The sequence below is a fragment of the Streptomyces sp. VRA16 Mangrove soil genome (assembly GCF_017377775.1).
GTDB lineage: Bacteria > Actinomycetota > Actinomycetes > Streptomycetales > Streptomycetaceae > Streptomyces.
Map to the genome: position 1 here is coordinate 57672 of NZ_JAFVLN010000020.1, position 57057 is coordinate 114728.

A 57057-nucleotide genomic window follows, 5' to 3' on the forward strand; every position below is an offset into this window, starting at 1 on the left:
CGTGCCTCGGTGGTCGGTGTGCTGGTCGCCGTCGTGATCAGTGTGGGTCTCTCGGTGGTCGGACCGAAGATCCTGGGTCACGCGACCGACCTGCTGTTCGGCGGGATCGTCGGCGGGCAGCTGCCCGCGGGGCAGACCAAGGAACAGGTCATCGAGGGCCTGCGGGCCAAGGGTGACGGCGGCATGGCCGACATGCTCGGCGGGGTGGACTTCACGCCCGGCCAGGGCGTGGACTTCGACCGGATCGGGGAGGTGCTGCTGCTCGCGCTCGCCGTGTTCGCGGTGGCCGGCTTCTCGATGATGATCGGCACCCGGCTCGCCAACCGGGCGATCAACCTGGCCGTGGCGAAGCTGCGCGGCGACATGCAGGCGAAGCTCCAGCGCCTTCCGCTGTCGTACTACGACAAGCAGAAGCGCGGCGAGGTGCTGAGCCGGGCGACCAACGACATCGACAACATCGGGCAGACGCTGCAGCAGACGATGGGGCAGATGCTCAACTCGCTGCTCACCATCGTCGGCGTCCTCGTGATGATGTTCTGGATCTCGTGGCTGCTGGCGCTGGTCGCGCTCGTCACGGTGCCGCTGTCGGTGTTCGTCGCGGCGAAGGTCGGCAAGCGGTCGCAGCCGCAGTTCGTGCAGCAGTGGAAGACCACAGGCGTCCTGAACGCGCACATCGAGGAGATGTACACCGGCCACACGCTGGTGAAGGTGTTCGGGCGGCAGAAGGAGTCGGCCCAGCAGTTCGCCGAGCAGAACGAGGCACTGTACGAGGCCGCGTTCAAGGCGCAGTTCAACAGCGGCATCATGCAGCCGCTGATGTTCTTCATCTCGAACCTGAACTATGTGCTGGTGGCCGTGGTCGGTGGCCTGCGGGTCGCGTCCGGCTCGCTGTCCATCGGTGACGTGCAGGCCTTCATCCAGTACTCGCGGCAGTTCTCGATGCCGCTGACGCAGGTCGCCTCGATGGCGAACCTGGTGCAGTCGGGCGTCGCGTCGGCCGAGCGCATCTTCGAGTTGCTGGACGCCGAGGAGCAGTCCGCCGATCCGGTGGACGGCGAGAAGCCGCAGAACCTGCGCGGGCACGTCGAGTTCGAGCACGTCGCGTTCCGCTACCAGGAGGACAAGCCGCTCATCGAGGACCTGTCGCTCACGGCGGAGCCGGGGCACACGGTCGCCATCGTGGGGCCGACGGGCGCGGGCAAGACCACGCTCGTCAATCTGCTGCTGCGGTTCTACGAGGTCAGCGGCGGGCGCATCACGCTCGACGGGGTCGACATCGCGAAGATGTCGCGCGACGAGCTGCGGGCCGGGATCGGCATGGTGCTGCAGGACACCTGGCTGTTCGGCGGGACCATCGCGGAGAACATCGCGTACGGCGCCGCGAAGGACGTCGGCCGGGAGGAGATCGAGGAGGCCGCGCGGGCCGCGCACGCCGACCGCTTCATCCGGACGCTGCCCGAGGGCTACGACACGGTGATCGACGACGAGGGGACCGGGGTCAGCGCAGGTGAGAAGCAGCTCATCACCATCGCGCGCGCCTTCCTGTCCGACCCGGTGATCCTGGTCCTCGACGAGGCGACCAGCTCGGTGGACACCCGGACCGAGGTACTGATCCAGAAGGCCATGGCGCGGCTCGCGTCCGGCCGTACGTCGTTCGTCATCGCGCACCGTCTGTCGACGATCCGCGACGCCGACACGATCCTGGTGATGGAGAACGGTTCCATCGTGGAGCAGGGCTCGCACGACGCGCTGGTCGCCTCCGGCGGGGCGTACCAGCGCCTGTACGAGGCCCAGTTCGCGCAGGCCGTGGCCGAGGTCGACTAGATCCTTTCCGGATCCCCGGGGCGGGCGGGCCCGGCCCGGGGACAAAGGATCACAGCAGGCGGCGCGCCTGGGCGAAGGCGAGCGCGCTGAGGGTGAACGAGTCGGTCAGGGCGCCGTCGAGGAGCATCCGTTCCAGTTCCTCGGGCGGCACGGCCCGTACCTCGGTGATCCCCTCGCTCCTGGCGTCCGGGGACGGCGCGAGCCGGAAGTGCTCCTCCTCCAGGCGGGCCAGGTACAGGTCGGTGCGGGATGCGGCCATCCCCGTGTCGGCCTCCATCGCGCCGAGGGCGATCAACTCCCGTACCGGGCAGCCGAGTTCCTCCTCCACCTCGCGGCGGGCCGTGGCCGCCCCGTCGTCCCCCGGCTCACCGAAGCCCCGGGGCATCTCCCAGTGCCACTGCCGGTCCGCGTGCCGGAAGTGGCGCAGCAGCACGATCCGGCCGTCGTCGAGCAGGGGCAGCACGGCGGCGCCCACCCCGTCCGACGTGGCGCAGACCCGGAAGTACGCCCCGGTCACGCCGCCCGGGAAGCGCACGGCGTCGCGCACCACCGTGACGTAGCGGTCCTGGTACTGCACCCCGATGTCGCAGAACTCCACGGGCAGCCCCCGCGCCCGCGCGTCCGCCGCCGCGATGTCCGCCACCTCCTGCTGGGCCTCGGCATCGAGCAGGATGCGGATCGGCGCGCCGTCCGGGTTCACGAACAGCGCGGGCCGTTCGGCCGCCAGCTTCTGGTAGGCCGTCAGTTTCTGGGCGCGGCGTGCGGTGTCGTCCACAGTCGGCCCCCCTCCCGGATCGATGGCGGCTCACCATGGCCGCACAGCCTGGGCCGAATCTACCCACGCGCCCGGACGGAACAAGCCGTTCTGGCGCGCTCCGTCGAGGCGGGGGTTCACCTTCGTATCCGAAGGTCGGCGGAGCAGTAGGCGGTGTAGGCCAGGCCCATCACGTTCCCTCCAGGACCAGGGCGGTGAAGTCCTCGACGAGAGGTTGCACGGTGCGGCTGTACACCTCCGCGCGCATGGCGACCACGCAGGGCACGCCGCGCTCCACCAGGAGCCGTCCCAGGGCCCCGGAGCGGCAGCCGATGAGGACCACCAGGCGAGGAGCGGCTCCGGTGATGCAGGTGGCGACGGCCTCGGTCGTCAGCCTGCCTCCGGGGCCGAACTCCACGTTCTCCTGGTCGCAGTGCGCCCACAGGTGGAGCAGGTCCACGTGGTCCCGCAGGGTGTTCTTCAGCTGGGGCTGCGTCAGGACCGACACCGGGTGCGGCTCCACCAGCCGGACGTGGCTGCGCCGGGTGCGGCGCCACATCCGGTCGTAGGCGTCGTCGACGTTCGCCAGCAGATCGGTGCCCATCGGCGTCACCTGGTGCTTCCCCCGGACGACCAGCAGGGCAGGCTTCCCGTCCGCCTCCGCGCGGGGCCGGACCGCGGAGCACGAGTCCGGGGTGACCACCCGGGTGATCGTGACCCGCGGCCGGCCGAACCAGCCCAGAGCGGCGTTCGGATCGTGCAGGAGTTCCCAGGCCAGGTCGTCGGCTCCCGTGCCGATGGCCAGTTCGATGCGCACCGGCCGGTCGGGGAACGCGCCGCGCGCCGCGTCCACGAACAGGTCGAGGCCCGCCTGGCCCAGCGCCTCCCCCACCGTGCCCGCGGTGGTGACGGCCCGGGAGAGCTCGCCGAGCGTGCGGGGTTTCGTCACCCGCAGAGCGTCGAGCACACCGCTGTTCACCCGTACCTGCCCGCCGTCCGGCAGCTGGAACGTGCAGCCGTCGTGCTCCGTGGTGATCCCGATCCGGAGCACTCCCGTCCCTGCCCCGTCCGGCTGCGCCACCTCGTAGCCGAGGACGCGGCCCTCGCCGGCGACCGCGATCCGCCGCCCCGCGACGGCGAGATGGTCGACGCGGCTCGGCGCGGTCAGCTGCCGGAAGGAGTTCCGCCCCAGGACGAGCCCCCGCTGGGGGTCCGCCACCACGAAGCCGTGTCCGCCGAGGGACGCCGTCTCGCCCGCCGCCGAGGGAAGCCGCGCGACCTTCTGTCTTCCGGTCGCGGTGAACTCCGCGACGCAGGAGGTGGGTTCACGCAGCAGCGGGCCGTTCTCGCCGAAGCCGATCAGCCGGGAACCGGCGGCCGCTGTGGACGCGCGGGACGAATCGTCGGTGAGGTCGTGGAGCAGGAGCGCCCCACTGTCGAAGAGCGCCGCCAGGGTCCCGTCGCGTGAGACGCGAAGGTCGGCCACGTTCCCGCCGGGATGCTCGTCCCCGGTTCTTCCGAGGCGCAGGATCTTGCGCTGCTTGCCGTGGGCGATCACGACCTGGTCGCCCTCGGCGTAGATCCGGAAGGGCTTCCAGGCAGCCACGGCGGTGCACAGGGAGGTGCTCAGCCGCCGCGGTCCGGCATCCGCCCCGGGCTCAGGGGTCCACCAGTACGCCCCGAAGTGTCCTGCGATCAGCCAGCCTTCGTCGCAGGGCACCAGGTGGTACACGTGCCCGGCGGGGTGCAGTCGCGCCCGTGCCTCGACCGCGCCGCGACCGCTGTGGATGCGTATCTCACCCCGGGCGGTGCCGACGGCGGTCCACCCTTCCTGGGCGGTGGCGATCGCGGTGATGGTGTTGTCGCCCACCAGCGGCGCCAGTGTGTCGGGGTGCGGCCGCTCGCTGCCGTACGCGGCAAGGTCCCACTGCACCACTTCGGCGCCGTGCGTGGTGATCAGGTACCGGGTGCCGAGCAGCGCGGCCTGTCCGACCGGGGCGTCGGTGACGATGGTGTCGACGGCCGGTCCCGCGCCGGGGAGCCCGATCCGTACATCGGTCCGCCCGACGGAGGCGAGCCGGCCGTCCGTCGACCAGACCAGTCCGTGCGCTCCCGGGTGGGACCAGTCAAGGGCCCGCTGTCCGACGACCCGGACCTGCCCGGCGGCCGTCACCGTGGCGAGCCATGTCCCGCTGGGGTCCCAGGCGACCGCCCTGAGGTCCGGCGCCGGAGGATGGCGCAGCACCCAGCCGTCCGTGCCCCCTGGCTCCGCCCCGGTCCGGCGCTCGGCCGCCGTGCCCCTGCGCCACGCCGCGCACAGCGCCCCGTCGTCGCGGAAGGCGAGCGACTCGACACGGCCCTGTGCCGCCGCAGGGCGGGACAGATCGGCCCAGCGGCCGGTCGCGGGCCGGTACAGCAGGACCCTCCCCAGTTCGTCGCCGCAGGCGACGCCTCCGTGCGGACCGAGGGCCGCCGCGGTGATCATCGCCCGCTGTTCGGGAGGGGGCGGCGGTGCGTCCAGGCCCTCGGTGACGAGTTCGCCGTGCGGACCGCCCGCGACGACGCCTTCGCCACGGACCGCGACGGCGCCCGTGGGCCCGTGCCCCGGCTCCTTCTCGAGCCTGCCGACGGTGTGCAGATCGCCCGCGGAGGTCCACCGCTGTACCAGCCCCGACTCGGTACCCACCACGACGGCGTCGGCCGCTCCGGCGACCGCGCTGACCCGGCCCGCGGCGTGCCCGTCGCGGCGGAACCGGCCGTCGCGGGAGCGCGACGACCAGCGCAGCCGCAGGAAGGGCTCGCCGCACGCGAACAGCCAGGCCGTGGCCCACCGTTCCACCGCGGGCATCCGCCATTCGACGGCGATCTCCAGGACCTCCCGTGCGAACTCCGCTGCCCCGTCCCCGGCGAAGGGGGCGTGCCGCCCCCACCGCGTACGAGCGCACCGCAGAGCCTCCAGCAGGTCCTGGTGGGCCGGCCGGGAGGCCGGGTACGCGGCCAGTTCGCTGATGAGCGCGTCCACGTCGGCCGGACCTGACCCCTGCGACCAGGGAACGGGCAGGCGGTCCGCCGACGGGAAGTCGACCGTTGTCATCGATCCGCCCCGATCTCGTTCGCGAGCACCCGACCGTGGTCAGGAGCGCTTCTCGAGATCGAGGTCCTCGTCGCCGAGGAAGCCGTCCTGCGCCGTCCGCCGCGGGCCGTGCCCGTCGGCGGGCGGAACCTGCGGGATCTGTGGGGTCTGCGGGGCGTCCCCGAGGAAGTCGGTCACGGCCTGGCGTCCTTCCAGGGCGAGGCCTGTCAGCAGGTACGCGAAGAAGCCCGCGCACAGCCCCATGCCGTACGCGGCGAAGAGATCGGGCTCGGCGAGTCGGGTGTTGACGACGGCGCCCCCGCCGATGGCCGCCACGACGGCCGCGATGTCCGCGATGCGCGCCCCGCGCTCGGCCCTGCGCAGCGTGCGATAGGTGATCCAGCCGACCACCCATCCGAACAGCCCCGCGCCGACAAGATCCATGACACTGAGAGACATGGCCGCGTCCTTCCCCCGTACGTGCCGACGTCGTGCAGCACGTTCCGGGATTCAGGACAGCATGGGGCAGGTGAGCGATGTAGGTGCCGAACGGCCTCCCGTGGCGGGCCGTTCGGAACCATGTGGCCGGGTCAGTCCAGATAGCCGCGGAGCTGGTCGGCGAAGGCGTGGTCGCGGAGTTTGTTCAGGGTCTTCGACTCGATCTGGCGGATGCGTTCGCGGGTGACGCCGAAGATGCGGCCGATCTCCTCCAGGGTGCGGGGGCGGCCGTCCGCCAGGCCGTAGCGGAGCTGGACCACTTTGCGTTCGCGTTCGCCGAGCGTGGAGAGGACCGCCTCCAGGTGTTCCCTCAGGAGGAGGAACGCCGCGGACTCCACCGGGCTCGCCGCGTCGCCGTCCTCGATGAGGTCGCCGAGCGCCACGTCGTCCTCCTCGCCGACCGGAGCGTGCAGCGAGACGGGTTCCTGCGCCAGGCGGAGGACCTCGCTGACCCGCTCGTGCGGGAGGTCGAGGTGGGCGGCCACCTCTTCGGGGGTGGGCTCGTAGCCGCGTTCCTGCAGCATGCGGCGCTGGACGCGGACGACCCTGTTGATCAGTTCGACCACGTGGACCGGGACGCGGATCGTGCGGGCCTGGTCGGCCAGGGCGCGGCTCATGGCCTGGCGGATCCACCACGTCGCGTACGTCGAGAACTTGTAGCCGCGCGCGTAGTCGAACTTCTCGACCGCGCGGATCAGGCCGAGGTTGCCCTCCTGGACCAGGTCGAGCATGGTCAGGCCGCGGCCCACGTAGCGCTTGGCGACGGAGACCACCAGGCGCAGGTTCGCCTCGATCAGGCGGCGCTTGGCCATCCGGCCCAGCACGACCAACCGGTCGAGGTCCAGGGCGAGTTGGGAGTCCAGGTCGGCCGCGTGGGCGAGTTTCTCCTCGGCGAACAGGCCGGCCTCCACGCGGCGGGCGAGGTCCACTTCCTCGGCCGCGGTCAGCAGTGGGATGCGGCCGATCTCGCGCAGGTACTGGCGGAACAGGTCGGACGACGGGCCGCTGGTGTCGGTGCGGGCGCCGCGGACCGGCTCGGGCGGGTCGACGTTCTCGGGGGGCTGCTCGGTGGGCGCCGCGTCTTCAGCGGGCTCCGGGGGCTCCGGGGGTTCGTCCGAGGACTCGGCCTCGGGGTGGCGCGCCGCGCGGCTCTGTGGCGGGACCGTGGTGAGGACGTCGGTGTCCCCCGCGGTATCCGGATCGGACAGGGCCTGCGCTGTGCTGTCGCTCTGGGTGAGGGTCTGGGTCTGCACGGGGGCGACCTCCAAGGTGATCGCTTCTGAGGCGTGCGGCAGGGGGGCGGGAACGGCGGCCACGCCGCTGTCCGTCCCGTACGCGATGAGCGGAACCGCGGGGGTTTCGGACCCTTTGCTGTCCGGGCTCCGGCCGCGCTCCGAGGACTCAGGCACCGCCACCCAGTGTGGAGTACGACACAGCGCCGCCACGAGGGGCGTGCGATGACTTTTTGAGTCCGGTGCGTGACCGCGCGGTTACCGTGATGTACGGGTGCCCGGTCTTCCCCGGCCGGAACTCGGGGAAACGGCGTGTGGGGGTGAGCGGGGTTGCGCCGGTCTGCGATATGCGTCCGGCGGCGACGTCGGCCCCGTCAGGGGCGCGGGGCTGCGGGTGATGAGGCTGCGGCGGAGCCGCATGCCTCAGGGGCGCGGGGAACTGCGCGACCAGGCCCCACCGGAGCCGCACCCGGCAACACCGCGACCGGGACCGAGCTGGACGCCGGATGAAGCGCTCACCCCGCGCCGGGGCGCCGCCTTGCCCACCCTGCCGCCCATGGCGGCAGATTGCCCAAGGCGGGGGCGACCGGCGGCGGACCGCCCAAGGCGGCGCGGCAGCCGGCCGGGGCGGGAACGCCCATGGCGGCAGATTGCCCAAGGCGGGGGCGACCGGCGGCCGGGGCGGGAACGCCCATGGCGGCGGATTGCCCAAGGCTTCGGGGTTCGGCAGATCGCCCAAGGTGCGGGAGGAGGCTGCCGGGGTGGGTTACAGGGCCGCCGCGCCCTGTTCGCGGAGGGACTGGCCGTACTGCTGCAGGACCCACAACTCGTTCTGGACGGATGCCAGTTGGGACGGGTCGCCGCCCGCGCCGAGGCGGGTCAGGGTGCCCTGGACGTCGCGGATGCGGCGGTCGACGGCGCGCCGGCGGACCCAGACGAGCTGCTCCCCCGCGTACGCCTCGTCGACCGTCTTGCGGTGAATGGCCTCGACGGCGAGCTCGGTGACCATGGCGCGGACCGCGTCGTCGGGGGCGGCCTCGCGGACCCGGACCAGGTACTCGTGCAGGTCGTGCAGGCCGGACTCGGCGCCGCCCGCCTCCAGGATGGCCTGGCGCACGGCGGCGTAGGGCGCGGCCGTGAACTCGTCCACCCCGTACGCGTCGAACGCCGGGGAGACCAACTGCGGGTGCTGGAGCGCCAGTTTGAGGAGTTCGCGCTCGGTGGCGTACACCGGGTTGCGCAGGGTGAGCGCCGGGCCGCCGAAGGAGGCCGGGGCCGCCGCGACCTCGGGACCCTGCTGGCGGCTCGGCGCCGGGCCCTTGCCGCCGCGGTCGCGGGCCCAGCGGGCCAGTTGGGCGACGCGCTTGACCACGAACTGCGTGTCCAGGATGCCGAGCATGCCGGCGAGCTGGACGGCGACCTCGTGCTGGGAGGCGCTGTTCTTGATGCGGGCGACGACCGGGGCCGCCTCGTCGAGCGCGGAAGCGCGCCCGGCCGGGGTCTCCAGGTCGTAGCGCGCGACGATCTGGCGCAGCGCGAACTCGAAGAGCGGGGTGCGCGGCTGGACCAGGTCGGCGACCGCCTCGTCGCCCTTGGCGAGGCGCAGCTCGCACGGGTCCATGTTGTCCGGGGCGATCGCGATGTAGGTCTCGGCGGCGAACTTCTGGTCGTCCTCGAAGGCGCGCAGGGCCGCCTTCTGGCCGGCCGCGTCGCCGTCGAAGGTGAAGATCACCCGCGCCGAGCCGTTGTCCATCAGGAGGCGGCGGAGGATCTTGATGTGGTCGCCGCCGAAGGCCGTGCCGCAGGTCGCGATGGCGGTCGGGACGCCGGCCAGGTGGCAGGCCATGACGTCCGTGTAGCCCTCGACCACGACCGCGCGGGACGACTTCGCGATCTCCTTCTTCGCCAGGTCGATGCCGTAGAGGACCTGGGACTTCTTGTAGATCGGGGTCTCGGGCGTGTTCAGGTACTTCGGGCCGTTGTCGTCGTCGCGCAGGCGGCGCGCGCCGAAGCCGACGACCTCGCCGCCGATGTCGCGGATCGGCCACATGAGGCGGCCGCGGAACCGGTCGATGGGGCCGCGGCGGCCCTCCTGGGAGAGGCCGGAGAGGGTCAGCTCCTTGTCGCTGAAGCCCTTGCCGCGCAGGAAGCGGGTGAGATGGTCCCAGCCCGCCGGGCTGTAGCCGACGCCGAAGTGCGCGGCCGCGGCCTGGTCGAAGCCGCGCTCGGCGAGGAACTTCCGGCCGATCTCGGCTTCCGGGGACTCCAGCTGATCGGCGTAGAACTGCGCGGCGATCTTGTGTGCCTCGACCAGGCGGATGCGCTCGCCGCGCTGGTGGGTGGGGTTGTACCCGCCCTCCTCGTAGCGCAGCGTGATGCCCGCCTGGCCCGCCAGGCGCTCGACCGCCTCCGAGAAGGAGAGGTGGTCGATCTTCATCACGAACGTGATGGTGTCGCCGCCCTCCTGGCAGCCGAAGCAGTGGAAGAACCCCTTGCTCGGACTGACCTGGAAGGACGGGGACTTCTCGTCGTGGAAGGGGCACAGGCCCTTGAGGTTCCCGCCGCCCGCGTTGCGCAGTTGCAGGTACTCGGACACCACGGCGTCGATCGGGACCGCGTCCCGAACCGCCTTCACGTCCTCGTCATTGATCCTGCCTGCCACGCAAGAATTCTAAAGGGCCCCACTGACACAACCGTCACTCCTCCAGAAGATCACCCAACGGCACGCTCGGGTCCGAGAGCCGTTCCGTGCCCGGCCTGGCCCCGGAGCGGATCAGCTTCTGGATCTGTTCGGTGACATCCCACACATTCACGTTCATCCCGGCCAGGACCTGACCGTCCTTCAGCCAGAACGCGATGAACTCGCGCTTGCCCGCGTCGCCGCGGATCACCACCTGGTCGTACGAGCCCGGGGGCGCCCAGCCCGAGTACTCCAGGCCCAGGTCGTACTGGTCGGAGAAGAAGTAGGGCACCCGGTCGTACGTCACGTCCTTGCCGAGCATGGCGCGGGCCGCGGCCGGGCCGCCGTTCAGCGCGTTCGCCCAGTGCTCCACGCGCAGTCGCTCGGAGTAGAGCGGGTGCTGGAGCGCGGCCACGTCGCCGGCCGCGAAGACGTCGGGGTCCGAGGTGCGCAGGGTCGCGTCGACCGCGATGCCGCCGCCGTGCCCGCGGTCGACGAGGGCCAGGCCCGCGGACTCGGCCAGCGCGGTGCGCGGGGCCGCGCCGATCGCGGCGAGCACGTCGTGCGCCGGGTGCTCCTCGCCGTCGTCGGTGAGTGCGGCGAGCACCATGCCGTCCTGGCCGGTGATCTCGGTGAGCCGCGCGCCGAAGTGGAAGCGGACGCCGTGGTCGCTGTGCAGCTCGGTGAAGATCTGGCCGATCTCGGGGCCGAGGACCGCGTGCAGCGGGGTGGCCTCCGGCTCGACGACGGTGACCTCGGCGCCGTACTCACGGGCGGCGGCCGCGACCTCCAGGCCGATCCAGCCCGCGCCGGCGATCACCAGGTGACCGTTGTCCCGGCCGAGGGATGCCAGGACGTGCTTGAGGCGCTCGGCGTGGGCGAGGCGGCGCAGGTGGTGGACGCCGGCGAGCTCGGTGCCGGGGATGTCGAGGCGGCGCGGTTCGGCGCCGGTGGCCAGCAGGAGCTTGTCGTAGCGGATGATCGTCGCGTCGCCGAGGCGGACGGTCTTCGCGTCGCGGTCGACGGCGGTCACCGTCTGGCCCAGGTGCAGCTCGATGTCGTGGCTCGCGTACCAGGCGGGTTCGTGGACGAAGACGCTGTCCCGTTCCTCCTTGCCCTGGAGGTAGCCCTTCGACAGGGGCGGCCGTTCGTAGGGGTGGTCCCGTTCGTCGCCGATGAGGATCACTCGCCCGGTGAAGCCCTCCGAGCGGAGCGTCTCGGCGGCCTTCGCGCCGGCGAGCCCTCCTCCGACGATGACGAACGTCTGGTCCGCGTCGACCACTTGGTGCCTCCTCGTTGCCATGGCGTCATATGCGAGCGTCCCGCACGGAGCGTGATGCGGGAAGGGGGCGTGGCCCGAACAGGGCACCTTTTCCCCGGCTTTCCCCGGCTTGCGCGTCATTCGCGCGTACGTTCCGTCACGCGCAGTGGTCGGCGGGCGGCCCGTGGGCGACGCGTGAGGCCCTCATGGACGGCCCGCGGTGAGCCGGTGGTGCAGGGAACGGGCCGAGGCGTCGGTGAGGGAGGCGATCTGGTCGACGATGACGCGCTTTCTCGTGCGGTCGTCGGGGGCCGCGTCGAACAGGGCGCGGAACTGGGGGTCGAGGCCGTCCGGCGCGCGGGCGGTGAGCGCCTCGGCGAGTTCGGCGACGACGACGCGCTGGTCGGCGCGGAGCCGCTCCTGCTGCGGGCGCTGCATCACGTACCGGTCGGCGACGGCCTTCAGGACCGCGCACTCGTGCCGGGCCGCGCGGGGGACGACGAGCTCCGCCTCGTACCGGGTGAGCCGTCCCGTCCCGTACCGCTCCCGGGTGGCGCCCTCCGCCGCGAGGCAGAACCGGCCGATGAGCTGGCTGGTGGCGTCCTTGAGGCGGGCCTGGGCGACCGCCGTGCCGTCGTACCCGTGCGGCCACCACTCCTGGTCGAGGAGGCGGTCGAGGGCGGCGGACAGCTCGGCGGGGTCGGTGTCCGCCGGCACGTACCGCCCGATGGCCACGGCGAAGATGTCGGCCCGCTCCGGCTCGGCGTGCAGCACATTGGGGTCCAGGTGGCCCGCGTGCAGGCCGTCCTCCAGGTCGTGCACCGAGTACGCGACGTCGTCCGACCAGTCCATGACCTGCGCCTCGAAGCAGGTGCGGCGGCCGGGGGCGGACTTGCGCAGCCAGTCGAAGACGGGACGGTCGTCCTCGTACACCCCGAACTTCACGGAGTCCGGGTCCGTGGGGTGCTCGCCGCGCGGCCACGGGTACTTCGTCGCCGCGTCCAGGGCCGCCCTCGTCAGGTTCAGTCCTACGCTGACCAGCTCGCCGGAGCCCTCGGCGCGGACGAAGCGCTTGGGCTCGATGCGGGTGAGGAGTCTGAGCGACTGCGCGTTGCCCTCGAAGCCGCCGCAGTCCTGCGCCACCTCGTTCAACGCCTGTTCGCCGTTGTGCCCGAAGGGTGGGTGGCCCATGTCGTGCGAGAGGCAGGCCGTCTCGACCAGGTCGGGGTCGCAGCCGAGCGCGGCGCCCAGCTCCCGGCCCACCTGGGCGCACTCCAGGGAGTGGGTCAGCCGGGTGCGCGGGCTCGCGTCCCAGTGCCGGCTCCTGGTGCCCGGGGTGACGACCTGTGTCTTGCCGGCGAGTCGGCGCAGCGCCGCCGAGTGCAGGACCCGGGCCCGGTCGCGCTGGAACGCGGTGCGTCCCGGGCGCTTGTCGGGCTCGGGGGCCCAGCGCTCGATCGCGTCCTCGTCGTACGTATTGCTGCCTTCCATGTACTGACAGTAAAGGCTGGCACTGACAGAGGGCAGATGCTGACAGAGGGAACCGCGAGGTCAGGCCGTCGCCAGGTGGCGGGTGTGGGCGCCGGCGGGGGTCGCGAGGGCGTTGTCGTAGCGGTGCAGGACGAGGCGGGCGAGCGCCGGATGGGTGCCGAGCGGGGCCGCGGCGATGCCGGGCGCGGCGGCGGCCGACTCGGTGGCGAAGCGGCCGGGCGCGGTGAAGTACGCGGCGACGGCGACCCGGTCGCGGCCCCGCGCGGCGAGGGCGCGGACGGCCGTGCCGACATCGGGGGTGGCGGCCGACGCATAGGCGGGGACGACCGGGACGCCGAGGCGCCGGGCGAGCAGTTCGGCGGTGGCGCCGGTGTCGGCGGCGCTCTGCGGGTCGCGGGACCCGGCGGCGGCGAGGACGACTCCGCCGCGGCGCCGGGCGCGCTCGGACAGCGGCCGCTCGGGCCAGCCCGCCTCCACCAGGCGGTCGTGCAGCGCGTCGACGAGCAGCGGGTGCGGGCCGAGCGGGGCGGCGACCCGGGTGAGCAGGTGGTCCGCGGCGTCGGCGGCCCCCGGTATGTCGTGCTTGACGTGGTGGCCGCGGGAGAGGAGGAGCGGGACGAGGACGGCGCGGCCCGCGGGGAGCGCGGTGAGGGTGTCGGACAGCAGCGGCTCGTTCAGCTCGATGTGGCCGAGGCGCACGGTGAGGCCGGGGCGCTGCTCGCGGATCCGCTCCACCAGTTCGGTGACGGTGGCGAGGGCGCCCGGGTTGCGGCTGCCGTGGGCGACGAGCACCAGGGCGGGCGGCCGGGTGCGGTTGCGCAGGGGCCGGTTGCTGAGCTGGCTGCCGAGCTGGTTGCTGATCATGGTGAGGAGTCCCGCCGTGCTGGCCGTGCTGTCGTCGATGTACGCGTCCGCGGTCGTGCGGACGTGCCTGCTGCCTGTGCCGGTGCCGTACGACTCGTCCGTCATGGAGTGATCCTGCCGGTCCGGGGTTGCCTCTCTGTTGCGCCGTGGTGACGGGTCGTTGCACGGGGTTCACCGCGCGGGTGCGGGGACCGTGAGCGTGAACCGGACGGCCCCGGCCCGCGTCCTGAGCAGCGAGCACCCCGTACTTCCGGGGTCCGGGAGACAACGGATTCACCGGTGCCGCGAAGATGCGGCCGAGATTTCGTCAGAGGATTCGTCAGAGGTTCGGAGGACCCATTGCGTCTGCGCCCGCGTCTGCCGCGCACCCGGCGCGCCCAGCGGCGGACCGTCCAGGCCGTCATGGCGGTGTGCGCGCTGGCGCTGCTGCCCGCGGCCTGGATGTTCACCACGACCGGTGACCGGCTGCGCTCGACGGCCGACGTGCCGCGCACCGATGTGGCGGTCGTCTTCGGCGCGGGCCTGTGGGACGGGGAGCCGTCCCCGTATCTCGCGCACCGTCTGGACGCCGCCGCCGAGCTGTACCGGGCGGGCCGGGTCCGGGTGGTGCTCGTGACCGGTGACAACAGCCGCGCCTCGTACGACGAGCCGGACGCCATGCGCACCTATCTCACCCGGCACGGGGTGCCGTCGCGCGCGGTGGTGAGCGACTACGCCGGGTTCGACACATGGGACTCGTGCGTCCGGGCCAGGAAGATCTTCGGCGTCGACCGGGCCGTCCTGGTCACCCAGGGCTTCCATGTGCGCAGGGCGGTCGCGCTGTGCGAGGCGGCGGGGGTCTCCTCGTACGGGATCGGGGTCGACGAGCCGCACGACGTGACCTGGTACGCGGGCGGGGCGCGGGAGGTGCTGGCCGCGGGAAAGGCGGCGTTCGACGCGGTGGTGCGGCCCGATCCGCAGTTCCTGGGGAAGAAGGAGGACGGGGTGCGGGCGGCGCTGGCCCGCTGACCTCACACCGGCGGGCCCGGCGTGGGGAGCCCCGCGTACCCGGTGCGTAACCGGTCCGCTCCCCGACGCGTAACAACGCGCCCGCACGCTGGCCCGTATGCACACGCCCGCGCGCACCACCGCCGTCTCCGCGAACGCCGCGATCCCGACGCACTGCCCGTACTGCGCCCTGCAGTGCGGGATGCGGCTCACGCCGAACGCGTCGGCCGACTCGGTCGAGGTGACCGGCCGGGCGGACTTCCCGGTGAACCGCGGGGCGCTGTGCGGCAAGGGGCAGAGCGCCGCCGCCGTGCTCTCCTCCCGGGTCCGGCTGACCGGTCCGCTGGTCCGTGACCCCGCTACCGGCGAGCTCGCGCCCGCCACCTGGGAGGAGGCCCTCGACGCGATCGCCGAGGGGATCTCCCGCACGCGTACGGCACATGGCCCGGACGCGTGCGGGGTGTTCGGCGGGGGTGGCCTGACCAACGAGAAGGCGTACGCGCTGGGCAAGTTCGCGCGCATCGTGCTCGGCACCTCGCAGATCGACTACAACGGCCGCTTCTGCATGTCGTCGGCCGCGGCGGCGGGCACGAAGGCGTTCGGCCTGGACCGGGGGCTGCCGTTCCCGCTGGAGGACATACCGCGCACCGGGTGCGTGATCCTGGTCGGCTCGAACCTCGCGGAGACGATGCCGCCGGCGCTCCGCTACCTCACCGAACTCCGGGCCAACGGCGGCAAGCTGATCGTGATCGACCCGCGCCGCACGCGCACGGCGCAGCAGGCCGACCTGCATCTCGCGCCCCGCCCCGGCACGGATCTGGCGCTCGCGCTGGGCATGCTGCATCTCGTCGTGGCGCAGGGGCGGGTCGACGAGGCGTACGTACGGGACCGGACGCGCGGCTGGGAGGAGGCCAGGTCCGCGGCGATGGCGCACTGGCCGGAGTACGTGGAGCGGGTCACGGGAGTGCCGCTCCCCCAGCTACGGGACGCCGTACGGATGTTCACCGACGCCGAGCACGCGATGGTCCTCACGGCGCGCGGGCCCGAGCAGCAGTCCAAGGGCACGGACACGGTGGGCGCGTGGATCAATCTGGCGCTCGCCACCGGCCGCCCCGGCACGCCGCTGTCCGGGTACGGCTGTCTGACCGGGCAGGGCAACGGGCAGGGTGGCCGCGAGCACGGCCAGAAGGCCGACCAGTTGCCGGGGTGCCGCAAGCTGACGGATCCGGCGGCGCGGGCGCATGTCGCCGAGGTGTGGGGGGTGGACCCGGAGTCGCTGCCCGGTCCTGGACGTTCGGCGTACGAGCTGCTTGACGCGCTGGGCGGGGACGTACGGGCGTTGCTGCTGATGGCGTCGAACCCGGTGGTGTCGGCGCCGCGCGCGGCCCACGTGGAGGAGCGGCTGCGGTCGCTGGACTTCCTGGCGGTCGCGGACGTGGTGCTGTCGGAGACCGCGGAGCTGGCCGACGTCGTCCTCCCCGTGACCCAGTGGGCCGAGGAGACCGGCACGCTGACGAATCTGGAGGGGCGGGTGCTGCTGCGGCGCCGGGCCCTCGACCCGCCGCCCGGGGTCCGCTCCGACCTGGAGGTGCTGCAGGAGCTGACGGCCCGTCTCTCCCCCGACCTGGAGAAGGGGTTCCCCGTCGACCCGGAGGAGGTCTTCGAGGAGCTGCGCCGGGCGTCGGCGGGTGGGCCCGCCGACTACTCCGGGATCTCGTACGAGCGGCTGGCCGAGGAGGACGGGGTGTTCTGGCCGGCTCCGGCGTCCGGGGTTCCCGGCACCCCTCGGCTCTTCCTCGACCGGTTCGCCACGGAGGACGGGCGGGCGCGGTTCGTGCCGGTGGCGCACCGGGCGGCGGCGGAGGAGCCGGATGCCGAGTATCCGGTGTATCTGACGACGGGGCGGGTGGTGGCCCAGTACCAGTCGGGGGCGCAGACCCGGCGGGTCGAGGAGCTGAACAAGGCGGCGCCGGGGCCGTTCGTGCAGCTGCATCCGCGGCTTGCCGCGCGGCTGGGAGTCGTGGAGGGGGACGCCGTGGCGGTCGTCTCGCGGCGCGGGCGGGCGGTGGCGCCGGCCCGGGTCTGCGGGGACATCCGGCCCGACACGGTCTTCATGCCCTTTCACTGGCCGGGGCGGGGGCGGGCCAACTCCCTGACGAATCCGGCGCTTGACCCGACGTCACGGATGCCGGAGTTCAAGGTGTGCGCGGTACGCCTGGAACGCATCCCCGGGTAACCCCAGCGCCCCGCCTCCGCCGCCTCGGGCAATCCGCCCGCCGTCCCACCCCGCCTAGGGCAATCTGCCGCCCGCCACGGCCGCCTTGGGCAATCTGCCGCCTTGGGCTTTCCCGCCCCGGCCGGCTGCCGCGCCGCCTTGGGCAATCTGCCGCCATGGGCGGCAGGGTGGGCAAGGCGGCACCCCGGCGCGGGGTGAGCGCTCCAATCGGCGTCCAGCTCGGTCCCGCCGCGCCCTCGCCGGGTGCGGCGCCGTCTCGGCTGGTCGCGCAGTTCCCCGCGCCCCTACGGGGCACGACCACCGCCGGTCGCGCCCGCGCGGCGGAGCCGCATACCGACAGAGCCCCGCCCCCCTGACGGGGCACGGCCGGAGCCGCGGCAGTATCCCCTTACGGGGTGACCTGGGACGTGAGCCAGGTCAGGTAGGGGGTGGCGGTGTGCGTCACGGGCAGCGCCACGATCTGCGGCGTCTCGTACTCGTGATGCTCCGTCAACCACGCCTCCAGCTCCGCGTACCGCGCCCGCGTGGTCTTCAGCAGCACCCGCCACTCCCGCGCCGTCTCCACCACCCCCTCCCACCGGTACACGGACGTCACGGACCCGGAGGACACCTGCGCGCACGCGGCGAGGCGCGCCTCCACGGCGCCCCGGGCCAGCGCCTCCCCCTTCTCCACGGCGTCCACGGTGGTCAGCACGGCCAGCACGGTCGAGTCGGGCTTCTCCATGCCGCCCATTGTGACCCGGCGCCCGCCCCCGTCACCCGGTCGCACGCCGGGCACGGCCTTTCGGGCAATTCTCCTCCGACACGCCGATGACCTGCTGGAATGTTCCCTTCACCCCGTCAGGAGACCACTGTGTGCGGGCTTTCTGACTGCCTATCAGGAGGCGCGCCGGAGCGACTGCCACTTACCTCGTGCTTGCAGGGCGCGTCCGACGCCCCAGCAGAACGCACAAGGAGCAAGCAACGATGCGTACAGGCCGACCGCTGATCGCCGCCGCGTTCGCCGTCGCCGTCTCCGGGCTCTGGGCCGTCCCCGCGGTCGCCTCCCCGGGCGGCCTCGAGGTCTATCCGGTGACGGCGGCCCCGGGTTCCACGGTCACCGTGGACACCACCGCCTGCGGTGCCCACGGCACGGCGGCCGGGGACGCCGGCGCGGTCGGCGCCGGCCCGTTCACCCTGGCCCCGGACACCGACGACGCGGCGGGCCCGGCGGACAGCGTGGGACGGTTCACCGTTCCGGTGTCGGCGCAGCCGGGCACGTACGAGATCGTCGCCCGCTGCTCCGGCGGCACCCGGGTCACCGGCGATCTGATCGTGTCGCTCACCGAACCGGGCGCGCCGGGCGCCCAGATGCCCAAAGGGCATGTCGAGACGGGGGTCGGCGGCGCGCTCGGTCCCGACCCCGTGCAGACCGCGGCGGGAGTGGCGGCCCTGGCCGTCGCCGCCGCGGGCGGTACCTGGCTCCTGCATCGCCGGGCGAGAGGCGATGGGATCTGAAGGACGCCGTGACGGTCCCGCGGGCACCCTCCGCCGCCCGCGGGCCCGTCCCCGTCCCCCAGGTACCGCTCACACCCCCTCCCGCTCCGGCCCGCACCCCCTCGCGGGCCGGAGGGGAGGGCGGCTTCCCCACGCCAGGAGGTCATCGCCGTGCGCACCGGAACCGTCCTCAACTCCGTTGCGGGAGCCGTCACCGCGCTCGCCCTGTGCACCGGGGCCTGGCTGCTGACCACGGGCTCCGAAGGACATCCACCGCCCCAGCCCGCCGCCTCCCAGGCGCACTCCCCCGGCACCGCGAACCTGCCCGGCGCGGCGCCGATGACCCCGTCCCCGCCGGACCGCATCCGCATCCCGTCGATCCGTGTGGACGCCCCGCTGATGGGCCTGCGCCTGACGCGCTCCGGCAGCCTCGACGTCCCGCCGCCGGAGAAGAAGAACCTCGCGGGCTGGTACGAGGCGGGCACCCGCCCCGGTGAACGCGGCACGGCGATCGTGGCGGGCCATGTCGACAACGCGGTCGGCCCCGCCGTCTTCTACGACCTCGGCGCCCTCACCCGCGGCCGCACCATCGAGATCGACCGCCGCGACGGCTCGGTGGCCGTCTTCACGGTCGACGCCGTCGAGGTCTACGACGCGAAGAACTTCCCCGACGAGAAGGTCTACGGCACGGCCCGCCGCCCCGAACTACGAGTGATCACGTGCGGCGGCCCGTACTCACGCAGGACGGGGTACCAGGGGAACGTGGTGGTGTTCGCGCATCTGACGGGCAGCCGGTAGCGCCGGCGCGGGGACAGGCTCACGCCACCCACTGCTCGTAGGCCATCTTCACCACCAGCGCGCACACCACCGTCAGCAGCACGATCCGCACGAACCCCGCGCCCCGCTTCAGTGCCGTGTGTGCGCCGACCATCCCGCCGGCCAGATTGAACACGGCCATCAGCGCGGCCAGTTGCCAGTAGACCGTGCCCTTCCAGGCGAACATCGCCAGGGCGCCCGCGTTGGTGCAGCAGTTGACGATCTTTGCGGTGGCGGAGGCCGTGACCAGGTCGAGGTGGAGGATCGCGGTGAGGGCGAGGACCAGGAAGGTGCCGGTGCCGGGGCCGATCAGGCCGTCGTAGAAGCCGATGCCGAGGCCCGCGAAGCCGATCGCCGCCAGGACTCGGCGCGGCGAGACGGGGACCGCGGAGGGGGCCGTGCCGAACGACGGGCGGAAGATCACGAAGGCGCCCACCGCGACCAGCACCACCATCACGATCGGCTTGAGGACATCGGTGCTCATGCCGGCCGCGAGCAGCGCCCCGCACGTGGAGCCGGTCAGCGCGGCCAGGCCGATGCGGGCCGCCAGGCGTACGTCGACGGGGGCCTTGCGGGCGTAGGTGACGGCGGCGCCCGTCGTGCCCACGATCGCCACGGCCTTGTTGGTGCCGAGCGCGTACGGGCCCGCGTGCGCGCCGTTCGGCAGGCCGAGCAGGAGCGCGGGCAGGAGCAGCAGGCCTCCGCCGCCGACCACCGCGTCGACCCAGCCGGCCGCCAGCGCGGCGAGGCAGAGCACAACGGTGGTGGTCAGGGATATGTCAGGCATGATCGGGAGCCTAGGGACGGGGTGCGTGTGCCGTCCACGTATCCGGGGAGACTTGAGCCACATCTGAGCTCCGTGTCCCGGCATCCGGGCAGGCCGCAGCCCCTCACACCTCCTCACCTCCCCCGCTGAGGGACGCGTTCCCCACGAGAAACGAACGGGACGCCACCGAGAAACACCCGCCCCGCACTCTGCGGTACATGACCGCATCGCACGAGCACGACGACAGCCTCCGGGACGGGGCCCGCGTCGTCGTCATCGGCACCGGCCTCGCCGGCACCCGCCTCGCCCAGCGACTGGGCGAACGCGCGGTGCTGATCGGGGAGGAGGCGCACGCCCCGTACAACCGGGTGCTGCTCGCCGAGGTCCTCGCGGGGACCTACTCCCCCGATGTCATCGCACTGCCCCGTACCCCGGGCCCCCGGCTGCGCACCCGCGCCGTCCGCATCGACCGCGAGCGGCGTGTGGTGCAGTGCGAGAGCGGCGCCGAGGTCGGGTACGACACGCTGGTGCTCGCCACCGGTTCCAACCCCGTGCTGCCGCCGCTGCGCGGCCTCTTCGCGCCCGGCGCCCGTGAACTGCCGGGCGGGGTGCACGCGTTCCGGACCATGGACGACTGCCTCGCACTGTCGCGGGCCGTCGGCGAGGGCACCCGCGCCGTCGTCATCGGCGGCGGTCTGCTCGGCGTCTGCGCCGCCCGGGCACTGGCCCGGCGCGGCGTCCAGGTCGTGCTCACCCAGCAGGCCGAGCGGCTCATGGAGCGTCAGCTCGATCCCCGGTCGAGCGAGCTGGTCGAGCGGCATCTGACCGCGCTCGGCGTCGAGATCCACACCGAGTGCCGGGTCCGCGGTGTGGGCGTCGTCGACGGGCGCGTCCGCCGCGTCGAACTGCACGACGGATACGTGCTCGGCACCGATGTCACCGTCCTGGCGTGCGGGGTGCGGCCCCGCACCGGTCTCGCGCAGGCCGCCGGGCTCGACGTGCGCAAGGGTGTCGTCGTCGACGACGAGCTGCGCACCAGCGACCCGCACATCCGCGCGATCGGCGACTGCGCCCAGCACGACGGCACCGTGTACGGGCTCGCCACCCCCGCCCTCGAACAGGCCGACGCCCTCGCCGGTCTGCTGACGGAGGGCGCCGCTGCCTACACCGGCACCCGCACCCTGACCCGGCTCACCCTCCCGCACGAGGCGGGCCCCCTCGACCTGGCCGCCTTCGGGGAGACCGAGGCGCTGCCCGGCGACGACGTCGTCCAGCTCACGGACGCCACCCGCGGCACGTACCGCAAGGTCGTCGTCCGCGGCGACCGGCTCGTCGGCGGGGTCCTGGTCGGCGAGCTCGCCAGCGTCGGCGCGCTCGCCCGTGCCTGGGAGTCCGACGAAACGCTGCCCGCCGACGACGGTGACGACGCCGTCGGGGCTTCGCTGCTCCACCTGCTCACTCACGACGGAGGCCTCTGACATGGCGACCGACACGGCCCTGCCCACCCTTGTACTCATCGGCCACGGCATGGTCGGCCAGCGTTTCCTGGAGGGCGCCGCCGAGCGCGGGATCACCGACACCCACCGCGTGGTCGTGCTCTGCGAGGAGCCGCGGCCCGCCTACGACCGTGTGCACCTGACCTCCTACTTCTCGGGCACCACCCCCGAGGAGCTCTCGATGACGGACATGGAGTTCATCGAGAGGCACGGCATCGAGCTGTACGTGGGCGATCCGGCCGTGGTCGTGGACCGCGAGGCGCGCATCGTGCACGCCCGGTCCGGTCTGAAGGTCGCGTACGACACGGTGGTGCTCGCCACCGGCTCCTACCCGTTCGTGCCGCCGGTGCCCGGCAAGGACGCCACGGGCTGTTTCGTGTACCGGACGATCGAGGACCTGTACGCGATCGAGGAGTACGCCAAGAACAACGCCACCGTCGGCGCCGTGGTGGGCGGCGGGCTGCTCGGACTTGAGGCGGCGGGCGCGCTCCAGGGGCTCGGACTCGCCACGCACATCGTGGAGTTCGCGCCGCGCCTCATGCCGGTGCAGGTCGACGAGGGCGGTGGCGCGGCCCTGCTGAAGACCATCACCGGCATGGGGCTCGACGTGCACACGGGCGTCGGGACGCAGGAGATCGTCGTCGACGCCGAGGGCCGGGTCAGCGGCATGAAGCTGTCCGACGGTTCCGAACTCGCCACCGGTCTCGTCGTGTTCTCCGCCGGTGTCCGGCCGCGCGACCAGCTCGCCCGTGACATGGGCCTGGCGGTCGGCGAGCGCGGCGGTATCACCGTCGACGAGCAGTGCCGCACCAGCGACCCCGACGTGTACGCGATCGGCGAGTGCGCGCTGGCCGCCGACGGCCGGGTGTACGGCCTGGTCGCCCCCGGCTACGAGATGGCGCTGACCGCCGCCGACGCCATCGCGTCCGGCACCGGCCTGTCCTCCTTCACCGGCGCCGACCTCTCCACCAAGCTGAAGCTGCTCGGTGTCGACGTGGCCTCCTTCGGCGACGCGCACGGCGCGAGCGAGGGCTGCCTCGACGTCGTCTACTCGGACTCGCGCTCGGGCACGTACAAGAAGCTCGTCATCGGCAGCGAGGGGGAGCTGCTCGGCGGCATCCTCGTCGGCGACGCCGAGGCGTACGGGACGCTGCGCGCGCTCACCGGCACGGTGCCGCCCGTCGCGCCCGAGTCGCTCGTCCTGCCCGCGGGCGCCGGGGGGCCGGCGCAGCTCGGCCCGGACGCGCTGCCCGCCGAGGCCGTCATCTGCTCCTGCCACAACGTGACCAAGGGCGAGATCTGCGAGCACACCACGCTGCCCGAGGTGAAGAAGTGCACCAAGGCCGGTACGGGGTGCGGCAGTTGCGTCAAGCTGATCGGGCAGCTGCTGCCGAAGTCCGGTGACGACGGGCTGTGCGGCTGCTTCAGGCACACCCGCCAGGAGCTGTACGAGATCGTGCGCGTCAAGCGGATCACGAGCTTCGCCCGGCTGCTCGACGAGCACGGCCGCGAGGAGGCGCGCGGCGGCGAGGGCTGCGAGGTCTGCAAGCCGACCGTCGGTTCCGTCATCGCCTCGCTCGCGCCCTCGATCGGCGCGGACGGCTATGTCCTGGAGGGCGAGCAGGCGGCGCTGCAGGACACCAACGACCACTTCCTCGCCAACCTGCAGAAGAACGGGTCGTACTCGGTCGTGCCCCGGATCCCCGGCGGCGAGATCACGCCCGAGAAGCTGATCGTGATCGGCGAGGTGGCCCGGGACTTCGGGCTCTACACGAAGATCACGGGCGGTCAGCGGATCGACCTGTTCGGCGCCCGCGTCGACCAACTTCCCGGTATCTGGGCGCGGTTGGTGGACGCCGGCTTCGAGTCCGGGCACGCGTACGGCAAGGCGCTGCGCACCGTGAAGTCGTGTGTGGGGCAGACCTGGTGCCGCTACGGCGTGCAGGACTCGGTCCGGATGGCCATCGACCTGGAGCTGCGCTACCGGGGCCTGCGCTCCCCGCACAAGCTGAAGTCGGCGGTGTCCGGGTGCGCCCGCGAGTGCGCCGAGGCCCAGTCGAAGGACTTCGGCGTCATCGCCACGGCCGCCGGCTGGAACCTGTACGTCGGCGGCAACGGTGGCATGACACCCCGTCATGCGGACCTGCTGGCGCAGGACTTGAGCGATGCCGAGCTGATCCGGATGATCGACCGGTTCCTGATGTTCTACATCCGCACCGCCGACCGGCTGGAGCGCACCTCGGTCTGGCTGGAGCGTATCGAGGGCGGCCTCGACCACGTCCGGGACGTCGTCGTGCACGACTCGCTGGGCATCTGCGACGAGCTGGAGGCCCTGATGCGGGACCACGTCGCGCACTACCGCGACGAGTGGTCCGAGACCATCAACGACCCCGAGCGCCTGGCCCGCTTCGTCTCCTTCGTGAACGCGCCGGACACCCCCGACCCGACGGTCCGCTTCGTTCCGGAGCGCGACCAGATCAAGCCCGAACTGCCGCTGATCCCCCTGGAAGGACTCGCTGTCCGATGACAATGGCTCCGATCGCTCCCGAGAAGACAACGGTCATGGTGCAACTCGGCCTGGAGGACGGCTGGCTGACGGTGTGTGAGCTGGGCCGGCTCACCCCGGGGCGCGGTGTCGCGGCCCTGCTGCCGGACGGCCGGCAGGCGGCGGTCTTCCTGGACCGCTCCGGCCGGGTGCACGCCATCGACAACACCGATCCGTTCACGGGCGCGTCCGTGCTCTCGCGCGGGCTGCTCGGTTCGCAGCGGGGCCGCCCGTTCGTGGCGTCCCCGCTGCTCAAGCAGCGCTTCGACCTGGAGACGGGGCGCTGCCTGGACGACGACGAGGTCGCCGTCCAGGCGTACACCGTCCGCGCCGCCTAGGCGTAGTAGGCGCCGTCGTGGCGCCAGGTCTGCGTGCCGAACACCGGGGAGTCGGCGATCGACACCCGCAGGTCGCTGACCTTGAGCCCGTACTGCCACTTCACCTGCCCTTCGGGGCAGGTGAAGTCGACGGCGGGGAAGTTCATGTAGAAGGCGGGCCCGACGTCGTTCGCCGGGTCCGCGCGCTGGGTCTGGACGACCCAGTAGGCGCTGGTCTCGTAGTGGACGGCGCCGAGGTCCACGTCGTCGAGCCGGACCACGAAGGCGCTGCCCCAGTCGAAGGTGCCGTCCGCGCGCAGGCAGCCGAAGGTCCGCTCGGTGTCGGCCTTGGCGGTGAAGTACGCCGACTCGTCGACGCCCGCCAGGAAGCCCGGCTGGGTGCGGACGTCGTGCAGCGCGACGTCCACGACGAAGCCGCCGCAGCCCGGGGTGCCCTCGTAGACGTGGTAGGTGAGCAGGCAGCGGTTCGGGCCCCAGTAGTCGGTGGGGTCGGGGGTGTACGGCTGCGGCACGACCGGCCGCTCGAAGGTGACGGTCGCCGAGACGCCGCCCGGGGCGTTCGCCGGGATCTCCACCGTCTGCGTCGCCCGCGCCGCACCGCCGGCCCCCAGGACCAGGCCGAGCGCCGCCCCCAGCGCTCCCACGTATCGCCCGACCCGTCTGCGTCCGGGCATGATCGACCTCATGACGTTCCCCCCTCTTGGTTGCCCCGCCCGAAACTAACCACTGGCGCCCTCGCTCACACCCGCCCTTCGATTCTTGACCTATCGTTCTGGAAAACCCTAGGATCGCTCCCGTGGCCAGGACCAAGGAATTCGACCCGGACGCCGCGCTGCAGGCAGCCCTTGAGCTGTTCCATGCGCGCGGCTACGAGGCGACGTCGATGTCGGACCTCGTCGAACACCTCGGCATCGGACGCGCCAGCATCTACGCGACGTTCGGCAACAAGCACGAGCTGTACCTGAAGGCGATGGACCGGTACGGCGAGTCCACCGGCGCGGTCACCGTGGCCGAACTGTCGGGGGACGGCCCGCCGCTGGAGGCCGTACGCGCCGTGGTCCGCCGGTTCGCGGCCGAGGCCACCACGGACGACCGGCGCCTGCTCGGCTGCCTGTTCACCAACACGGCGGCGGAGCTCGGCCCGCACGACGCCCAGGCGGCGCGCCGCGTGGAGCGCGGCTGGGAGCAGATCGAGACGCTGCTGCACGCGAGTCTCGAACGGGCGCGAGCCAGGGGCGAGCTGCCCGAGGGCCGCGACCCGCGCGCGCTCGCCCGGATGCTGCTCGTGCTGCTCCAGGGGATCCGCGTCACGGGCAAGGCGTCGCAGGACCCGGCCCGGATCCGGGACGCGGCGGAACAGGCGCTCACCTTGCTGGACTGAACCGGAACCGCTTCTCTCGCTCTTTTCGCACGCCCTCATACTGAACCGATCGGTCAAGAAAGAGGTATCCCGAGATGACCGCTGCATCCCGCTCCCGCTTCACCGGCAGGACCGCCCTCGTCACCGGCGCCGGCTCGGGAATCGGCCGCGCCATCGCGCTCGCGTTCGCGGCGGAGGGCGCGAACGTGGTCGTCGTCGGCCGCACCCCCGCCACGCTCGACGAGACCGTCGCGCTCATCGAGGCGGCGGGCGGCACCGCCTTCGCCCACCCGGCCGACGTGAGCCACGCGGAGGACGTGAAGGCCGCTGTCCGTACGGCAGTCGAGCGGTTCGGCGCGCTGGACGTCGCCGTGAACAACGCGGGTGTCTTCCGTGGCGGCGGCCCGCTCACCGAGCTGTCCGCCGAGGACTGGCAGACGCTCCTCGACATCAACGCCACAGGCGTGCTGTACGGGCTCCAGGCCCAGATCGCCCAGATGCGCACCCAGGAGTCGGGCGGCGCGATCGTGAACATCTCCTCGAACCTGGGCCCGCACCGCACCAGGCCCGGCACCACCGCGTACGGCGCCTCCAAGGCCGTCGTCTCCGCGCTCACCCGGGGCGCCGCCCTCGACCACATCGCCGAGGGCGTGCGGATCAACGCGGTCAGTCCCGGCGCGTCCGCCACCACCATGTCGCGCCGTCCGGGCGAGACGGAGGCGGAGCAGGCGGTCCGCATGAAGAGCGACTCCCCGCTCGGCCGGGTCTCGGCCACCGCAGAGGTCGCCGCCGCCGTCCTCTACCTCGCGTCCGACGACGCCGCGTCGGTGGTCGGCACGGACCTGGTGATCGACGGCGGCGCGTCCGCGTGACTCCCCTGCCCGGCAGCGCCGTTCAGTCGATGCCGGAGCGTTCCACCCCCGCCACGATCCACCGCTGGAACAGCAGGAAGACCAGCAGCAGCGGCACGATCGACACGGCCGCCGCGATGAACAGCTCGTGCAGCCGCACCACTTGGGACGTGGTGAACGACGACAGGGCCACCTGCACCGTCCAGGCGCTCCGGTCCTGCCCGATGACCAGGGGCCACAGGAAGGAGTTCCAGGCACCGATGAAGACGATCGTGCCGACCGCGGCGAACACGGGCCGCGCGTTCGGCACGACCACTCTCCAGTACGTGCGCCAGTAGCCGAGCCCGTCGACACGCGCCGCGTCCTCCAACTCCCGCGGAAACCCCAGGAAGTACTGCCGGAAGACGAAGCACGCGAAGGCGGAGAAGAGGGTGGGGACGATCAGTCCGCGCAGCGTCGACACCCAGCCGAGCGACGACACCAGGACGAAGGTCGGTACGAACGTCACGGCCGCCGGGACCATCAACGTGCCGAGGATCGCGTAGAAGACCTTGTTCGCGTGCCGGTACGGGATGCGCGCGAGCCCGTATCCGGCGAGGGACGCGAGCAGCAGCGTGCCGGCGGTCGTCACGACCGCGATCAGCGCGGAGTTGAGGAGGGAGCGGGCGAACGGCACCGAGGTGTCGTCGAAGAGCTCGCTCAGGTTGCCCCACTGGACGGCGGACGGGAAGAACGTCCAGTCGGGCGAGGTGATGTCCTCCTCGCGGGCCAGGCCGTTGCGCAGCAGCAGGTAGAAGGGGATCAGGAAGAGCAGCGCGAGCGCGACCAGAAGGACGAGGCGCAGGGCGCGGCCCGCCCGGACCAGGGCGTCGTCGTGGACGCGGGCCATCAGTCGGCCTCCTTTCCGCCGAGCCCGAACCAGCGGGCCTGACCGATCGTCACCACCGCGATGATCAGGGCGAGAAGGACGGCTCCCGCGCTGCCGAGACCGAGGTTCTGCCCCTGGCCGAGGGCGGTGTAGTAGAGGTAGACGAGCGGCGGCCGTGCGTAGGGCGGGTAGCCGCGGGCGTCGGAGAGCAGGTTGTAGAACTCGTCGAAGGCCTGGAAGGCGTTGATGACGAGGAGCAGCACGACGGCCACGGATGTGGCGCGCAGCTGCGGGAACGTGATGTGCCGGAACACCTGCCAGCCGGGACGCGCGCCGTCAACCGCCGCCGCTTCGTAGAGAGTCGGGCTGATGCGTTGCAGTCCGGCCAGGAACAGGATCATGTAGAAGCCGGCCTGGAGCCACAGCCGTACGGTGACGACGACGAGCCAGTACCAGGGTGGATGCGTCGTCGACAGCCAGGCGATCTGGTCCACGCCCACGTAGCCGAGCAGGGTGTTGGCGAGCCCGAAGCGCACCCCGTTGAAAAGGGACATCTTCCAGATCAGCGCCGCGACGACGTAGCTGCACGCGGCCGGGAGGAAGAAGACGGAGCGGAAGAACGCCTGGGCGCGCCGCAGCCGGTTCACCATGAGGGCGAGGGCGAGCGAGGCCGCGTACGTCGTCGGCACGATGAAGAGGGTGAAGACGCAGAACGTCCACAGGCTGGAGGTGAACGCGTCGTCCTTCAGCAGGGCCGTGTAGTTGTCGAGCCCAACGAAGGCGTCCGGGGTGACCGTGTTGTGGGCGTCGAAGAAGCTGAGCCAGACGCTCCAGCCGAGCGGGACGTACGTGAAGACGAGCAGCCCGAGCACGAACGGGCCGACGAACACCCAGAACCACAACGCCCGGTTGCGCTCGCGCAGTCGGTCCGTGCTCGTGGCGCTGCGGCTCACTTCTTCTTCACGCGGTCGAGCTCCGCGGACACCTTCCGTACGACCTTCTTCAGCTCGCTGTCCGGGTTCGCGCCGTCCTTGATGATGCGGTTGAGCGCGTCCTGGTACGCGGTCTGCGCGGCCGGGGTCCACAGCAGCGGCTGGGCGTAGCCGTGTTCGGTGGTGAAGCGGACCGCGTCGGCGGCGGCGCCCTCACGCAGCTTGGCCGCCTTCTTGGCGAGGGAGATCCGGGCCGGGATGTGGAAGCCGTAGGAGAGCGCGAAGTCCTCCTGGTAGTCGGTGCGTTCGACCCACAGCCACTTCAGGTAGTCCTTGCCGGCCTGCTGGTGCCTGCTGCGCGTGGAGACGGCCGCGGCGTACGCGCCGACCGGCACGGACGGCTTGCCCTGCGCCCCCTCCTTCGGGAACGGCAGCACGCCGAAGTCGTCGCCGAGCGCCTTCTTTACGGCGGGCAGCGCCCACAGGCCCGACCACTGCATGGCGGTGAGTCCCTGGGTGAACGCCGACGGGTCCGACCAGTCGGCGGGCGCGCCGAGCAGCAGCGACTTGTCGGCGTAGAGGCGGTGGATCTTGCCGAGGGCGCGGGCGGCGGCCGGATCGTCGAAGCCGACCTCGCCGTCCTCGGTGACGAGGCTGAGCCCGGCGGCGTAGAGCGGGGTGCCGCCGAGGACTCCGGCGCCCGCGTCGTTGCCGAGGAAGAGGCCCTTGACCTTCTTGGTGGTCAGTTTCCTTGCCGTGTCGACGAGTTCGTCGAGGGTCGCGGGCGGCTTCACCCCCGCGGCGTCGAGCAGGCTCTTGCGGTAGTAGAGCATCTGCATGTCGATGACCTGCGGGATGCCCCAGATCTTGCCGTCGTGGCGCTTGGGGGCGAGGACGGCCTGGTTGAAGTCGTCCTCGACGCCCTTGAGGAGGTCGGTGAGGTCGGCGACCTGCCCGCCCTGGATCATGTCCAGGCTGGGCCCGTTGACCTCGAAGACGTCGGGGCCCGAGTCGGTGAGCAGGGCGGCGGCGGTCTGCTGGTCGTAGTTGCCGGGGCGCCACTGCACGCTGACGGCGGCCTTCTCGTAGGCGGCCGCGTACTTCTTCACGGCCTGCTCGGTGCCCGTCTCGCCGTACTGGTGGTACCACTGCGACAGCTTCGGTCCGCCGCCCGATCCGTCGCCCCGGCCCGTGTTCGACCCGCACGCGCTGAGCAGACCGAGCGCGGAGCCGGCGGCTCCGGCGGTGAGCAGTCCCCTGCGGCTGATGGTCATCGCGGGTGTCCCCCTGTCGGTTCGCTGTTCGGTTCCTGTGAGCCTGTCGGCCCCAACGATCAACCATGCGCGGCGGTTGCGACAGGGAAACGACAGCCGTGTGTCGTTGTCCACGGCGTCACTGCGCGTCAACCACCGCGAACGAACCGTCAGAGTGCGGAGTTTGCAGGTCAACAGCGCGTCAAGACGGGCTGCGGCGGAGCCCGGTCCGGCCTACGGTGCGCTGCATGGAAGACGAGGTCCTCGACCGTCACTGGGCGCACGAAGTGCGGGCCGCGCTGCTCTGCTCCGGCCTGACGCTCGGCCTGGCCACGGCCATCGACGCGGAGCACGAGACCCTGAGCCCCGCCCGCGCGGCCCTGTGGACGGGGCTGTCCCTGCTGCTGTACGGAGTGCTGCACCCGCCGCGGGTCTCGGCGGGCCCCGGCCGGCTCGTGGTCCGCGGGCTGTGGCGGCGCCGCCACGTCTGCACCGACCTGCTGGTCTCGGTGCGCAGGACCGAAGGTGTCGCCCCGCGCCTGGAGCTGCGGGACACCCTGGGCTCCCGGGTGGCGTGCGACCCCGCGGTGCTGCTCGCGAACCCGGTGCTGTGGCATCAGGTGGAGACGGGCGCCCGGCGGGCCCTGGCGCGCGGCCTGATGACCTCCGGCGAGGACGTCGTCCGGGTGCTGGCGGCGCGCCTTGACGGCGATCTGGCCCGCCCCCTCTTCGAAGCGGCGGGCCTGTCGGCTCGCGGAGCCCGTGTCTGAACCCCCGTCGTCCGCCCGAAGGGCCTGGGGCGACGTGCGGCGAGCGGGCGTGCCGGGGGTCGGGGCGCAGACGGGGGTCCAGGCCCCGGGCTCTCAGCCCTTCAGGCCCGCGTACGACACCCCGGTGAGCTGTTCGGACGCCGCCCACAGGCGCTCCCCCGCGCTGTCGTTGAGGGTCCACGAGGCGCGCCACGACGCCGTGGGCGCGCCGCGGGCCAGCAGGCGCGGCCCGTAGAAGCCGTCGGGGCGGACGCCGGGCGCCGTGGCCGCGTACAGGGTGGGCAGGGCGCCGCCGTCCGCGGACTGGGCGAAGAAGCGGTTGCCGATCTCGTAGAACCGCTCCATGCCCCGCTTGCCCTCCATCTGCGGGCCGCGGGCCTGGAGCTCGGTGGCGGCGTAGCCGGGGTGCGCGGCGGCGGCCACGAGGCCGGTGCCGGTGGCGCGCCGGGCCAGTTCGTGCACGAAGAGGAGGTTGGCGGTCTTGGAGCGGCCGTAGGCCACCCAACGCCCGTACTTCTTCTCGCTGTTGAGGTCGCCGATGTCGATGTTGGCGAGGGCGTGCATCCCGCTGGAGACCGAGACGACACGAGGTGCGGGGGCGTCGAGGAGACTCGGCAACAGCAGGCCGGTGAGCGCGAAGTGCCCGAGGTGGTTGACGCCGAACTGGGTCTCGAAGCCGTCGGCGGTGCGCCGGTGGGGCAGCGCCATGACGCCCGCGTTGTTGACGAGCAGATCGAGGGTGCGGCCCGTCCACGCGTCCGCGAACTTCCGCACGGAGTCGAGGTCGGCGAGGTCCAGCGCCCCGAACTCGACGTCGGCGCCCGGCACTTCGCCGCGCACCCGCTCCACCGCCGCGCTCCCGCGTTCCGCGCTGCGGCAGGCGAGCACGACCCGGGCGCCGGCCCGCGCCAGCTCCCGCGCGGCGCAGTACCCGATCCCGCTGTTGGCCCCGGTGACGACGGCCGTGCGGCCGCGCTGATCGGGGATGTCGCTCGCGTTCCAGCCGCTCATGGCGGTGCTCCCTGGGGATCGGTCCGGCTTCCTTACCCGACAGTAAAGTGGCCGCCCCGATTCCGCTCAACCCCGGCCGCCCGCGTACGCGAAAGGGCGGCACCCCCCGCACAGGGGTGCCGCCCTTCATATCGCACCGGAGCCGCCGCGATCGGTGAGGGTCGGGGACCGACGACGGCTCCGGGGGTTCACACGGCGGGTGTCAGCGGTGGTCGCTGCCCGTCGAGGTGGACGCGGCGCGGCCCGCCTCCAGGCGCGCGACCGGGATGCGGAACGGGGAGCAGGAGACGTAGTCGAGGCCGACCTCGTGGAAGAAGTGGACCGACTCCGGGTCGCCGCCGTGCTCACCGCAGACGCCGAGCTTGAGGTCGGGGCGCGTGGCGCGGCCCGCCTCGGCGGCGGCCTTCACGAGCGAGCCGACACCGTCCTTGTCGATCGTCTCGAACGGGGAGACCCCGAAGATGCCCTTCTCCAGGTACGCGGTGAAGAAGCTCGCCTCCACGTCGTCCCGGCTGAAGCCCCAGACCGTCTGCGTGAGGTCGTTGGTGCCGAAGGAGAAGAACTCGGCGGCCTCGGCGATCTGTCCGGCCGTGAGGGCGGCGCGGGGCAGCTCGATCATGGTGCCGATGGCGAGCTTCAGCTTGACGCCGTACGTCTCCTCGACCTCCGCGATGACCCGGTCGGCCTCCTCGCGGACGATCTCCAGCTCCTGGACGGTGCCGACGAGCGGGATCATCACCTCGGCGCGCGGGTCTCCCTTGGCGTTCTTGCGCTCGGCGGCGGCCTCGGCGATGGCCCGTACCTGCATGGCGAACAGGCCGGGGATGACCAGGCCGAGACGGACGCCGCGCAGACCCAGCATCGGGTTCGACTCGTGCAGCCGGTGCACGGCCTGGAGCAGCCGCAGGTCGTTCTCGTTGGCGTCCTGGCGGGACTCGGCGAGGGCGACGCGCACCGACAGCTCGGTGATGTCGGGCAGGAACTCGTGCAGCGGCGGGTCGAGCAGGCGAATCGTGACCGGCAGGCCGTCCATCGCCTCGAAGAGCTCGACGAAGTCCTGCTTCTGGAGCGGCAGGAGCTCCTTCAGCGACTCCTCGCGCTCGACGTCGGTGTCGGCGAGGATCAGCTTCTCGACCATCTCGCGGCGCTCACCGAGGAACATGTGCTCGGTGCGGCACAGGCCGATGCCCTGGGCACCGAAGCGACGGGCGCGCAGCGCGTCCTCGGCGTTGTCGGCGTTGGCGCGTACGCGCAGGCGGCGTACCCGGTCCGCGTAGGCCATGACCCGGTGCACGGCGCCGACCAGCTCGTCGGCGTCGTCGGCGCCGGCGTGCATGCGGCCCTCGAAGTACTCGACGACCGGGGACGGCACGACGGGCACCTCACCGAGGTAGACCTTGCCGGTCGAACCGTCGATGGAGACGACGTCGCCCTCTTCCACGACCACGCCGCCGACGGTCATCCGGCGCCGCTTGGTGTCGACCTCCAGCTCCTCGGCGCCGCACACACAGGTCTTGCCCATGCCGCGCGCGACGACGGCCGCGTGCGAGGTCTTGCCGCCGCGCGAGGTCAGGATGCCCTCGGCGGCGATCATGCCGTCGAGGTCGTCGGGGTTGGTCTCACGGCGAATGAGGATGACCTTCTCGCCCGAGCGCGACCACTTGACGGCGGTGTACGAGTCGAAGACCGCCTTGCCGACCGCGGCGCCCGGCGAGGCGGCGATGCCGCGCCCGAGCTGCTCGACCTTCGCCTCCTCGTCGAACTTCGGAAACATCAGCTGCGCGAGCTGGGCGCCCGTGACGCGCTGGAGCGCCTCGGCCTCGTCGATCAGGCCCTGGTCGACGAGCTGCGTCGCGATACGGAAGGCCGCGCCCGCCGTGCGCTTGCCGACGCGGGTCTGGAGCATCCACAGCTGGCCGCGCTCGATGGTGAACTCGATGTCACAGAGGTCCTTGTAGTGGTTCTCAAGGGTCTCCATGATCTGCATGAGCTGGTCGTACGACTTCTTGTCGATGGACTCCAGCTCGGCGAGCGGCACGGTGTTGCGGATGCCCGCGACGACGTCCTCGCCCTGCGCGTTCTGCAGGTAGTCGCCGTACACGCCCTGGTGGCCCGAGGCGGGGTCGCGGGTGAACGCGACGCCCGTGCCGGAGTCGGGGCCAAGGTTTCCGAAGACCATCGAGCAGACGTTGACGGCCGTGCCGAGGTCGCCGGGGATGCGCTCCTGGCGGCGGTAGAGCTTCGCGCGGTCGGTGTTCCACGACTCGAAGACGGCCTTTATGGCCAGGTCCATCTGCTCGCGCGGGTCCTGCGGGAAGTCCCGCCCGGCCTCGGTCTTGACGATCTTCTTGAAGCGCGTGACGAGCTTCTTCAGGTCGGCCGCGTCCAGGTCGGTGTCGACCGTGACCTTCTTGGTGCGCTTGGCCTTCTCCAGCTCCTCCTCGAAGAGGTCGCCGTCGACGTCGAGCACCGTCTTGCCGAACATCTGGATGAGGCGGCGGTACGAGTCCCAGGCGAAGCGGTCGTCGCCGGCCTGCTTCGCGAGGCCCTGCACCGACTTGTCGGAGAGACCGATGTTGAGGACGGTGTCCATCATGCCGGGCATGGAGAACTTCGCGCCCGAACGGACCGACACCAGAAGGGGGTTGTCGGCCTGGCCGAGCTTCTTCCCCATCTGCGCCTCAAGGGCTTCGAGGTGCTGGGTGACCTCGTCACGGAGTGCCACCGGCTCGTCGCCGCTGTCGAGGTAGACCTTGCAGGCCTCGGTGGTGATGGTGAACCCCGGAGGGACCGGAAGGCCCAGGTTGGTCATCTCGGCGAGGTTCGCGCCCTTGCCGCCCAGGAGGTCCTTGAGGTCCTTGTTGCCCTCGGTGAAGTCGTAGACGAACTTCGCGCCTTCGTTGGCTACCTGAGGATCTTTGTTTTCCGACACGGGTCTCGACTCCTCGAGGCTCGGTGGCTGCCCTGACGGCGAGGAACATACCCAGATCCAAGGCCCATGGGTACGTCCACTTAGCTGTCATGCGGCCGTAACCACCCGTCCGCCAGGAGATCGAAAGTGACTGACGGGTACGGGAAGCAGACCTCCCGCCTTCAAGGCATAAACACGCAACCCCCGTAGAGCCCGAATATCGCTCACATGAGCAGCTACTGCACTCACTTGCGTTCAAGACATAAATGATCGAGCAGTGGCACTCAGTGCCAGGTATTGAAGAAGCGCAGGCGAGGATTTCGCGCTCATCTGAGCGCAAGGGCTATCAAGGGTGGCGAGAATCACGCCGTTTGAAGCGGCTCACGGACGGTCCGATGTCAGCATGCGGACAGCCTGAAACAGCCGTGACGGGGCGAAACGCGCCTGTCACACGCCCAGCGCCGCGAGCCGCTGCTCGGCCCGCTCGGGCGCGTACAGCTCCTCCACCACCAGCGCTCCCGCTCCGATGAGCGCGGAGCGGTCGCCGAGCCGCGCCGTGACGACGTCCAGGTGCGCGGTCGAGCGGGTCAGGGCGCGCTGGTACAGGAGTTCGCGCACGCCCGTGAGGAAGGGAGTTCCGGCCAGATCTCCGGCGATCATGAGAACGCCGGGGTTGAGCAGCGTGACGACGGTGGCGAGCACCTCGCCCACCGCGCGCCCCGCCTCCCGCGCCAGGCGCACCGCCTCCGGGTGCCCGGCGCCGAGCAGCTCGCGCACGTCCGAGCCGGACTCGGCGGGCACCCCAGCCTCCTCGGTGAGCCGGCGCGCCAGGGCCCGGCCGCTCGCGACCGCCGCCAGGCAGCCGTACGAACCGCACCGGCACAGCGCGTCGGCCCCCTGCGGTACGCGGATGTGCCCGATGTCGCCGGCCCCGCCGTCGATGCCGCGGTAGATGGCGCCGTCTACGACGACGCCCGCGCCGATCCCGGTGGAGACCTTGACCAGGACGAAGGCGGCGCAGTCGGGGTGGGACGCGCGCTGCTCCCCGTACGCCATCAGGTTCGCGTCGTTGTCGACGACGACCGGCAGGTCGGACGGGGTCGCCGCGTGCTCGGCGGCGGCGCGGCCGAGCCGGCCCGTGATGTCGTAGCCGTCCCAGCCCGGCATGATCGGGGGCTGTATGACGCGGCCGCTGCCGGTGTCGACCGGGCCCGGGACGGCGAGCCCGATGCCGCACACGGTCCCGGCGTCGCGCCCCGACTCCTTGATCAAGTCGCCGAACCAGACGCCCAGTTGCGACAGGACGTTCTCCGGACCGTCCTGCACCGTCAGGTTCCCGGTGCGCTCGGCGAGGATCTCGCCGGACAGGGTCAGGACGGCGGCGCGGGCGTGCCGGGTGTCGAGGGCGGCTGCGAGCACGACGGCGTGCGTGTCGTCGAACTCCAGGTGGATCGAAGGGCGGCCGCCGAGGCGGGAGTTGACGGTCTCCGCGGTGCCCTCACGCAGCCAGCCGGCCCGGAAGAGACGGCCGAGGCGCTGGCCGACGGTGGCCCTGGACAGGCCGGTGACCTCCTGCAGCGCGCCGCGCGTGGTCGCCCGGCCGCTGCGCACCAGGTGCAGAAGATCTCCGGCGTTCGCCTGGTTCCCCGCCATCGCGCCCCCTCCTTCTCCGTATCCCTTGCGTTCATCAACTCGGCGTTACATTCTAGGTTTTGCGTGTTAAGTAGACGTAACTCTATGCTGCCTGCTGCGTAACCGGCACCCCGGCAGTTCACGGACGTACGCGCGGGAGAACATGTGGAGCACACCACCGAGCGGCTCAGGGCCGCGGCACCCACGGCCGGGGCCAGGCGGCGGGAGCCGGAGCACGAGCCGCTGTGGGACCGCGCGGTCCGGGTCCTCGACGCCAACTGGACGGGGGCGTCGACCGTCCCCTCGCGCACGCTGTACCCGCACCAGTGGTCGTGGGACTCGGCGTTCATCGCGATCGGGCTGCGGCACGTCTCCCCCTTACGCGCCCAGACGGAGCTGGAGACGCTGCTGAGCGCCCAGTGGGCCGACGGCCGGATCCCGCACATCGTGTTCAACCCTGCCGTCCCGCTGGACGCGTACTTCCCCAGTCCCGACTTCTGGCGCTCGTCGAGCGTGCGGGGCGCCCCGGCCGCCGTGGAGACCTCGGGGATCGTGCAGCCGCCGGTGCACGCGCTCGCCGCCTGGCTGGTGCACCGCGCCGATCCAGAACTCTCCCGCGCCCGCGGCTTCCTGACCCGCGTGTACCCCGCGCTCGCCGCCTGGCACCGCTATCTGCTGCACCGCCGCGACCTGGGCGGCGGCGGGCTCGCCTCCGTCGTGCACCCCTGGGAGCAGGGGATGGACAACTCTCCTTGCTGGGACGGGCCGTTGAGCCGGATCACCCCGGCCGAGCCGCGCATGTTCCGGCGCGCCGACCTGGAGCACGGCGCGGCGGACGACCGCCCGACGGACCTCGACTACGGCCGCTACGTCCGCCTCGCGATGGACTACCGCGACGCCCGGTACGCGGACGACGACCAAGGGGCGGCCCGAAGGACCTCTGTCGAGGGCGGTGGCGGGAGCCGGGCGGGAGGGGAGTTCGCGGTCGAGGACCCGTCCTTCAACGCGCTGCTCGCGGCGTCCGAGCACGCCCTCGCGCGCATCGCCTGCGAGCTGGGGGCGGCGGGCACGGCGCGGCACGCACGCGCGGAGCGGCTGACGGCGGCCCTCGTAGAGCGCCTGTGGGACCCGGCGGCCGGCATGTTCTTCTGCCGTGACGTGCGCGGGGCAGGACCGATCGAGGAGTACAGCGTGTCGGGCCTGCTCCCCCTGATCCTGCCGACGCTGCCGCGCGACGTGGTCCGCGCGCTGGTGCGCACCGCGCGCGGCCCGCACTTCGGCATCGGCGACCGGGTGCGGCTCGCGCCGAGCTACGACCTGCTGGGCCCGGCCTTCGACCCGCACCGTTACTGGCGCGGCCCGGCCTGGTTCAACACCAACTGGCTTCTGGAGTACGGGCTTCGACTGCACGGTGAGCTCGGGGGTGCGGCCCGGCTGCGCGCGGCGATGCTGGACACGGCCGGGGCATCGGACTTCGCCGAGTACGTCGATCCGTACACGGGGGCGGGCTGCGGCGCCCGCGGCTTCGGCTGGACCGCCGCACTGACGCTGGACCTGCTGAGCCCCCAGGGGCCGCGCAGCCACGCACGGGACACCGCCGGGCAGGCGGTAACGCGGGGACAGGGCCCAGGAGGGTGCTGAGGCCCTCAGCACCCTCTTAAGGAAGGAACCTCTCGATGACGGACACACTCGGCGGACACGGCTACGGCTTCGGGCACGGCCGCACCACCCCACTCCTCGTCCGCGGCGGCACGTTCGCGTCGTTCGACGCGGGCGGCGGGCTGAGCGCGGTGCGCGGCGGCTCGTCGGGGTTCGCGCCCGACGGCCTGTTCGTCCGGGACGCCCGGCACCTGAGCCGCTGGCAGCTCACGGTCGACGGGGCCGCACCCGAGGTGCTGACCCCCTTGTCGTACGAGGACGGGGGCGTCGCCCGCTGTGTGCTCGTGCCGCGCGGCGGGCGCCAGGAGCCGCCCGCGTACACGCTCTTCCGCGAACAGGCCCTCGGCGAGGGCGCGTTGGTGGACCTGCTGCGGATCGTGTCGAACCGGCCGGTGCCGACCACGGTACGGGTGGCACTGACCGTCGACGCCGACTTCGCCGACCAGTTCGAGCTGCGCTCCGACCATCGCACGTACATGAAGACGGGCGCGGTGCGCAGGCGTGAAGTGCAGGACGACGGCGTGGAGTTCACGTACACGCGGGGCGACTGGCGTTCGTCGACGACCGTGACGAGCGACCCGGCGCCGGAGGCCGTGGAGGAGACCGGCACGGGGGCGCGCCGGCTGGTGTGGACGGTGGAGCTCGACGCGCAGGGCAGCGCGGGGCTGACGCTGCGGGTGGCGGCGCGCCCGCACGGCGTCCCGGACGTACCGGTGCCCGTGTCCCCGGACGCCGCGGCCGCCGAACTCGCCGCGTCCGTCGCGGAGTTCGGGCAGGGCGTGACGCTGCCGGGTGCCTGGCCCGAGCTGGCGGCGGCGTGTGCGCAGGGGCTCGCGGACCTCGCGGTCCTGCGGGTGCCGGCGGCGGGCCCGGACGGGGAGCGGCTTCTGGTGCCGGCGGCGGGGGTGCCGTGGTTCCTGACGCTGTTGGGCCGTGACGCACTGCTGACCTCGCTCTTCGCCCTGCCCTACCGCCCCGAACTGGCCGCCGCCACGCTCCCCGTGCTCGCCGCGACCCAGGCGACCGAGCGGGTCGAGGGGGCCGTCGCGCAGCCCGGCAAGATCGTGCACGAGGTGCGGCACGGGGAGCTGGCGCACTTCGGGCAGGTGCCGTACGGGCGCTACTACGGCTCGGTGGACGCCACTCCGCTCTTCCTGGTCCTGCTCGGCGCGTACACCGAGCACACCGGGGACGCGGCGCTCGCCCGGCGCCTCGAAGCGCACGCGCGGGCCGCGGTGGGCTGGATGCTCGACCACGGCGGGCTCACCTCGCGCGGCTACCTGGTCTACCGCGCCGACCAGGGCGGCCTGGCCAACCAGAACTGGAAGGACTCCCCCGGCGCGATCTGCTCCGCGGACGGCAGCCGGGCGACGGGCCCGGTGATGGCGGCGGGCGCGCAGGGCTACGCGTACGACGCGCTGCGCCGCACCGCGGTCCTCGCCCGCACGGTGTGGGACGACGTGGTCTACGCGGAGCTGCTCGAACAGGCGGCGGCGGATCTGCGGGACCGTTTCCTGCGCGACTTCTGGATGGAGGAGAAGGGCTTTCCCGCGCTGGCCCTCGACGGCGAGGGCCACCAGGTCGACGCGCTGGCCTCGGACGCCGGGCATCTGCTGTGGTCGGGGCTGCTCGACAAGGAGTACGGGGAGGCGGTGGGGCGGCGCCTGCTCGAACCGGACTTCTTCTCCGGCTGGGGGGTCCGCACGGTGGCCTCCGGCCAGGCCGCGTACCACCCGCTCTCCTATCACCGGGGTTCGGTGTGGCCGCACGACAACGCCCTGATCGCGCTCGGGCTCGCCCGGTACGGGCTGCACGACGAGGCGCGCGTCGTCGCGGGCGGGCTCGTCGCGGCGGCGGCCGCGTGCGGTGGGCGGCTTCCCGAGGTCGTCGCCGGCTACGAGCGGGAGGCGTACCCGGCGCCGGTCCCGTATCCGTACGCGTGCGCCCGCGAGTCACGGTCGGCTGCGGCGCCGCTGGCACTGTTGAGCGCCGTCGGAGGTTAGGCCGGGGGCCTTCCCGAGGAGATGCCGCACCGCAGGTGCGGCATCTCAGGGGCGCGGGGCCCTGTCGATATGCGGCTCCGCCGCGTGGGCGCGACCAGCCCCCGCCGAAACCGCACCCGGCGACGAAACCGGTCAGCCCCCGGACGTGTCCAGCTCCGCGTCCTCGGACACACCCGCACAGTCGTACGGGTCGTTGAGCCAGCCGTCCGGGAGCACGACCCGCCCGTTCCCCGAGGTCCGCCCGCGAGGGCCGTCCGCCCCTGCGGGCCACTCCTGGTCCAGGTCCAACTCGTCGAGCCCGGAACGGAGTTCGTCCAGGGACGAGGTGATCGCCAGACGCTTGCGCATCTCCGAGCCGACCGAGAAGCCCTTCAGGTACCAGGCCACGTGCTTGCGGAAGTCGATGACGCCGCGCGCCTCGTCGCCGATCCACTCGCCGAGCAGCGTCGCGTGCCGCACCATCGCGTCGGCGACGACCCGCAGCGTCGGACGGACCCGCTCCTCGCGGCCCTCGAACGCGGCGACCAGGTCGGCGAAGAGCCACGGGCGGCCCAGGCAGCCGCGGCCCACGACCACACCGTCGCACCCGGTCTCGCGGACCATGCGCAGCGCGTCGTCGGCGGACCAGATGTCCCCGTTGCCCAGCACCGGGATCTCGGGGACGTGCTCCTTGAGGCGGGCGATGGCGGACCAGTCGGCGGTGCCGCCGTAGTGCTGCGCGGCCGTGCGGCCGTGCAGGGCGATCGCCGTGACGCCCTCCTCGACGGCGATCCGCCCGGCGTCCAGGTACGTGATGTGGTCGTCGTCGATGCCCTTGCGCATCTTCATCGTCACCGGGAGGTCGCCGGCGCCGGAGACGGCCTCCTTCAGGATCGCGCGCAGCAGGTTCCGCTTGTACGGCAGGGCCGAGCCGCCGCCCTTGCGGGTCACCTTCGGGACCGGGCAGCCGAAGTTCAGGTCGATGTGGTCGGCGAGGTCCTCCTCCGCGATCATGCGGACGGCCTTGCCGACGGTGACCGGGTCGACGCCGTACAGCTGGATCGAGCGCGGCTTCTCGGTCGCGTCGAAGTGGATCAGCTGCATGGTCTTCTCGTTGCGCTCGACCAGCGCCCGGGTCGTGATCATCTCGCTGACGAAGAGACCCTTGCCGCCGCTGAACTCCCTGCACAGAGTGCGGAACGGCGCGTTCGTGATCCCTGCCATGGGGGCGAGGACGACGGGCGGGGTGACGGCGTGCGGCCCGACCTTCAGGCCGGCTGCGGAGGCGGTGGCGAGCGTGGACATGGCTCCATTGTCCCGTACGCCGAACGGGGGTCCCGCACGGATTACTCTGCGTTCATGACCGCCGACGAGCCCGAGAAGTCCGAGCTGACCCTGGACACCCGTAGCCTGCGCGCCCTGGCCCATCCCCTGCGCATCCGGATCATGGACTCGCTGCGCGCCGAGGGGGCCGCCACCTCGGCCATGCTCGCGGGCCGGTTCGGCGAGAACACGGGCACGGTCAGCTGGCATCTGCGCCACCTCGCCGAGAACGGGTTCATCGAGGAGGACGAGGGCCGCGGGACCAAGCGCGAGCGCTGGTGGAAGGCGGTGCACAAGACGCAGGTGCTGCCGACGTCACAGCTCCGCAAGGACCCGGCGGCCCATGCCTCGCTCGACGTCTACCTCGGGCACATGGTGCAGGACATGACGCGGAAGGTGACCGCCTTCCTCGCCGAGGAGTGGGGCGAGGAGTGGGAGGGCGCCTCCCTGCTCAGCGACTGGAACGATCTGCGGCTGACCCCGGACCGGCTCCGCGACCTCCAGCGCGACCTGCTGGAACTGGTCGGGCGGTACGCCGACGAGAACCCCGCGGACGGCGCGCACGAGCCCGGTTCGCTGCCGGTGTCCGTCATGGTCCAGGCGTTCCCGCGGAAGGAGCCCAAGGACGACTAGGGCGTGTGCCGAAAGGCCCGCCCGCCCCCTCGCGATCCGTCCCGGACCTCCCCCACAACTTGCAGAGAGTTCTCTGCAGATATCTCTATGCAGAGAACTCTCTGCAAGCTACGCTCCTGGCATGCCCGCCACCGAGCGTCATCTCCTGCTGCGCCACCGTGACTTCCGCCGTCTGTGGCTCTCCTCGACCACCGGCCGCACCGGCGCGTCCGTCTCCGCCGTGGCCCTCCCGCTCACCGCGCTCACCCTGCTCGACGCCTCCGCCCTCCAGGTCTCCGTGCTCACCGCCGCCGCCTGGCTGCCCTGGCTGCTGATCGGCCTGGTCGCCGGGGCCTGGGTGGACCGGATGGCGCGCCGCCCGGTGATGCTCGTCTGCGGCGCGGTCTCCTTCCTGTCCGTGCTGTCCATCCCCGTCGCCGCCTGGCTCGGCGTGCTCTCGTACGGGCAACTGCTCGGCACGTCGCTGCTGACCGGCACCGCGGCCGTCTTCTTCCAGACGGCGTACGGGGTGCTGCTGCCCCGCCTGGTCGAGGGCCCCGACCGGGCCCGGGCCAACTCCGCGCTGCACGCGAGCGAGGAGGCCGGGAAGCTCGCCGGGTACAGCGGCGGCGGCGCGCTCGTTGCGCTGCTCGGGCCCGCGGGGGCGATGCTGGTCGAGGCCTGGACGTTCGCCGTGTCCTTCCTCGCCGTGCTCGGCCTGCGCCACCGCGAGCGGCCCGAGCCGGTGGCTCCGCAGGACCGCCGTCTGGTGCGCGAGATCCGCGAGGGGCTCGCCTTCACCTTCCGCGACGGGTTCATCCGCGCGTTCGTGCTCACCGGCGCCGCCGCCAATCTGGGGCTGATGGCCTTCCAGTCGATCCAGGTCGTCTTCCTGACCCGGGAGGCCGGGATCGACTCGGCGCTGCTCGGTGTGCTGCTCGGACTCGGCGGCCTCGGCGGCATCGCCGGCGCCTTCACGGCCCGCCGCCTCGGGGCCCGGCTCGGCACCGCCCGCGCCGTCTACCTGCTCACCCTCGGCACCCCGTGCCTGGCGCTGCTCATCCCGCTGGCGTCCGGCAGTCCGCTCGGCACCGGCCTGTACGTGCTCGGCTACACCAGTGTCGTGTTCTCGGTGGTCGCCGAGAACACGATCACGGCCACCTTCAAGCAGGACTACGTGCCGCCCGCGCTCTACGGCCGGGTCTCCACCGCCTCCGCCTTCGTCAACTACGGCACCATCCCGCTCGGCGCGCTGCTCGGCGGCGCCCTCGGCGAGTGGCTCGGGCTGCGCCCCGCCATGTGGATCACCGTGGCGCTCGTGCCGGCCTCGGCCCTGTTCCTGCTGATGTCCCCGATGCGGCGGCTGCGCGACCTGCCGACCGCGCCCGCCGTCCCGGCCGCGGCTCAGCCGTTGAGCACCGCCAGCTTCGAGAGCCGCTCCTCGGTCTCGTCGTCCGCCGGGAGGTAGGCGACCACGCGGTGGGCGTCGCCGTCCGGGGCCAGCCACATGTGGCGGTGCTCCAGGCGCAGCAGTCCGACGGACGGGTCCGGGTGCTGGTAGCGCTTGACGTGGGAGACCATCGGGGCCACGTCGCGGCGCTCCCACAGCGCGCGGAACTCCTCCGACGCCGCGAGCAGTTCGTCGACCGGGGCCTTCCACGCGGGTTCGGCGACGTGCTCCGCCATCGCCTTGCGGTACTTGGCGATCAGCTCGGGCAGCATCACGTCCCGGTCGAGCAGCCGCACCCGCCAGCGGTCGCTCATGAACATCAGCCACAGGGCGTTGCGGTGCTCCGGGGCCTCCTCCGCGGGGTCGCTGAAGACATCGGCGTAGGCCCGGTTGTGGGCGAGGATGTCGTAGCGGGGGTTCTTGAGCGCGGCCGGGTAGGGCTCCAGGCGTTCGAGCAGGCGCAGGATCGTCGGGGTGACGGCCGGGGAGACGGTCTCGGCCCGCGGGTCGGTGGCACCGGCCAGCGCGAAGGCGTGGGCGCGCTCGGCGGGGTCGAGGCGCAGGGCCCGGGCGACGGCGTCGAGGACGGAGGCCGAGACGTTGATGGCGCGGCCCTGCTCCAGCCACGTGTACCAGGTGACGCCGACCGCGGAGAGGTGCGCGACCTCCTCGCGGCGCAGGCCCGGCGTGCGGCGCCGGGTCGTGCCGGGCAGGCCGACCTCTTCAGGGGTGATGCGCTCGCGGCGGCTGCGCAGGAAGGCGGCCAGTTCACCGCGTCGCACCTCTGCCGCCGTGGGAGTCGTCGTCATGCCACCAGGGTGCACCCGGCCCCATCCCGTTGCCAGGTACTGCCCGTAACAGGATGAAGAGGCTCTGGTACCAGGCTGAGGGTTCGACGATCGTCGTAGGCATGGCCCCTCCCTCACATCCCTCACGTACTCGCCCGGCCGGTCCGGGAGCTACCGTCGAATACATGCCCGATACACCATCCTCCCTGACCCACAAGCGGCGCATGCTGATCCTCGCGATCTGCTGCATGAGCCTGCTGATCGTCAGCCTCGACAACACGATCCTGAACGTCGCCCTGCCCTCCATGGCGAAGGACTTCGACGCCACGCTCTCGGGCATGCAGTGGACGATCGACGCCTACACCCTGGTGCTGGCCTCGCTGCTGATGCTGGCCGGTTCGACCGCCGACCGAATAGGGCGCCGTAAGGTCTTCCAGATCGGGCTCGTCGTCTTCACGGCCGCGTCCGTGGCCTGCTCGCTCGCCCCGACCCTGGAGGCCCTGGTCGCCTTCCGGATGCTCCAGGCGATCGGCGGCTCGATGCTCAACCCGGTCGCGATGTCGATCATCACCAACACCTTCACCGACCCGCGCGAGCGGGCCCGCGCCATCGGCGTGTGGGGCGGCGTCGTCGGCATCTCGATGGCCGCGGGACCGATCGTCGGCGGTCTGCTCGTCGACTCGGTCGGCTGGCGCTCGATCTTCTGGGTCAACCTGCCGGTCGGCCTCGCGGCGCTGCTGCTCACCATGCGGTACGTGCCCGAGTCCCGCGCCCCCAAGGCCCGCCGCCCCGACCCGGTCGGCCAGCTCCTCGTCATCGCGCTGCTCGGCTCGCTCACGTACGCGATCATCGAGGCGCCCTCGGCGGGCTGGACCTCGACGCGGATCGTGGCCTGCACGGCGGTCGCGGCCGCCGCCCTGGTCGGCATCCTGCTGTACGAGCCGCGCCGCACGGAGCCGCTGATCGATCTGCGGTTCTTCCGCTCGGCTCCGTTCAGCGGCGCCGCCGTGATCGCGGTCTGCGGGTTCGCCGCACTCGGCGGCTTCCTCTTCCTGTCGACCCTGTACTTGCAGGACGTACGGGGTCTGGACGCGCTGCACGCCGGGCTGTGGATGCTGCCGATGGCGGCGATGGCGCTGGTGTGCGCCCCGCTGTCGGGCCGTCTGGTCGGCAGTCGCGGACCGCGACTGCCGCTGCTGGTCGCGGGTGCCACGATGACGGCGAGCGGCGTGATGTTCGCGGCGTTCGACGCGGAGACGGCCGACTGGTCGCTGGTGATCGCCTACGTGCTGTTCGGCATCGGTTTCGGTTTCGTGAACGCGCCGATCACCAACACCGCCGTCTCCGGGATGCCGCGCGCCCAGGCCGGGGTCGCGGCGGCCGTCGCCTCCACCAGCCGGCAGATCGGCCAGACGCTCGGCGTCGCGGTGATCGGCGCGGTGCTCGCCTCGGGCATCGCCGCGTCCTCGTACGCGGAGTCGTTCGTCGCGGCGAGCCGGGCCTGCTGGTGGATCATCGTCGGCTGCGGTCTGGCTGTGCTGGTGCTCGGTGCGGTGACGAGCGGTGCCTGGGCCCGGGGGACGGCGCGGCGGACCGCGGAGCGCCTGGAGACACCTCAGGACGCGGCCGTCGCGGAGGCGTCCACGGGGGCGTGAGCCCCGACAGGGGCGCGGGGCGGCAACGATCTGCAGCTGTGGCCGTGCCCCGCAGGGGCGCGGGGCGGCAACGATCTGCAGCTGTGGCCGTGCCCCGCAGGGGCGCGGGGCGGCAACGATCTGCAGCTGTGGCCGTGCCCCGCAGGGGCGCGGGGAACTGCGCGACCAGCCCCCACGGGCGCGCACCCGGCGATGACGCGCCCGGGACCGAGCTGGACGCCGCTCGGAGCGCTCACCCCGCGCCGGGGTGCCGCCTTGCCCACCCTGCCGCCCCAGGCGGCAGACTGCCCAAGGCGGCGCGGCAGCCGGCCGGGGCGGGAAAGCCCCAGGCGGCAGATTGCCCAAGGCGGCGCGGCAGCCGGCCGGGGCGGGTCAGGAAGCGGCGGCGCGTGCGTGGAGGGCTTCCAGGCGGGTGCGGGTGTCGTCGTCCGCCGGGGTGTACGTGACCAGGCGCGCGGCACCGTCCCGGCCGATCCACAGGTCGGTGTGGACGACGGTGAGCGGGCCGACCTGCGCGTTGTGGAAGTACTTGGTGCGACTGTCGACGGAGCGCCCGACCTCGTAGCGCTCCCACAGCTCACGGAACTCCGCGGACTCGTCGAGCAGCCGCTTGAGAAGCACCTTGAAACCGGCGCCGCCGATGTTGTCGGCCATCACGGCACGGAACTTGGCGGTCATCGTGCGCAGCACCTCGTCGAGATGGACGATCGAGGAGCGCCACTGCTCGTTGGTGAACGCGAGCAGCAGCAGATTGCGGTCCTCGACCGGCACCTCGTCCAGGTCGCACAGCAGCTCCGCGTAGGTGCGGTTGTAGGCGAGGATGTCGTACTTGCTGTTCTGCACGGCCGCCGGGAACGGCTCCAACTGGCGCAGCATGACCTGGAGTTCGGGTGTGACGCGGGCGCACCGCGCCACCGGGCTCGGGTCGATCACACCGGCGAGGCCGAAGAGATGGGTGCGCTCCCCCGCGTCCAGGCGCAGGGTGCGCGCGAGCGCGTCGAGGACCTGGGCGGAGACCTGGATGTCGCGGGCCTGCTCCAGCCACGTGTACCAGGTGACGCCGACCGCGGAGAGGTGCGCGACCTCCTCGCGGCGCAGGCCGGGGGTGCGGCGGCGCGGACCGCGCGGCAGGCCGACGTCCTCGGGCGTGATGCGCTCGCGGCGCGACCGCAGGAACCCGGCGAGCTCATGGCGCCGGATCTCGGCGGGCCGCACGTCGTGGCCCGCGGCCCGGATACCGTGCGCGTCCTGCGTCATCGTCGTCATGTCTCCAGGGTGAGGCCGCCACGATCCTGTTTCCAGGTGGTTCTTCTACCAGGATAAGGACTCTCTGGTACCACTCTCCGGCATGCCGGAGGCTCGATGCCATGACCACCACCACACCGTCCCGGCCGGTCGTGACCACGGCGGCGCCGGGCCCCGCGCTGTCGGGTGCCGGACTGCTGACCGTGCTGCTCGGCGCGGCGCTCCCGCTCATCGACTTCTTCATCGTCAACGTCGCCCTGCCCACCATCGACCACGATCTGCACGCAAGCGAGCCGGTGCTCGAACTGGTCGTCGCCGGGTACGGCATCGCGTACGCCGTGCTCCTGGTGCTCGGCGGCCGGATCGGCGACGCGATCGGCCGCCGCCGGCTGTTCATCGGCGGCATGGCCGCCTTCGGCCTGACCTCGCTGGCCTGCGGGCTCGCGCCGAGCGCCTGGACGCTGGTGGCGGCGCGGATCGCGCAGGGCGCGGCGTCGGCGGCGATGCTGCCGCAGGTGCTCGCCACGATCCAGGCGACGACGACCGGACAGCGCCGGGCGAAGGCGATGAGCCTGTACGGGGCCACGGCCGGGCTGTCGATGGTGGCCGGTCAGGTGCTCGGCGGCGTACTGGTCTCCGCCGACGTGCTCGGTACCGGCTGGCGCTCGGTGTTCCTGGTGAACGTCCCCGTCGCGGCCGTCGCCCTGGTCCTCGCCGTGCGCACGGTCCCCGAGACCCGCTCGGCGCGCCCCGAACCGCTCGACGGCCCCGGCACGGTGCTGCTCACCCTGGCCCTGCTCGCGCTGCTCGCCCCGCTCACCGAGGGCCAGGCGTCGGGCTGGCCGCTGTGGACCTGGCTCTCGCTGGCGGCGTTCCCGCTCCTCGCGTACCTCTTCTACGCGGTCGAGGCGCGGGCGGACCGGGCGGGCCGCACCCCGCTGATACCGCCGTCGCTGCTGCGTCTGACCTCGCTGCGCCGCGGCCTGGTGATGATCGTGCCGTTCTCCATCGGCTTCTCCGGGTTCATGTTCGTCATCGCCGTGGCCCTGCAACAGGGCGAGCGGGTCGACGCGACGACGGCGGGCCTGGCCCTGGCCCCGATGGCGGCCGCGTTCTTCGTGACCTCGCTGCTCGGTCCGCGCCTGGTGGCCCGCTGGGGCACCCGGGTCGTGACGGCCGGCGGCCTGCTGCAGGGGGTCGGCGTCGGCCTGATCGCCCTGGCGGCCTGGGCGACCTGGCCGGACCTGGGCATCGTGCAGCTGCTGCCGGGCGCGGTCGTGGCCGGTACCGGTCAGGCGCTCCAGCTCCCGGTGCTGTTCCGGATCATCCTCTCCGAGGTGCCGGGCCCGCGCGCCGGAGTCGGCAGCGGCGTGATGACGACGACGCAGCAGGCGTCCCTCGCCCTGGGCGTGGCCACGCTCGGCACTCTCTTCCTCTCCCTGACCCCGCACGTAGGGATGCGGGACGCGCTGGTCACGACGCTGCTGGTGCAGCTCGCGGCGATCGCGCTCACCGTGGGACTGAGCCTGCGGCTGCCGCGCACGATCGCCTGAGGCTCCGGGGCGGACCCGCGACTGACAGATAACAGGTGACGGATGACAGATGACAGATATTGAAATCTGTCATCTGTCATGTCATGGTGGAGGCATGAACCTCCCCACTCGAAATCTCGGCACCACAGGACCCCGAACCTCCGCCCTCGGCCTCGGCTGCATGGGCATGTCCGCGCTGTACGGAGACGCCGACAGGACCGAGTCCGTCGCGACGATCCACGCCGCCCTCGAAGCGGGCGTGACCCTCCTGGACACCGGCGACTTCTACGCCATGGGGCACAACGAGATGCTGATCGGCGAGGCCCTGCGCTCGGCACCGGCCGGGCTCAGGGAGAACGCGCTGACCAGCGTGAAGTTCGGCGCCCTGCGCGACCCGGACGGCGGCTGGTCCGGGTACGACGGCCGTCCGGCCGCCGTGAAGAACTTCGTGGCGTACTCGCTGCAGCGGCTCGGCGTCGACCACATCGACGTCTACCGGATCGCCCGCATCGACCCCGACGTGCCGATCGAGGAGACCGTCGGCGCCATCGCCGAGCTGATCGAGAAGGGCCACGTCCGGCACATCGGCCTCTCGGAGGCGGGCGCGGAGACGATCCGCCGCGCCGCCGCCACCGCCCCCATCTCCGACCTCCAGATCGAGTACTCGCTCATCTCGCGCGGCATCGAGGAGTCGATCCTGCCGACCACCCGCGAGCTGGGCATCGGCATCACCGCGTACGGAGTGCTCTCGCGCGGCCTGATCTCCGGGCACTTCACCCGCGACCGGCAGCTCGCCGCGAACGACTTCCGGGCCTTCTCGCCGCGCTTCCAGGGCGAGAACCTCCAGCACAACCTGGACCTCGTCGAGCGGCTCCGGAAGATCGCCGAGCAGAAGGGCGTGAGCGTCGCGCAGATCGCCATCGCCTGGGTGCTCGGCCGGGGCGAGGACATCGTGCCGCTGGTCGGCGCCCGCACCCGGGCCCGCCTGACCGAGGCGCTCGGCGCGCTCGACGTGACGCTGGACGACGCCGACCTGACCGCGATCGAGGAGGCCGTGCCCGCGGACGCCGCGGCGGGCGAGCGCTACCCGGCCGCGCAGATGGCACACCTCGACAGCGAGCGCTGATCAGCGCCGGGTACGGTCACTGACATGGCACCCCCACCGACCACCGAGGCCCTGACCCCCGAGCGCATCCTCGCCGCGACCGAGGACGTGCTGCGCCGGCACGGCGCCGCGAAGGCGACCGTCGTCGACGTGGCCCGCGCGCTCGGGGTCAGCCACGGCTCGGTGTACCGCCACTTCCGCACGAAGGCCGAGCTGCGCGGTGCGGTGACCAAGCGCTGGCTGGACCGGACCACGGCGCTGCTCGACGACGTCGTCGCCGGTGACGAGGCCCCGCCCGCCAAGCTCGGGCACTGGCTCACGGCCCTCTTCGAGGCCAAGCGGCACAAGGCGGGCGACGACCCGGAGCTGTTCGCCACGTACACGGTCCTGACGGCGGAGAACAGCGACGTGGTCGACGCGCACATCGCCGAGCTCGTCGGACATCTCACCGCCATCGTCCGACAGGGCGTGGACCAGGGCGCGTTCGAGGCCGCGGACGCCGCGGTGACGGCCCGTGCGATCTTCGAGGCCACGGCCCACTTCCACGACCCGGGCTACGCACCGCAGTGGTCACGGCCCGGCGCCCAGCAGGCGTTCGAGGCGGTCACGGCGCTGGTGCTGCGCGGCATCGAAGCACGCCAGGGCGCCGCTCCCGGCCCAACGGGCCGTGTCGCAACGGTGGTTGACAACTCCTGCCCGCGCCGCCAACCCTGACAGGAGCACGTCTGCGAACCGACCGCCGCCTCGGGAGGGACAGGGCATGACGCACCGGGCGAAGGCGGCGGCACCCGAGCGGTCCGCGGACCGCTACCCCACCCCCGCCGAAGTCGTCGCGTCGGCGCGGCAGTTGGCCGCCCGCTTCCCCGGCAGATGCCGGCTGCGCAGCATCGGGCTCTCGCGCGCGGGGCGGCCGATCCCGCTGCTCTCCGTGGGGCACGGGCCGCGGCACGTCCTCGTCGTCGCGGGCCCGCACCCGGACGAGCCGGTCGGCGGGGCGAGCGCACTGGCCCTCGCCCGGCGGGTGGCGTCCGGCGGGCACGGCTCACCCGCGACCGATCCGGCGCGGGTCACCTGGGACATCGTGCTCTGCCTCGACCCGGACGGCGCCGCGCTGAGCGGGCCCGCGCCCGACGCCACCCCGGCCGGTTACTACCGCACCGCGTTCCGCCCGGACGCCGCGCACCAGCCGGAGTGGGCGCCGATCGCCGGCGGGCCGCTGCCGGAGACCCGCGCCCTGCTCCGGCTGATCGACGAGGTGCGGCCGGTGCTCCAGTGCTCGCTGCACAGCACCGACGCGGGCGGCAGCTGGGTGCAGCTGACCCGTGAACTGCCGGGCCTGGCAGCCGAGTTCGCGGACAGTGCCGCGCGCCGCGGGATCCCCGTGCAGCACGGCACGTACGACGCGCCGCACTGGGACAACCCGGCCCCCGGGATCTTCGTGCTGCCCGCGCGTGACGCCGAGGGCCGCCTGCCGCGGGGCACGGACGACATCGGGCCGACGACCTGGTGCGCCCCGCAGGCGTACGGCGGGCTCACGGCGATCGTCGAAGTCCCCATCTGGGCCGCCGAGTCGGCGGCCGACCCGACTCCGCGCGCCGACACCGGGGAGGTGCTGCGCGCGCTGTCCCGGCTGGTGCGGGACGGGGGCGCGCGGGTGACCTCGGTGCTCGACAGGGCCGCCACGTTCCTGCCGTCCGGCGAGGACAGCGCGCCGCGCCGGGTCCTGGACTGGATGGCCGACGACCTCTTCGAGCGGGTCGCCGCTTCCTGGGAGCCGCCGGCGTGCGGGGGCGCCCCGCTGTCGACGGCGCAGCTCACCGCCCTGGAGATCGCGGGCCGCCGGCAGCCGCTGCGGGCGGCCGGGCTGCTGTTGCGGCTCCTCGACGCGTCACCGGATCCGGCCGCACCGGCGCTCCGCGCGGAGCTGGAGCATCTCTTCGGCACGTGGTGCGCGGAGTTCGAGAAGGTGCTGCTGCTGCGCCGGGTGCCGGTCGGCCGGCAGGTCGCCCATCAGGCCGGCACGGTGGTGGCGGCCGCCGCGTGCGCGCTCGGGGCGGGCCGTCAGGACCTGTCGCCGCCGGACGCCGGGTCCACCGTCGCCTGATGCTCCCGCTCCAGGTGCTCCTCCGCCTTGAGCCACGGCAGGAACCGGGCCGTTCTTCGCCAGCCGCACGTCTCACACGTCAACTGCCGCTGCACGCCCGCCTTTTCGACCCGCACGATGTGACTCCGCCCGTGCTGGTCCCAGCGGCTGACCCTGCTGTTCGTGATGTGAGGCACAGCCGCAGTGTGCAGCAAAAGGCCCCGGCCCACCGCCGAAACGGTGGGCCGGGGCCTCATGCACGTACGGGCGTCAGCAGCCGACCAGGCGCGCGGCCAGGTAGCCCTCGATCTGGTCGAGGGAGACGCGCTCCTGCTTCATGGTGTCGCGCTCGCGCACCGTCACCGCGTTGTCGTCCAGGGTGTCGAAGTCGACGGTGACGCAGAACGGCGTACCGATCTCGTCCTGGCGGCGGTAGCGGCGGCCGATGGCGCCGGCGTCGTCGAAGTCGATGTTCCAGTTCTGGCGCAGCGCGGCGGCCAGACCCTTCGCCTTCGGGGACAGCTCCGGGTTGCGGGACAGCGGCAGGACCGCGACCTTCACCGGGGCGATGCGGTGGTCGAAGCGCATGACCGTGCGCTTCTCCATCTTGCCCTTGGCGTTCGGGGCCTCGTCCTCGAAGTACGAGTCGAGCATGAACGCCAGCATCGTGCGGCCGACACCGGCCGCGGGCTCGATGACGTACGGCGTGTAGCGCTCGCCCTTCTCCTGGTCGAAGTAGGAGAGGTCCTGGCCGGAAGCCTTGGAGTGGGCGGACAGGTCGTAGTCCGTGCGGTTGGCGACGCCCTCCAGCTCGCCCCACTCGCTGCCGCCGAAGCGGAAGCGGTACTCGATGTCAGCGGTGCGCTTCGAGTAGTGGGAGAGCTTCTCCTTCGGGTGCTCGAACCACCGCATGTTCTCCTCGCGCAGGCCGAGACCGGTGTACCAGTTCCAGCGCTGCTCCATCCAGTACTCCTGCCACTTCTCGTCCTCGCCCGGCTTGACGAAGAACTCCATCTCCATCTGCTCGAACTCGCGGGTGCGGAAGATGAAGTTGCCGGGCGTGATCTCGTTGCGGAACGACTTGCCCATCTGGGCGATGCCGAACGGCGGCTTGCGGCGCGAAGTCGTCTGCACCTGCGAGAAGTTGGTGAAGATGCCCTGGGCGGTCTCGGGGCGCAGGTACGCGACGGAGCCGCTGTCCTGCGTCGGGCCGAGGTGCGTGGAGAGCAGACCCGAGAACTGCTTGGGCTCGGTGAAGGCGCCCTTGGTGCCGCAGTTCGGGCAGTTGATGTCCGCCAGGCCGTTCTCGGGAGCGCGGCCCTTCTTCTCCTCGTACGCCTCTTCCAGGTGGTCCGCGCGGAACCGCTTGTGACAGGAGGTGCACTCGGTGAGCGGGTCGGTGAACGTGGCGACGTGACCGGAGGCCTGCCAGACGTCGGTCGCCAGGATCACGGACGAGTCGAGACCCACGACGTCCTCGCGCGAGGTGACCATGTAGCGCCACCACTGACGCTTGATGTTCTCCTTCAGCTCCACGCCCAGCGGACCGTAGTCCCAGGCGGCCTTCTGACCGCCGTAGATCTCGCTGCAGGGGTAGACGAAGCCACGGCGCTTGCTGAGGCTGACGATGGTGTCGATCTTGTCGGCGGCCACGGTGCTCTCTTCATTACGACGACGGTGAGCGCGCTGGATACGCGCTCCGGGAGCGAATGCTTCAGGTTACCGGCGGGGCCACCCCCCGAACCAAATCGGTTCTCGGCACAGAGCGGGACGAAGGGCTTGTTGACAATCGTTTCCAGTTTTGTTGAAAATGACTGTCATGAACGAAAGCCGCGCCCCCCGCGCCCTCCGTCCCCGGCGCCTCATACCCGTCGCCGCCGTCACCGCGCTCGGTCTCGGCGCCCTGACCGCGTGCGGCAGCTCCGCCGCGGACGCCAAGGGGAGCGACGGCAAGCTGGACGTCGTCGCGTCGTTCTATCCGATGCAGTACCTCGCCGAGCAGATCGGCGGCGACCACGTCAGCGTCACGAACCTGACGCAGCCCGGCCAGGAGCCGCACGACCTGGAAGTCAGCGCCAAGCAGCGCGCCCAGCTCGAAGAGGCCGACGTCGCCCTCTACCTGAAGAACCTCCAGCCCTCCGTCGACGAGGCGATCGGCCAGTCCGGCATCGGCACGAAGATCGACGCGGCGTCCCTGACCTCCCTGGAGAAGCACGGCACCGAGGTCGGCGGGCACGCCGAGGAGCACGACGACCACGACCACGGCGACGAGGCGTCCGCCGACCCGCACATCTGGCTCGACCCGGTGAAGTACGCCGAGGTCGCCGAGGGCGTCGGCAAGGCCCTGGAGAAGGCGGACCCGGACCACGCGGCGGACTACAAGAAGAACACCGCGGCCCTGGTCGGGGAGCTGAACCAGCTCGACAAGAAGTACGCGGAGGGCCTGAAGAACTCCACCTCGAAGGTCTTCATCACCACCCACGCCGCCTTCGGCTACCTCGCCGAGCGCTACGGCCTCACCGAGGAGGCCATCAGCGGCCTCGACCCGGAGAGCGAGCCCAGCGCCGCGCGCGTCAAGGACCTCCAGAAGATGGCGAAGGCCGACGGTGTGACGACCGTCTTCTACGAGACCCTCGTCAGCGACAAGACGGCCAAGACCCTCGCGAACGACGCGGGCCTGAAGACGGCCGTGCTCGACCCGCTGGAGGGCATCACCGACCAGTCCAAGGGTGACGACTACATGCAGGTCATGGAGTCGAACCTGACGGCACTCCAGAAGGCGCTCGGCGCCAAGTGACGAAGGGGGACGGCGCCATGGGCGAACCGGTCATCACTCTGCGCGGGGTCACCGCCGAACTGGGCTCGCGGCCCGTGCTGCGCGGCATCGACGTGACCGTGCACCGCGGCGAGGTCGTCGCCCTGCTCGGCGCGAACGGCTCCGGCAAGTCGACCGCGATCCGCACCATCGTCGGGCAGGTGCCGGTGAGCGGCGGCGAGATCGAGCTGTTCGGCACGCCCAGGCGCCGGTTCCGGCAGTGGTCGCGGGTGGGGTACGTGCCGCAACGCACGACCGCCGCGGGCGGCGTGCCCGCGACGGTGGCCGAGGTCGTCTCCTCCGGGCGGCTGTCCCGGGCCCGCTTCGGGATCCTGCGCAAGGCCGACCGGGCCGCGGTGACCCGCGCCCTGGAACTGGTCGGGATGGCCGACCGGGCCAAGGACTCGGTCGACGCGCTCTCCGGGGGCCAGCACCAGCGGGTGCTGATCGCCCGCGCACTGGCCGCCGAACCCGAACTGCTGATCATGGACGAGCCGATGGCGGGCGTGGACCTGGCGAGCCAGGAAGTGCTGGCCGCGACCCTGCGCGAGCAGGTCGCCGCGGGCACCACCGTCCTCCTCGTGCTGCACGAACTCGGCCCGCTGGAACCGCTGATCGACCGGGCGGTCGTCCTGCGCGACGGCTGCGTGCTGCACGACGGCCCGCCCCCGGAGGCGGTCGGCCAGCACGCGCTGCCCGGCCACGACCACGTACACCCGCATGCGGCCGACGCCACCCCGCTCCGCACGGGCCTGCTGAGCTGAGGAACTGGAATCGATCATGGAAATCCTGAGCTACGACTTCATGCGGCGGGCGCTGCTCGCGGCCGTCCTCGTCGGCATCACCGCGCCCGCGATCGGCATCTACCTGGTGCAGCGCCGGCAGGCCCTGCTCGGCGACGGCATCGGCCACGTGGCGATGACGGGCGTGGGCCTCGGCTTCCTCACGAACTCCTCGCCGATCTGGATGGCGACGGTCGTCTCCGTGCTCGGCGCGGTCGCGATGGAGCTGATCCGCTGGTTCAGCAGGACGCGGGGCGACATCGCGCTCGCCATGCTCTTCTACGGCGGTATGGCCGGCGGCGTCATGCTGACCAGCCTCGCCGACGGCTCGACGGGCAATCTGCACTCGTATCTGTTCGGTTCGCTGGCCACGGTGGCGCCGGAGGACGTGTGGGCCATCAGCCTGCTCGCGGCCTTCGTCGTGCTGGTGACGGTGGGCCTGCGCCGGCAGCTGTTCGCGGTCAGCCAGGACGAGGAGTTCGCCCGGGTCACGGGCCTGCCGGTGCGGATGCTCAATCTGCTGGTCGCGGTGACCGCGGCGCTGACGGTCTCCGTCGCCATGCGCGTCGTGGGCCTGCTCCTGGTCTCCGCGCTGATGGTGGTGCCGGTGGCGGCGGCGCAGCAGCTGACCCGCAGCTTCAAGGCGACGTTCGTGATCGCGGTCGCGATCGGCGTGGCCGTGACGCTCGGCGGGACCGTGACGTCGTACTACCAGGACGTGCCGCCCGGCGCGACGATCGTGCTGTTCACCATCGCCGCGTTCATCGCGCTGACGCTGGCCGCGACCCCGCTGGCCCGGCGCCGGGCCAGGGCAGCGGCGGCGGGGTCCGGTGATCCCGCGGAATGCACGATCCCGGGACAGCAGGCGTCGACCGCCCCGGTTCAGGGATGACCCCGTCATGACGTCGCCTGGCACAATGGCGGCGGTACGAAGGTGGCAGGCAGGTGAGGAGGAACCCGTGGCAGCCCCGGTTCGAGGCAGGTCGACCCGCCAGCGCGCGGCCGTGGCGGCGGCGCTCGACGCGGTGGACGAGTTCCGCAGCGCCCAGGAACTGCACGACGTGCTCAAGCACAAGGGCGACTCCGTCGGCCTGACCACGGTCTACCGCACCCTCCAGTCCCTCGCCGACGCGGGCGAGGTCGACGTCCTGCGCACGTCGGAGGGCGAGGCGGTGTACCGCCGCTGCTCGACCGGCGACCACCACCATCACCTGGTCTGCCGCGTCTGCGGCAAGGCCGTCGAGGTCGAGGGCCCGGCGGTGGAGAAGTGGGCCGAGGCGATCGCCACCGAGCACGGCTACGTGAACGTGGCCCACACGGTGGAGATCTTCGGCACCTGCGCCGAGTGCGCGTCCGCCGGCCCGGGCGCCTGACGGGTCCCGTCGCCGGGTGCGGGCCGCGTACGCCCCGCACCCGCACCCGCACCCGCACCCGCACCCGCACCCGCGGTCACGCCTGCCGCAGGCGGCTGTCCATGAAGGCGCGCAGGGCGGCGGTGTCCTCGGCGGAGAGACGGTCCTTCGGCACGACCGTCGCGTGGGAGGCGTCCTCGTCGTCGAAGAGGACGAACAGGTCGTCCGTCTCGGTGTAGTCGGCCAGGCCCTCCCAGGTGATCCGCTCGGAGCCCAGATCGTGCTCGACGCGGACCCCGTCCCCGTCGACGACGACCTCGTGGCCGCCGCACCGCACCGCGCGCTCGTGCAGGGCGCGGGTCTCCCGGCGCGGGCGGACGACGAGGACGCCGACGGCCAGCCCGATCACGATCGCGGGCGAGAACGCGGCGGTGCCGGATCCGCCGGTGGCCGCCGACAGCGTCGCCGACACCGCGAGCAGCGCCAGCGCGAGCAGCACCCGGCGCGTGCGTCCCGAGGCCCGGCCGCGAGCGGCGACGATCTGCGCGCACTGCCGCTGCGTCGGCCGGTACGACAGTCGGAGACGGTAGGCGGTGTCCTGCTCGGACCTCATGGTGTGTGCTCCCTGACCTGTGAAAGTCCAGGGAGCGTAACCGTGGTTCCTGTCGGGGGCTGCGCCGGGGTTGCCCGATTACCTCCCCTTTACTTCCCGTTCTCCAGCTGGAGCAGCACCTCGTTGGGCGTGGCCC

General features: G+C 72.2%; 48 protein-coding genes (2 of these 48 running past the window's edge). 24 read left to right on the forward strand and 24 right to left on the reverse strand.

Features of this window, described 5'->3' with window-relative positions:
• Nucleotides 1-1824, forward strand: the 3' portion of a protein-coding gene (locus J3486_RS37300; RefSeq protein WP_207828270.1) for an ABC transporter ATP-binding protein. It extends 105 nt beyond the left edge of the window; 1824 of the gene's 1929 nt are visible here — the last part of the coding sequence; its start codon lies off the left edge, out of view; it ends in the stop codon at nt 1822-1824.
• A gap of 49 nt (nt 1825-1873) precedes the next feature.
• Here the strand turns inward: J3486_RS37300 and J3486_RS37305 are convergent, their stop codons facing one another.
• The 8 genes from J3486_RS37305 to J3486_RS37340 form a co-directional block, all read right to left on the reverse strand.
• Nucleotides 1874-2599 carry an NUDIX hydrolase gene (locus tag J3486_RS37305; protein WP_307805100.1) on the reverse strand — a complete coding sequence of 242 codons (726 nt, stop codon included), beginning with the start codon at nt 2597-2599 and terminating at the stop codon, nt 1874-1876.
• A 169-nt stretch (nt 2600-2768) separates the two neighbouring features.
• Complete coding sequence (locus J3486_RS37310; protein ID WP_207828271.1) at nt 2769-5672, reverse strand: CHAT domain-containing protein; 2904 nt, start codon at nt 5670-5672, stop codon at nt 2769-2771.
• A gap of 39 nt (nt 5673-5711) precedes the next feature.
• The gene (locus J3486_RS37315) at nt 5712-6110 is read right to left on the reverse strand and encodes a hypothetical protein (protein ID WP_207828272.1); all 399 of its coding nucleotides are present in this window, start codon (nt 6108-6110) and stop codon (nt 5712-5714) included.
• Between the two features lie 131 nt (nt 6111-6241).
• Complete coding sequence (locus J3486_RS37320) at nt 6242-7558, reverse strand: RNA polymerase sigma factor (protein ID WP_207828274.1); 1317 nt, start codon at nt 7556-7558, stop codon at nt 6242-6244.
• A gap of 589 nt (nt 7559-8147) precedes the next feature.
• Nucleotides 8148-10043 carry a DNA primase gene (gene dnaG, locus J3486_RS37325; RefSeq protein ID WP_207828276.1) on the reverse strand — a complete coding sequence of 632 codons (1896 nt, stop codon included), beginning with the start codon at nt 10041-10043 and terminating at the stop codon, nt 8148-8150.
• 34 nt (nt 10044-10077) lie between these two features.
• Nucleotides 10078-11343: an NAD(P)/FAD-dependent oxidoreductase gene (locus tag J3486_RS37330; RefSeq protein WP_207828277.1), complete on the reverse strand. Its 1266-nt coding sequence runs from the start codon at nt 11341-11343 to the stop codon at nt 10078-10080.
• A 183-nt stretch (nt 11344-11526) separates the two neighbouring features.
• A complete protein-coding gene (locus J3486_RS37335) occupies nt 11527-12813 on the reverse strand; it encodes a deoxyguanosinetriphosphate triphosphohydrolase (RefSeq protein ID WP_207828279.1) in 1287 nt (428 codons plus the stop codon).
• 60 nt (nt 12814-12873) lie between these two features.
• Nucleotides 12874-13677, reverse strand: a complete 804-nt coding sequence (locus J3486_RS37340) for a sirohydrochlorin chelatase (RefSeq protein WP_229379241.1) — start codon at nt 13675-13677, stop codon at nt 12874-12876.
• Nucleotides 13678-14079: 402 nt separating this feature from the next.
• Here J3486_RS37340 and J3486_RS37345 point away from each other — a divergent pair, with 402 nt between their 5' ends.
• Both J3486_RS37345 and J3486_RS37350 read left to right on the forward strand, forming a co-directional pair.
• Nucleotides 14080-14685 (forward strand): vancomycin high temperature exclusion protein, encoded by a 606-nt coding sequence (locus J3486_RS37345; protein ID WP_207828408.1) that lies wholly within the window; start codon nt 14080-14082, stop codon nt 14683-14685.
• A gap of 97 nt (nt 14686-14782) precedes the next feature.
• Nucleotides 14783-16900: a molybdopterin oxidoreductase family protein gene (locus J3486_RS37350; RefSeq protein WP_207828283.1), complete on the forward strand. Its 2118-nt coding sequence runs from the start codon at nt 14783-14785 to the stop codon at nt 16898-16900.
• A gap of 388 nt (nt 16901-17288) precedes the next feature.
• On the opposite strand, the gene cutA is transcribed toward J3486_RS37350, so the two are convergent.
• Nucleotides 17289-17633, reverse strand: a complete 345-nt coding sequence (gene cutA, locus J3486_RS37355) for a divalent-cation tolerance protein CutA (protein WP_207828285.1) — start codon at nt 17631-17633, stop codon at nt 17289-17291.
• A 233-nt stretch (nt 17634-17866) separates the two neighbouring features.
• On the opposite strand from cutA, the gene J3486_RS37360 reads away from it, so the two are divergent.
• A complete protein-coding gene (locus J3486_RS37360) occupies nt 17867-18397 on the forward strand; it encodes a hypothetical protein (RefSeq protein WP_207828286.1) in 531 nt (176 codons plus the stop codon).
• A gap of 150 nt (nt 18398-18547) precedes the next feature.
• Nucleotides 18548-19174, forward strand: coding sequence for a class F sortase (locus tag J3486_RS37365; RefSeq protein WP_207828287.1), 627 nt, complete (start codon nt 18548-18550; stop codon nt 19172-19174).
• A gap of 19 nt (nt 19175-19193) precedes the next feature.
• Here the strand turns inward: J3486_RS37365 and J3486_RS37370 are convergent, their stop codons facing one another.
• Nucleotides 19194-19979 (reverse strand): TSUP family transporter, encoded by a 786-nt coding sequence (locus J3486_RS37370; RefSeq protein ID WP_207828288.1) that lies wholly within the window; start codon nt 19977-19979, stop codon nt 19194-19196.
• 197 nt (nt 19980-20176) lie between these two features.
• Here J3486_RS37370 and J3486_RS37375 point away from each other — a divergent pair, with 197 nt between their 5' ends.
• Genes J3486_RS37375 through nirD form a run of 3 tightly spaced genes read left to right on the forward strand, consistent with a single transcriptional unit; the run spans nt 20177 to nt 24337 of the window.
• Nucleotides 20177-21436, forward strand: a complete 1260-nt coding sequence (locus tag J3486_RS37375; protein ID WP_207828289.1) for an NAD(P)/FAD-dependent oxidoreductase — start codon at nt 20177-20179, stop codon at nt 21434-21436.
• A gap of 1 nt (nt 21437) precedes the next feature.
• Nucleotides 21438-23981: a nitrite reductase large subunit NirB gene (gene nirB, locus J3486_RS37380; RefSeq protein WP_207828290.1), complete on the forward strand. Its 2544-nt coding sequence runs from the start codon at nt 21438-21440 to the stop codon at nt 23979-23981.
• Nucleotides 23982-23983: 2 nt separating this feature from the next.
• Nucleotides 23984-24337 carry a nitrite reductase small subunit NirD gene (gene nirD / locus J3486_RS37385; protein WP_374194820.1) on the forward strand — a complete coding sequence of 118 codons (354 nt, stop codon included), beginning with the start codon at nt 23984-23986 and terminating at the stop codon, nt 24335-24337.
• Here the strand turns inward: nirD and J3486_RS37390 are convergent.
• Entirely contained in the window at nt 24334-25011 is a 678-nt protein-coding gene (locus tag J3486_RS37390; protein ID WP_207828292.1) for a hypothetical protein, read from the reverse strand. The two genes, nirD and J3486_RS37390, sit on opposite strands and share 4 nt — an antisense overlap.
• Nucleotides 25012-25133: 122 nt before the next feature.
• Between J3486_RS37390 and J3486_RS37395 the strand changes: the two genes are divergently transcribed.
• Nucleotides 25134-25718, forward strand: coding sequence for a TetR/AcrR family transcriptional regulator (locus J3486_RS37395; protein ID WP_207828295.1), 585 nt, complete (start codon nt 25134-25136; stop codon nt 25716-25718).
• Nucleotides 25719-25792: 74 nt separating this feature from the next.
• Complete coding sequence (locus J3486_RS37400) at nt 25793-26569, forward strand: SDR family NAD(P)-dependent oxidoreductase (protein WP_207828297.1); 777 nt, start codon at nt 25793-25795, stop codon at nt 26567-26569.
• A 22-nt stretch (nt 26570-26591) separates the two neighbouring features.
• On the opposite strand, the gene J3486_RS37405 is transcribed toward J3486_RS37400, so the two are convergent.
• Genes J3486_RS37405 through J3486_RS37415 form a run of 3 tightly spaced genes read right to left on the reverse strand, consistent with a single transcriptional unit; the run spans nt 26592 to nt 29622 of the window.
• Entirely contained in the window at nt 26592-27437 is an 846-nt protein-coding gene (locus J3486_RS37405; protein WP_207828298.1) for a carbohydrate ABC transporter permease, read from the reverse strand.
• Nucleotides 27437-28369 (reverse strand): carbohydrate ABC transporter permease, encoded by a 933-nt coding sequence (locus tag J3486_RS37410; protein ID WP_207828299.1) that lies wholly within the window; start codon nt 28367-28369, stop codon nt 27437-27439. The genes J3486_RS37405 and J3486_RS37410 overlap by 1 nt, the downstream gene beginning before the upstream one ends.
• The gene (locus J3486_RS37415) at nt 28366-29622 is read right to left on the reverse strand and encodes an ABC transporter substrate-binding protein (protein ID WP_207828300.1); all 1257 of its coding nucleotides are present in this window, start codon (nt 29620-29622) and stop codon (nt 28366-28368) included. Before J3486_RS37415 ends, J3486_RS37410 begins: the two co-directional genes overlap by 4 nt.
• 227 nt (nt 29623-29849) lie before the next feature.
• Between J3486_RS37415 and J3486_RS37420 the strand changes: the two genes are divergently transcribed.
• Nucleotides 29850-30371 (forward strand): hypothetical protein, encoded by a 522-nt coding sequence (locus J3486_RS37420; protein WP_207828301.1) that lies wholly within the window; start codon nt 29850-29852, stop codon nt 30369-30371.
• A gap of 93 nt (nt 30372-30464) precedes the next feature.
• Here the strand turns inward: J3486_RS37420 and J3486_RS37425 are convergent, their stop codons facing one another.
• The 3 genes from J3486_RS37425 to J3486_RS37435 form a co-directional block, all read right to left on the reverse strand.
• Nucleotides 30465-31382: an oxidoreductase gene (locus J3486_RS37425; RefSeq protein WP_207828302.1), complete on the reverse strand. Its 918-nt coding sequence runs from the start codon at nt 31380-31382 to the stop codon at nt 30465-30467.
• Between the two features lie 202 nt (nt 31383-31584).
• Nucleotides 31585-34314, reverse strand: a complete 2730-nt coding sequence (ppdK, locus tag J3486_RS37430; RefSeq protein ID WP_207828303.1) for a pyruvate, phosphate dikinase — start codon at nt 34312-34314, stop codon at nt 31585-31587.
• Between the two features lie 426 nt (nt 34315-34740).
• Nucleotides 34741-35946 carry an ROK family protein gene (locus J3486_RS37435; RefSeq protein WP_207828304.1) on the reverse strand — a complete coding sequence of 402 codons (1206 nt, stop codon included), beginning with the start codon at nt 35944-35946 and terminating at the stop codon, nt 34741-34743.
• A 144-nt stretch (nt 35947-36090) separates the two neighbouring features.
• Between J3486_RS37435 and J3486_RS37440 the strand changes: the two genes are divergently transcribed.
• A complete protein-coding gene (locus tag J3486_RS37440; protein WP_374194818.1) occupies nt 36091-37566 on the forward strand; it encodes a hypothetical protein in 1476 nt (491 codons plus the stop codon).
• A gap of 35 nt (nt 37567-37601) precedes the next feature.
• Complete coding sequence (locus J3486_RS37445) at nt 37602-39587, forward strand: glycogen debranching N-terminal domain-containing protein (protein ID WP_207828306.1); 1986 nt, start codon at nt 37602-37604, stop codon at nt 39585-39587.
• A 132-nt stretch (nt 39588-39719) separates the two neighbouring features.
• Here J3486_RS37445 and dusB read toward each other — a convergent pair whose 3' ends face one another.
• Complete coding sequence (dusB, locus tag J3486_RS37450) at nt 39720-40871, reverse strand: tRNA dihydrouridine synthase DusB (RefSeq protein ID WP_207828308.1); 1152 nt, start codon at nt 40869-40871, stop codon at nt 39720-39722.
• A 54-nt stretch (nt 40872-40925) separates the two neighbouring features.
• On the opposite strand from dusB, the gene J3486_RS37455 reads away from it, so the two are divergent.
• Nucleotides 40926-41522 (forward strand): helix-turn-helix transcriptional regulator, encoded by a 597-nt coding sequence (locus tag J3486_RS37455; RefSeq protein ID WP_207828310.1) that lies wholly within the window; start codon nt 40926-40928, stop codon nt 41520-41522.
• Between the two features lie 121 nt (nt 41523-41643).
• Nucleotides 41644-42969, forward strand: coding sequence for an MFS transporter (locus J3486_RS37460; RefSeq protein WP_207828311.1), 1326 nt, complete (start codon nt 41644-41646; stop codon nt 42967-42969).
• On the opposite strand, the gene J3486_RS37465 is transcribed toward J3486_RS37460, so the two are convergent.
• Nucleotides 42906-43760, reverse strand: a complete 855-nt coding sequence (locus J3486_RS37465; RefSeq protein ID WP_207828312.1) for a helix-turn-helix transcriptional regulator — start codon at nt 43758-43760, stop codon at nt 42906-42908. The two genes, J3486_RS37460 and J3486_RS37465, sit on opposite strands and share 64 nt — an antisense overlap.
• 164 nt (nt 43761-43924) lie before the next feature.
• On the opposite strand from J3486_RS37465, the gene J3486_RS37470 reads away from it, so the two are divergent.
• On the forward strand, nt 43925-45394 hold the full coding sequence (locus J3486_RS37470) for an MFS transporter (protein WP_207828313.1): 1470 nt from the start codon (nt 43925-43927) through the stop codon (nt 45392-45394).
• Between the two features lie 372 nt (nt 45395-45766).
• On the opposite strand, the gene J3486_RS37475 is transcribed toward J3486_RS37470, so the two are convergent.
• Nucleotides 45767-46660, reverse strand: coding sequence for a helix-turn-helix transcriptional regulator (locus J3486_RS37475; protein ID WP_207828314.1), 894 nt, complete (start codon nt 46658-46660; stop codon nt 45767-45769).
• A 101-nt stretch (nt 46661-46761) separates the two neighbouring features.
• Between J3486_RS37475 and J3486_RS37480 the strand changes: the two genes are divergently transcribed.
• The 4 genes from J3486_RS37480 to J3486_RS37495 all read left to right on the forward strand — a co-directional run bounded on the left by J3486_RS37480 (nt 46762) and on the right by J3486_RS37495 (nt 51380).
• The gene (locus tag J3486_RS37480) at nt 46762-48192 is read left to right on the forward strand and encodes an MFS transporter (RefSeq protein ID WP_207828316.1); all 1431 of its coding nucleotides are present in this window, start codon (nt 46762-46764) and stop codon (nt 48190-48192) included.
• Between the two features lie 94 nt (nt 48193-48286).
• Nucleotides 48287-49297 (forward strand): aldo/keto reductase, encoded by a 1011-nt coding sequence (locus J3486_RS37485; RefSeq protein WP_207828318.1) that lies wholly within the window; start codon nt 48287-48289, stop codon nt 49295-49297.
• Nucleotides 49298-49321: 24 nt separating this feature from the next.
• Nucleotides 49322-49990, forward strand: a complete 669-nt coding sequence (locus J3486_RS37490) for a TetR family transcriptional regulator (RefSeq protein WP_207828320.1) — start codon at nt 49322-49324, stop codon at nt 49988-49990.
• Between the two features lie 46 nt (nt 49991-50036).
• Nucleotides 50037-51380 (forward strand): M14 family zinc carboxypeptidase, encoded by a 1344-nt coding sequence (locus J3486_RS37495; RefSeq protein ID WP_207828322.1) that lies wholly within the window; start codon nt 50037-50039, stop codon nt 51378-51380.
• Here the strand turns inward: J3486_RS37495 and J3486_RS37500 are convergent.
• The gene (locus J3486_RS37500) at nt 51338-51556 is read right to left on the reverse strand and encodes a hypothetical protein (RefSeq protein ID WP_207828324.1); all 219 of its coding nucleotides are present in this window, start codon (nt 51554-51556) and stop codon (nt 51338-51340) included. The genes J3486_RS37495 and J3486_RS37500 overlap by 43 nt on opposite strands.
• Nucleotides 51557-51629: 73 nt before the next feature.
• Nucleotides 51630-53012 (reverse strand): glycine--tRNA ligase, encoded by a 1383-nt coding sequence (locus J3486_RS37505; RefSeq protein WP_207828325.1) that lies wholly within the window; start codon nt 53010-53012, stop codon nt 51630-51632.
• Nucleotides 53013-53178: 166 nt separating this feature from the next.
• Between J3486_RS37505 and J3486_RS37510 the strand changes: the two genes are divergently transcribed.
• Genes J3486_RS37510 through J3486_RS37525 form a run of 4 tightly spaced genes read left to right on the forward strand, consistent with a single transcriptional unit; the run spans nt 53179 to nt 56329 of the window.
• Nucleotides 53179-54156 (forward strand): metal ABC transporter substrate-binding protein, encoded by a 978-nt coding sequence (locus J3486_RS37510; protein ID WP_207828326.1) that lies wholly within the window; start codon nt 53179-53181, stop codon nt 54154-54156.
• 17 nt (nt 54157-54173) lie between these two features.
• Nucleotides 54174-54938: a metal ABC transporter ATP-binding protein gene (locus J3486_RS37515; RefSeq protein ID WP_207828410.1), complete on the forward strand. Its 765-nt coding sequence runs from the start codon at nt 54174-54176 to the stop codon at nt 54936-54938.
• A gap of 16 nt (nt 54939-54954) precedes the next feature.
• The gene (locus tag J3486_RS37520) at nt 54955-55848 is read left to right on the forward strand and encodes a metal ABC transporter permease (protein ID WP_207828327.1); all 894 of its coding nucleotides are present in this window, start codon (nt 54955-54957) and stop codon (nt 55846-55848) included.
• Between the two features lie 25 nt (nt 55849-55873).
• Nucleotides 55874-56329: a Fur family transcriptional regulator gene (locus J3486_RS37525; RefSeq protein ID WP_374194821.1), complete on the forward strand. Its 456-nt coding sequence runs from the start codon at nt 55874-55876 to the stop codon at nt 56327-56329.
• 76 nt (nt 56330-56405) lie between these two features.
• Here the strand turns inward: J3486_RS37525 and J3486_RS37530 are convergent, their stop codons facing one another.
• Together J3486_RS37530 and J3486_RS37535 are read right to left on the reverse strand one after the other, a co-directional pair.
• Nucleotides 56406-56921, reverse strand: a complete 516-nt coding sequence (locus J3486_RS37530; RefSeq protein WP_207828329.1) for a YcxB family protein — start codon at nt 56919-56921, stop codon at nt 56406-56408.
• Between the two features lie 89 nt (nt 56922-57010).
• On the reverse strand, nt 57011-57057 hold the 3' portion of the coding sequence (locus J3486_RS37535; RefSeq protein WP_207828330.1) for an isoprenyl transferase. It continues 787 nt past the right edge of the window; only the last 47 of its 834 coding nucleotides appear in the window; its start codon lies off the right edge, out of view — the gene reads right to left on this strand; the stop codon is at nt 57011-57013.

Coding starts and splice junctions, on each gene's coding strand:
- J3486_RS37310 (WP_207828271.1), bottom strand. CDS start 5,672: ATGACAACGGTCGACTTCCCGTCGGCGGACCGCCTGCCCGTTCCCTGG.
- J3486_RS37315 (WP_207828272.1), bottom strand. CDS start 6,110: ATGTCTCTCAGTGTCATGGATCTTGTCGGCGCGGGGCTGTTCGGATGG.
- J3486_RS37335 (WP_207828279.1), bottom strand. CDS start 12,813: ATGGAAGGCAGCAATACGTACGACGAGGACGCGATCGAGCGCTGGGCC.
- J3486_RS37340 (WP_229379241.1), bottom strand. CDS start 13,677: ATGATCAGCAACCAGCTCGGCAGCCAGCTCAGCAACCGGCCCCTGCGC.
- J3486_RS37345 (WP_207828408.1), top strand. CDS start 14,080: ATGGCGGTGTGCGCGCTGGCGCTGCTGCCCGCGGCCTGGATGTTCACC.
- J3486_RS37350 (WP_207828283.1), top strand. CDS start 14,783: ATGCACACGCCCGCGCGCACCACCGCCGTCTCCGCGAACGCCGCGATC.
- cutA (WP_207828285.1), bottom strand. CDS start 17,633: ATGGGCGGCATGGAGAAGCCCGACTCGACCGTGCTGGCCGTGCTGACC.
- J3486_RS37360 (WP_207828286.1), top strand. CDS start 17,867: ATGCGTACAGGCCGACCGCTGATCGCCGCCGCGTTCGCCGTCGCCGTC.
- J3486_RS37370 (WP_207828288.1), bottom strand. CDS start 19,979: ATGCCTGACATATCCCTGACCACCACCGTTGTGCTCTGCCTCGCCGCG.
- J3486_RS37375 (WP_207828289.1), top strand. CDS start 20,177: ATGACCGCATCGCACGAGCACGACGACAGCCTCCGGGACGGGGCCCGC.
- nirB (WP_207828290.1), top strand. CDS start 21,438: ATGGCGACCGACACGGCCCTGCCCACCCTTGTACTCATCGGCCACGGC.
- nirD (WP_374194820.1), top strand. CDS start 23,984: ATGGCTCCGATCGCTCCCGAGAAGACAACGGTCATGGTGCAACTCGGC.
- J3486_RS37390 (WP_207828292.1), bottom strand. CDS start 25,011: ATGCCCGGACGCAGACGGGTCGGGCGATACGTGGGAGCGCTGGGGGCG.
- J3486_RS37400 (WP_207828297.1), top strand. CDS start 25,793: ATGACCGCTGCATCCCGCTCCCGCTTCACCGGCAGGACCGCCCTCGTC.
- J3486_RS37405 (WP_207828298.1), bottom strand. CDS start 27,437: ATGGCCCGCGTCCACGACGACGCCCTGGTCCGGGCGGGCCGCGCCCTG.
- J3486_RS37415 (WP_207828300.1), bottom strand. CDS start 29,622: ATGACCATCAGCCGCAGGGGACTGCTCACCGCCGGAGCCGCCGGCTCC.
- J3486_RS37420 (WP_207828301.1), top strand. CDS start 29,850: ATGGAAGACGAGGTCCTCGACCGTCACTGGGCGCACGAAGTGCGGGCC.
- J3486_RS37425 (WP_207828302.1), bottom strand. CDS start 31,382: ATGAGCGGCTGGAACGCGAGCGACATCCCCGATCAGCGCGGCCGCACG.
- J3486_RS37435 (WP_207828304.1), bottom strand. CDS start 35,946: ATGGCGGGGAACCAGGCGAACGCCGGAGATCTTCTGCACCTGGTGCGC.
- J3486_RS37445 (WP_207828306.1), top strand. CDS start 37,602: ATGACGGACACACTCGGCGGACACGGCTACGGCTTCGGGCACGGCCGC.
- dusB (WP_207828308.1), bottom strand. CDS start 40,871: ATGTCCACGCTCGCCACCGCCTCCGCAGCCGGCCTGAAGGTCGGGCCG.
- J3486_RS37455 (WP_207828310.1), top strand. CDS start 40,926: ATGACCGCCGACGAGCCCGAGAAGTCCGAGCTGACCCTGGACACCCGT.
- J3486_RS37460 (WP_207828311.1), top strand. CDS start 41,644: ATGCCCGCCACCGAGCGTCATCTCCTGCTGCGCCACCGTGACTTCCGC.
- J3486_RS37465 (WP_207828312.1), bottom strand. CDS start 43,760: ATGACGACGACTCCCACGGCGGCAGAGGTGCGACGCGGTGAACTGGCC.
- J3486_RS37470 (WP_207828313.1), top strand. CDS start 43,925: ATGCCCGATACACCATCCTCCCTGACCCACAAGCGGCGCATGCTGATC.
- J3486_RS37475 (WP_207828314.1), bottom strand. CDS start 46,660: ATGACGACGATGACGCAGGACGCGCACGGTATCCGGGCCGCGGGCCAC.
- J3486_RS37480 (WP_207828316.1), top strand. CDS start 46,762: ATGACCACCACCACACCGTCCCGGCCGGTCGTGACCACGGCGGCGCCG.
- J3486_RS37485 (WP_207828318.1), top strand. CDS start 48,287: ATGAACCTCCCCACTCGAAATCTCGGCACCACAGGACCCCGAACCTCC.
- J3486_RS37490 (WP_207828320.1), top strand. CDS start 49,322: ATGGCACCCCCACCGACCACCGAGGCCCTGACCCCCGAGCGCATCCTC.
- J3486_RS37495 (WP_207828322.1), top strand. CDS start 50,037: ATGACGCACCGGGCGAAGGCGGCGGCACCCGAGCGGTCCGCGGACCGC.
- J3486_RS37510 (WP_207828326.1), top strand. CDS start 53,179: ATGAACGAAAGCCGCGCCCCCCGCGCCCTCCGTCCCCGGCGCCTCATA.
- J3486_RS37515 (WP_207828410.1), top strand. CDS start 54,174: ATGGGCGAACCGGTCATCACTCTGCGCGGGGTCACCGCCGAACTGGGC.
- J3486_RS37520 (WP_207828327.1), top strand. CDS start 54,955: ATGGAAATCCTGAGCTACGACTTCATGCGGCGGGCGCTGCTCGCGGCC.
- J3486_RS37525 (WP_374194821.1), top strand. CDS start 55,874: ATGGCGGCGGTACGAAGGTGGCAGGCAGGTGAGGAGGAACCCGTGGCA.
- J3486_RS37530 (WP_207828329.1), bottom strand. CDS start 56,921: ATGAGGTCCGAGCAGGACACCGCCTACCGTCTCCGACTGTCGTACCGG.